Source organism: Allobosea sp. WAO (assembly GCF_001509835.1).
GTDB lineage: Bacteria > Pseudomonadota > Alphaproteobacteria > Rhizobiales > Beijerinckiaceae > Allobosea.
The window spans coordinates 227,073-271,114 of record NZ_JXTJ01000018.1 but is presented as its reverse complement, the minus strand read 5'-3'; the positions used below and the strand labels follow the sequence as shown (position 1 = coordinate 271,114).

Genomic DNA, 44,042 nt, shown 5'->3' with positions numbered 1-44,042 from the left:
TGTCTTCAGTTTTCAAACAGCAGGCTTCTAGAAAATCGACAGAACCTCACCCGGCGAACCGGCCTCAGCCCTAACGTCCTTAGGAAGCGCAGAAGAGGCGCCGCTCAGCGGCGGCGCCGTCTCGATGGCCGCTTTATAGAGGCAGCCATCTCCGGCTGTCAACGACCTTTTTGCGTTGAAGTTGGAATCAGTATCGGTGGACGTGGCGCGGGCACGCACCCGCCTGCCGACTGAGCATACCGACGGCCTTCTGCACTGAGCAGCACGCGATCCTCGATATGGTAGCGCACCGCACGCGCCGCTCGATGTCGCGGCCCTTTCGGACACGCTTCCGATCCCGTCCGCGAACAGCCCCTTGCATCGTCAAAGCAGGCGCGCCCCCAATAACCACGGTGGCGGGGTGCACGAGAATCCCTGGCGCGGCCGACAAGCACAATGCACTCGGGACGCATTTCCGAACGCGCGCCGCCATTGCATGGGACAAATATGACCTGGCCGGTCCTGAAGATGGCAGACGGCGGTCGGCGAGGATGCACGGTCGATCTATTCTTTCTGCGGCGCGACGGTCCGCAAGCCGTCGAATGCAAGCGATGCGACGCCGAGCAGCCCCGCCGCGTTGCCCAGTTCCGCGATACGGATCTCGACCGTCGTCGCCAGTGACGGCCAGACATAGGCCGGCAGAAGAATGCGAACCCGGCTCACCAGTGCTTCTCCGGCTCCGGATACGCCACCGCCGAGCACGACCGCATCGAGCATGAGTGCATTGATCAGCGCGCCCGTCGCCCGGGCGATGCCGTGACAGGCCGCATCGATGGTCGCTTCCGCAGCGACATCCCCGGCCGCGGCCCGCTCGAACAGCTCTCGGGTCGAAAGCGCCGCAACGCCCGTCCGGCGCAGATAGGTTTGCAGCATGGCTGGCGCCGAGGAACGCGCCTCGAGCGAAAGCAACTCGCCCGCCTCGTCGCGACCGACGACAATCGCACCGAGCTCGGGAGGATGTCCGTTCGGGCCGATGACTGGCTTTCCACCAAGGACGACGGCGCCGCCGACCCCTGTCCCGATCGTGATCAGGACGAAACGGCCCAATGTCCGCCCGGCGCCGTACCTGACCTCGCCCAAGGCAGCGGCGACTCCGTCATTGCCGAACCAGACTGGCCGGCGCAGATGCTGTTCGAGCGCTTGCGCGATCGAGCCGTCGCGCAAAGCCGGGACGTTGCCGCCGCCATCGACGACGACGCCGCTGTCCGGCGAGGCGAAGCCCGGCATCGCAACGGCCAAGGCGTCAGCCTGAGCTCCCGCCATGGCCTCTTCGTAGAGCCGAGCCAGCCGCTCCCCGAGCGCCGCGAAGGACAGATTGCGTTCGAACGGGATCTCGCCCTGCTTCAGCAGCGCACCGCTCTCGGCCACCAGTCCGAACTTGACTGCGGTGCCGCCGATATCGAAAGCGAAGGCGGTCTTCATGGCAGGCGGTCGATCTTGATGCCGAGCTTCTTGGACAAGCCAGGAAAGCGCATCAGGTGTGGCGGGATCCCGCGCCGCGCCGCCATGGCCTGCGCCAGCCGCTGTACCGGAACGATCGCGGCGAGTGCGTCATAAGGCGCCGCCAACCTGTCGAGCCGCAGCCAGTCGAACGGCGCCGGTTCGTCGGTCAGGTTGAGGATCAGGATGCGGACGCCGAGCGAAGCCATCACGCCGGCGGCATGGGCTGCGAGTTCCCGCTCGGCCGTGTCCGCCACGATCATCACGCACAGACCCTTCGCCGTCAGCCCGTGGAAGCGGCCATGCATGGCCTCCTCTGTCGGGAAGGCAGCCGCCGGCACGCCGGTCATCTCGGCGATCTTGAGCGAGGCTTCGAGCGCCGTGCCGAAATGACGGCCCTCGCCGGTAAAGAGCAGCCCATCGACCGCGTCCAGCTCCGCCGCCAGCGCGAAGGCCGGGGTGATGGCCGCCTCGATCAGTTCAGCGAGCGCCGCCTCCGTAACATCCTGCCCCACCTGACCAGCGAGCGCCGCCGCGAGTTCTGCGAGCGCGGCGAGCGAGGCGCCATAGCCCTTGGTCTTCGGGCCGACCGGCTCGGGGCCGATCGGCATCACGATCCTCGTCGCCGCCGCCTGGCCGATCGGGCTGTCGGCCTCGGCGGTGATGGTGAGGCAGGTCCGTCCACTATCCTGCGCGCGCTGGACTGCCGCGACGGTGGTCTCGCTGGTCCCGGTCTGCGACAGCGCAACGATCAGCGCCTCAGCGCCAAGCACGGGCTCGCGCTGGAGGAAAGCGCCGGGGTTCAGCACCTCGACGAAGGCGCCGCCGGCCTCCAGCGCGGGCTTCGCCACCGTCAAGGCGTTGAGCGAGGTGCCGGAGCCGACGAGGACGAGATGCCTTGCAGGTGGCACGGCAAGCTCGCGCAGTCGCCGGCGCACGGCGGCGATCGTTGCCGGCACGATCTGCGCCTGCGCCCGGATGAAGCCGTCGATGATGCTCTGGTCGACCATGGTCACCCCTTCACCGCGCCGATCGTCAGGCCGCGCACGAGATGGCGCTGGAAGAACAGCATGAACAGCAGGATCGGCAGCATGATCCCGATCGCGCCGGCCGCCGAGAGCGACCAGTAGTTCAGGTCCTCGCCGCCATACTCGGCGATCGCGACGGGCAGCGTCTTGGTGTTGCTGCCGGTCAGTATCAGCGCGAACAGAAATTCGTTGTAGGCGAGCAGCAGGCTGAACAGCGAGGTGACGACGATGCCGGGTTTGGCCAGCGGCAGGATCACCTTGGTGAAGGTCGTCCAGGCATTGCAGCCGTCGATCGTCGCGGCCTCGTCGAGCTCGCGCGGGATTTCCAGGAAGAACGAGCGCATCAGCCAGACGGTGAAGGGCTGGTTGATCGCCACCATCGCCGCGATCATCGCCGGATAGGTGTCGATCATCGCGAGCGAGCGCGCGACGATGAAGAACGGGATCAAGAGCAGGATGTGAGGGAACATCCGGATCACCAGCAGCCCCATCAGATAGGAGCGGGCCATCTTGCTCTCCAGCCGCGACAGGCCATAGGCGGCAAGCGTGCCGAGTGGCACCGAGATGAAGACGGTGCCGAGCGCGATGATCGCGCTGTTCGCGAAGAACTCGACGAAGCGGCGCTCGACCCAGATCTCGTAATGGAAGCGGAAGGTCGGCTCGAAGAACAGCTTTGGCGGGATCGCGAAGGCATCGGCCGGCTGCTTGATCGAGATCAGCACTGCCCAGACGATCGGCGTCAGGCTGAACAGCGCAAACAGCGACAACAGGAAGACGACCAGCGGCTGGCCGAGCAGGGCACGCATCAGAATGCCCCCCGCTCGCGCCGATACATCAGCGAGATGATCATCAGCGTCAGCCCGGTGACGATCAACATGGTCAGGACGCCCAGCGTCGAAGCGCGGCCGAGGTCGAGCTGCTTGAAGGCCATGGCGTAGGTGTACATGGTCAGCGTCTCGGTCGCGGTGCCGGGGCCGCCGCCGGTCAGCACATAGATGCTGTCGAAGGTGCGGAAGGAATCCATCAGCCGGATCGCCAGCACGAACAGGATTTGCGGCCGCAAGCACGGCAGGATGATGTGCCAAACCAGCCGCGGCCCCGAGGCGCCGTCGATCTTGCCGGCTTCGAGCAGCGCTTCGTCCATGCCCTGCAGGCCGGCATAGAGGATCAGCATGACGAAGGGCGTGAACTGCCAGACATCGGCGACGATGATGGTGACGAAAGCCCAGATCGGCGAGCCCAGCCAGTCCGGCGGGAAGATATCGAAGGAGGCGATGACCGCATCCGCCAACCCCCAACGCGCCGCGAAGATCCAGCGCAGGAACAGCGCCGCGACCACCGGCGTGATCAGATAGGGCACGAAGATCAGGGTCGAGAAAATGCGCGCCCCGCGCGTCAGCTTGTAGAGCCCGAGGGCGAGCAACAGGCCGAGTACGAACTCGATCGCGAGCGATGAGGCGACCAGGATCAGCGTCGTCCTGAGCGAAGCCCAGACGCGATCCTGGCCGAGCAGGACGAGATAGTTCTCCGCGCCGACGAAACGCGCCTGCGGCTGGCCGATATGGTAGTCGAAGAAACTGAGGTAGACGGCGTAGAGCACCGGGTAGAGCTGCACGCCGAGCACGACGAGCGCGCTCGGCACCACGAACAGCCAGAGCGATATTTCGCGGGGATAGGCCCGCGCCGAGGGCGACGCCATCAATCTTCTGCCTTGCTGGAGCGGCCCTGATCAGGCCCGGACCGTTCCGGGAGCGAGAATGCTCACTTGTAGACGCCGCGACGCGTCAGGAACTCCTCGGCCTCCTTGGCGCCGGTGTCGAGCGCTTCCTTGACTGGCATCTCGCCGGTGACGGCCTGCAGGATCCGCCGCGTGACCGTCTCGCTGACTTCCTTGAATTCGGCGAACTTCGGGAAGATCGCGCCCTTCTCCAGAGCCGGCACCAGCACGTTGTAATAGCGGAAGCGCTGGCGCAGTTCCGGATCCTCCAGCACCGAGACGCGCGTCGGGCAGGCGAGGCTGGCGCCCTCGCGCTGGTTCGCCGGCGACAATGTCGCGGCGAGCAGGCGGAACAGCGTGTCCTTGTTGCGCGAGGAGAATTTGGAAATCGCGAAGCTGTCGGCGACGACGACCTGGCCGCCACGCGGCGGCGGCGCCCAGTTGATCTTGCCGATCACCTTGGACTGGTCCTGGCGGTCCATCGCAGCGGTGCGCGTCAGCCACTGCATGCCCATGGCGGCAGCGCCCTGCTGGAACAGGATGGTCGATTCGTCGTTGCCGTTGGCGGTGTAGCCGCGTGGCGCGAAGCGCGTCAGCGATTTCATCGTCTCGATCGCGGCGATGCCCTTCGGGCTGTTGAAGACCGGCTTCTTGTTGGCGTCGAACCAGCCGTCGCCAAGCGCATTGAGATACCAGTGGCCCTCGTTGAGGACACCGTCACCCTTGAGCGTCATCACCGTACCGGCGACGGAGGGCGAGTTCAGCGCGCTGGCGGCGGCGATGTATTCTTCGAAAGAGGTCGGCGGCTTCAGGCCCTTGGCCTCGAACAGATCCTGCCGATAGGCCATGAGCTGGGTGTTGGTCAGCACCGGCAAGCCGTAGACCTTGCCGCCGAACGAGGCCGAGCTCATCGCCGTCTTGGCGAAGTCGTCGAGCTTGTACTCGTCCTTGTGCTTGGCGATGTACTCGTCGAGCGGCTCGAGCCAACCGTTCTGGGCGAAGTTCGCGATCGTCAAATCGTTGCCGAGCATGATGTCGATCGAGTCGGCACCGGACGACAATGTGATCGTCTGCAGCTCCTTCAGCGGTGCGTTCGGCATCAGGTCGGCGGTGACCTTCGCATTCGGCAGCGCGCTTTGGAGCTTCTTCACGTAGAATTCCAGCGCCGGATAGCGCTCGCCGACGAAGCGGACATTCATCTCCTGCGCCCGCGCGCCGAAGCCGTAGGCGCTCGCCGCCATCGTGCCCGCCGCGCCAAGGACCGTCCGGCGGGACAAGCCATTCTTGGTTTCGCGCTGCTGCGTCATGGTCTGTTCCCCGCTGGTTCCGGGCGGTCTTTCGCTGCCGCCCGATTTATTCCAATGAAGTGATTTAATCAGAGGCCACTACGACTGGCAAGCGCCTCGGTGTAGGCAGGGGCGATGAGACAGAGGCAAGAATGAAGCTGCTCGGCGCCAACATGGACCATGCCCGCCGGTTCAACCGGCGGGTCGTGCTGGAGACCGTGCGGCTGCAGGCGCCGCTCTCGCGCGCCGAGATCACGCGCGCAACCGGGCTCGCCCCACAGACCATCTCCAACATCATCGGCGAGCTCACCGAAGCCGGGCTGGTGCGCAGCGTCAGCCGGCGTAGCGGCGCCCGCGGCCAGCCGGCCGTCGATCTCGACATCAACCCCGATGGCGGCTTCACATTCGGCGTGTCCTTCGGCCACGGGGTCTTGCTGGTCATACTGACCGATGTCGCCGGCACGGTGCGGGATCGTGTCGAGCTCGATCTCGCTTCCGATGCCCCCGCAGCGGTGCTCGACCAGATCGCCGCGACGATCTCAGCGATGCTCGAGCGCCAACAGGTAGCACGCCAGCGCGTCTGGGGTGTCGGCCTCGTCATCCCTGCCCTGTTCCAGGACGACCGACTCGTGGTGCTGGGCGAGGCAGCCCTGCCCGGCTGGAAAGACTTCCCGCTGCGCCAGTCGTTGCAGGACAAGCTCGGCCTGCCCGTGCTGCTTGAGAACGACGCTACGGCAGCGGCGATCGGCGAGCGCCTCTACGGCGCCGGCCGCACGCTCACCGACTTTGCCTATATCTATATCGGTGCCGGCATCGGCGGCGGTCTCTTCCTGCGTGGCCAGCCCTATCGCGGCGGCTACGGCAAATCCGGCGAGATTGGTCATCTCGTCGTCGACACCGGCGGGCGTCTCTGTCCCTGCGGCAATCGTGGCTGCCTCGAGCGCTATGCTTCGGTCTCGCTGGCGCTGAAGGCGCTTGGCGACATTGACGCGGCAACCGTTCGGCACGGCGATCTCGATCGCATTGCCAAGGCGCTCGACGAAGGCGACGCACGCCTCCTCGCTTGGCTCGACGAGGCCGCGGCGAGCCTGCGCCAGGCCGTGGTGATGATCGAGAACATGCTCGACCCGCAGACGGTGATCCTCGGTGGCGTCCTGCCTCTGCCTGTATTGGAGGCGCTCGTCTCCCGGATCGAGCCGCTACCACGCAGCGTCAGCCTCAATAAGGCCGCCCAAACGCCACGTCTGACTCCCGCCGAGATGGGACCGGACACCCCGGCCCTCGGCGCCGCGACGCTGCCGGTCTTCGACGGCATGACGCCGGAGCTGTCACTTCTGTTCAAACAGGACGTCGTTGAGCGGATTTGAAGGCCCACTGTTGCGGTCTGGCGCGACGCGGATGCTGCGCGCCGACGATCTTGGCGCCCCGCGCGTTGAGATTCGTAACGATGCCAAGCGAAGCGCTCCGCGATGGTCGAACACGTCGGCACGAACGTCGTCGCATGTCCGGGAAGTCTTGCCTCTGATCTGCTCTGTTTTCGGTGACGAGATCCGAAGCGCTGCGCGAAGCGGCGATTAAGCTCTCCATCGCGGCACTGTCCCAGGCATTGACCGGCTGTTGGTCAGAACCGTGCAGGCCCAGATGCAACGCTCGCGAAAACGCGACAGATCGCATCGCCGTCAACGAAGTGAGCCGGGATCGCCGCTCAAAAAGATGAGGGAAATCAAAACGTAGAGCGTGACCATCACCGCACGATCTTCCGTACTTAGAATCAATGTAAATCATTGAGATTGCATCGATTTTTTGATCGATCTATCAGGGAGACGTGCTCGCCGGGCCTCGGGCCGTGGTGGGCATTTGATTGAGGACCCGCATCTTACCGCCGGTGATGACGACAACTACGAAGCTCGACGACGAGAATGAGCTCATGTCGGTCTATCTCCGGCAGTGGAAAGTCCTGCGCGCTTTGCTGCGCAGGCATACCGGGTCGCTCGAACTCGCCGAGGATGCGCTGCAGGAAACCTGGCTGAGGCTGGCGGGTCTCAAGGCGCAGTCGGGCGTGATCCATGACCGGCAGGCCTTCATCCTGCGGATCGCCGGCAACATCGCGATCGACCTGGCACGCAGGGAAAAGCGGCACAGCTCGCGCTGCATCAACGATGACGTGCTGCTGGAAGCCCTGGCGGACAGCTATCCGTCGCCGGAAACCTTCGCCATCGACCGGGACCAGCTGCGCCAGCTGACACGGGCGCTGATGCAGCTCCCTGCCAAACCCCGGGCAGCGCTGCTGATGAACCGTTGCGACGGCATGTCCCATCGCGACATCGCCGGCCGGCTGGGCGTCTCGGAGAGCATGGTCGCCCGCTATCTGGCCCAGGCGCTGCGCCACTGCCGCGATCATTTCCGCGGCCTGCTCTAGGTTTTTTCTGGACCGAGTGCATGTTTTGCGATCTCGCATCGTCTTGATCAGCGAGGCGCTCACGCATCGCATGGACGAAAGTCGGCGCCGCCACGGGATGAAAATCGGTTGAAGAACGACCCGGACCAGCAGGGAGTGCCGGATGTCGCCCTTAGCGACGAGGCGATCGACTGGCTCGTCGCGCTCAATTCCGGCCGTGCGACCGACCAGGACCGCGCCTCCTTCGCAGAATGGCGTGCCCGTAGCGCTGCCCACGAACTGGCCGCGCAGGAAGCCGAGGCTGTCTGGCACGGCGTGGGCATCGCAGGCGACCGGGCGAGGACATCCGAGCGCAAGGCATCGCGAGCGAAGCTGACCCGCCGCGCAGTGCTGGGGGGAGGCGTGCTCGTCGCGGGAGGCTGGGCGCTCGGCCAGTCCGGCGCCTTGAGCTTTCGCGGTTTCGCCGACCACGTCACGGGCACGGGCGAGCGGCGGAGCGTCATGCTGCCCGACGGCTCGTCGGTGCTGCTCAATGCGGGTACTGCCCTATCCGTCAACTTCGGCGAACGGGAGCGTGCGCTGCGGCTGTTCGCGGGTGAGGCGACGTTCAACGTCCGGCCCGATCCTTCGCGACCGTTCATCGTCCAGGCAGGCGGCGGCCGGACGCGGGCTGTGGGAACGGCCTTCAACATCGACATCCGCCCCGGCGAAACCGTGGTGACGGTGCTCGAGGGCGTCGTGGAAGTGGCAGGCGCCGCATTCGCCACTGACGCCGTTGTCGTGCGGGCCGACCAGCGCGTTCGCTACGCCGCGAGCGGCCGCCTCTCTGGCCCCCAGGCGGTCGACGCCGATATCGAGACGGCCTGGCGGCGCGGCAAGCTCATCTTCAACCGCAGGCCGCTCGGCGAGGTCGTCGCCGAGATCGAGCGCTATCGCAGCGGGACGATCATCATCGCCGGTAGCCGACTGCGCGCCCTCGAGGTGACGGGGGTGTTCGACCTCGATGATCCCGAGGCGATCCTGAGGACGATCGAGGAAACGCTGCCGGTACGTGCCCTGCGGCTGCCGCTGGTGACCGTGCTGCACGGCGGCGGAGTGTAGGTTTTATCCTTCAAGTACAATTACTTGCGTCGCTTCTCGATTTTTCTTCCGCCTTCGCGGTGCAAGATCGCTGAGCTCGCTTCGTCCTTGAAACCGAGGACCTCGGCAAGGCGCACCGAAAGCCGCCGCCGACGTTCTCGATGCGCGACAGGAACGGACAGGCGGTATTCATGGGCGACGGGGCGAAGAGCCGGGGGCGCGGCTTCACGACGAAGCGTTCGATCGAGGCGGTTCTGCTCGGATCGGCCGCAATTTATCTCGCTGGAGGGCTCGCGACTGGCCTGACCGCGCCAGCCTTTGCCCAGACCGCGGCGGCGCAGCGCGCCGTCTCGCAGCCCATCTCATTCAACATCGCCTCGCAGGATCTCGGTGGCGCGCTGACGCAATTTGCCGACCGCGCCGGCCTCAGGCTGCTCTTCCGTTCCAGCCTCGTCGTCGGCAAGAAGAGCCCGGGCGTGTCCGGCACCTTGCCGCCCGAGGCGGCGCTCAGCCGCCTGCTCGCCGGGACAGGGCTCAGCCATCGCTTCACGAGCGGCAACAGCGTCACCATCACCGATCCGGCGGCGGCGTTCACCTCGAGCTCGGCGCCCGAAGGCTCGATGCTGCTCGACACGATCGATGTCGATGGCGAGAATGCCTGGGGGCCGGTGCAGGGCATCGTCGCTACCCGCAGCGCGACCGGCACCAAGACCAACGCCTCCATCCTCGAGATCCCGCAGTCCCTGTCGGTGATCACCCGGGACCAGATCTCGCGCCAGGGCGCGACCAATCTCGAGCAGAGCGTGCGCTATACGCCGGGAGCGATCGCCGAGGTCCTCGGCCCCGGAACCGAGCGCGACAAGATCTATCTGCGCGGTTTCGAGCCGAACTACTATCTCGACGGCATGATGCTGCCCTATGGCGCTGCCGGCCAGGGCGCCCGGGCGGAGCCCTACGGGCTCGAGCGGATCGAGGTGCTGCGCGGCCCGTCCTCGGTCCTGTTCGGCCAGAATGCGCCGGGCGGCATCGTCAACATGGTGAGCAAGCGGCCGACGGCGGAACCCCTGCGGCAGATCGAACTGCAATATGGCAGCTTCCAGCAATTGCAGGGCGCCTTCGATCTGTCAGGTCCGGCAAATGCGGACAAGACCTTGTTCTATCGCCTGACGGGCGTGGTGCGCGGCGGCGACACGCAGATCGACTACGCGAAGGACGATCGCGTTTTCATCGCGCCGAGCTTCACCTGGCGGCCCAATGACGCGACCAGCCTGACGGTGCTCGGCCAGTACCAGCGCGACGATGCCGGCATCTCGGTCATGTACTACCCCGCCTGGGGCACGCTCTATCAGAACCCGTTCGGCAAGATCCGGCGCGGAACCAATGTCGGCGAGCCCGATCATGACCGCTTCAAGCGTGACTTCTACGCGATCGGCTACCTGTTCGAGCACAAGTTCGACCAGAACCTCGTGGTGCGCCAGAACCTTCGCTATGCCGAAGCGGACGTGAAACAGGGCGATTCCATCTACGGCATCGGTCTGAGCATCAATCCGGCGACCGGCCGACCGAGCAATTACCGCTCGCTGAACCGCTTCCAATGGGATGTCGACCGGCGCCAGCGCTACTTCACCGTCGACAACCAGATGGAAGCGCGCTTCGAGACCGGCCCCCTGAAGCACGACCTGCTGCTCGGGCTCGACTATCGCCGTTCGCTGCTCGACCAGACCGTCTATGGCGGGCTTTCCTCGCCGATCGACATCTTCACGCCGGTCTACGGCAACTACTCGGTGCTCGGTATCAAGGCGGCGGATTCCTCCGAGCGCCAGTCGCAGCTTGGGCTCTACGCCCAGGACCAAATCCGCTTCGAGCGCTTCCTTCTGACGCTCGGCCTGCGCCAGGACTGGGTCTCCGGCAACAATTTCAACCGGCTGACGCGGCGCGACACCAAGATCGACGATGCCGCGCTGACCGGCCGCGTCGGGCTGACCTATCTCTTCGATTCCGGGTTTGCGCCCTATATCAGCTACTCGACCTCGTTCCAGCCGGTCAGCGGCTCCGGCTATGGCGGCGTGCCGTTCGAGCCGACCGAGGGCGAGCAGTACGAAGCCGGCATCAAGTACCAGCCGACCTGGTTCAAGGGGCTGTTCACCGCCTCGGTCTTCCAGCTCAAGCAGACCAATGTGCTCACGCCCGACATGGAGCACCGCAACTGCGTGCGTTATCCCGGCACCTGCGGCAACTTCAACACGCAGACCGGCGAGGTGAAGGTTCGCGGTCTTGAACTGGAAGCGCGGGCCAGCCTGACCGACGGCCTCGACGTGATCGGCTCCTATGCCTATCTCGACACGGAGGTGACGCGCAGCAATGCGAGCAACCTCGGCAAGCGCCAGCCACTGGTCCCGCAGCATCAGGCCTCGCTCTGGCTGGACTACACTTTCCGCTACGGGATGCTCGACGGGCTCGGCCTTGCCGCCGGCGTGCGCTACACCGGCTCGTCCTATGGCGACGGCGACAACCTGCTGCGGGTGCCGTCCTACACGCTGGTCGACGCGGCCTTGCGCTATGACCTCGCCAAGCTGAGCCCGCAGCTCAAGGGCGCGACCGTCTCGGTCAATGCGACCAATCTCTTCGACAAAGAGTATCTGACGACCTGCGCCGCAACCAGCGCCTGCTTCTACGGAGCCGGCAGGACGGTGACGGCAAAGCTCTCCTACACCTGGTGACGATGCACTCGGCGGCCTACGTCGCTGGTGGCGCGATGACGACACGGCGAGCCCTTCTGGGCTCGCTCGGTGGCTTTTGCCTGGCTTCCGGCGCCGTCGCGCAACCCGCGAGCCGCCCGCCGCGAGTCGCTGCTATCGACTGGGCGGCGGCCGAGAGCCTTCTCGCACTCGGGATCGAGCCGGTGGCGGTCGCCAATACCGGGCTCTACCGGCAATGGTCGACGGAGCCGCAATTGCCGTCGGCGGTGGCCGATCTCGGCATGCCGGAAGAGCCCAATCTCGAACGCCTGCTGGCCTTGCGGCCCGATCTGATCCTGATCTCGGGCTGGCAGGTCGCCCTGCGCCAGACGCTGGCGCGGATCGCCCCGGTCCAGGTTTTCTCCGTCTTCGAAAGCAACCGCACGCCCCTGAACAACGCGCTCGCTGCGATGCGGACACTCGCGCGCGAGTTCGGCGCCGAGGAGGTCGCGGCAGCCTTCGAAAGCCGCCTCGCGCACGGCTTCGAGCAGAGCCGAAAGCGGTTGCAGGTGACGCGGCGGCCGACTGTCCTCCTAGCGGTGCTGCTCACCGACGGGATGCGGATCACCATCTACGGCAAGGGCAGCCTGCTCGGCGACGTGCTGGATCGGCTCGGCCTCGAAAACGCGTGGATGGGGGCGATGCCGGTTTTCGGCCGCATCACGATCGGCATCGAGCGCCTCTTGGAGCTTCCCGATTTCTGGCTGCTCTACATGGATCAGGGGCACCGCACGCAGGTGGCGCTGCAGCGCCTGCAGGCGAACTCGATCTGGCGGGCGCTGCCTGCCGTCGCGGCTGCACGCGTCCGCCCGATCGCAGCGGTCTGGCCATTTGCCGGCGCACCGACAGGATTGCGCTTCGCTGGAATCGTGACTGACGCAATGTCAGGTGGCGGCGCTGGTCATGGTTGAGCACGGGCCGATCGACCGGACGAAGCCACGCTGGCCTGTGCTGGCGCTCGCCTCGATCGGGCTCCTGGCGATCGCCCTCAACCTCTGGGTTCTCGCCGGCGCCTGGACTGGCGGCGGCGACCCGGGCCATCGCACCCTGCTGATCCGGGAGCTTCTCCTGCCGAGAATGGCGACGGGCCTGCTGGCAGGTGCCGCCCTGGGGCTTGCTGCAACGCTTTTCCAGCACGCCCTGCAGAACCCGCTCGCCGAACCGATGACCCTCGGCATCTCCGCTGGCGCGTATCTGGCGCTGACCGGCGCGACGCTCTGGGCGCCCTGGCTGTTCGAGGCCGGACGTGAATGGGTTGCGCTGCTGGGAGCCGGGCTTGCGATGCTGGCCGTATTCTCGCTGCCGGGCGGCGCTGCCTCGCCCTTGACCATGATCATTGCGGGTCTGCTCGTCAGCCTGCTGTGCGGGGCGCTGGCCGCCTTGTTCGTCTTGCTGAACCATGACTACCTCACCGAGATATTCATCTGGCAGAGCGGGTCACTCGCTCAGATCGGCTGGAGCACGCCGCTGCGCTTTGCGCTCGCGCTGGCGGCGACGACGGCGTTCGCCGCCCTGCTGCTGCGACCGCTGACGCTGCTCGAACTCGGCGATGGCGGAAGCCGGGCCCTGGGAATGCCGGCCGGAGCCATTCGCTGGGCAGCGCTGTCCCTCGCCACGGCGCTGAGCGCCATCGTCGTCGCAAGCGTCGGCGTCCTCGGTTTCGTCGGCCTCGGAGCGCCGGCCCTGGCCAGGATGGTCGGGGCGCGGCTGCTCGCTCATCGTCTCGTTCTGTCCTCGGTGTTCGGCGCCTTGCTTCTCACTCTCGCAGATGCCGTCGTCATGCTGCTGCCAACGGCGCAGCCGATTCCGGCGGGAGTTGCAACCGCGGCTCTGGGCGCACCTCTCATCCTGTTTCTGCTGTCGAGGTTGCGCCCATCGACTCCGCCTGGGAGGCAGGCATCCTCGGGAGCGTCATTCGAGACCGCCCGGCGGCCGAAGCTGCTATTGGCCGGCATCCCCGTCCTGCTCGCGGTCGGCCTGCTGGCGCTGCTGCTCGGCCGCGGCGGCGATGCCTGGCACGGCTTCCGACTGGACGACTTCTCGTCCGCACTCGTGACCTTGCGCCTGCCGCGTGTCCTCGCCGCCGCTGCGGCCGGCGGGATGCTGGCACTGGCCGGAACGCTGTTGCAGCGCTGGACCGCCAACCCCCTGGCGTCGCCCGAAGTGCTCGGCATTTCGTCGGGAGCCTGTCTCGGCGTCGCGGGTTTGATGCTGCTGATGCCTGGGCTCGACGGAGCCTGGCTCGCAGCCATGGGCGGGGCCGCTCTTGCTCTGGCTTGCCTCGTCCTCATCGGCCGCTCCGGCCAATTCTCCTCCGAACACATTTTGCTCGGAGGGATAGCGCTCTCGGTGCTGTCCTCGGCGGCTCTGGCGATCTTGATGACCAAGGGAGATCCGAGAATCGCATTCCTGCTGAGCTGGATGACCGGCTCGACTTACCGGACCACGTTCGCGGAAGCCGAGTTGGCGGCCGTGATCGCATTCTCTTTGCTCGTGCTCTCGCCATTGCTGGCGCGCTGGCTCTTGATCATGCCGCTGGGCGAACCGGTCGAGCGCATGCTCGGCGTGCCGATATCGGCCGCGCGCATGCTGGTCCTGCTGGTCGCTGCCGTCGCGACCGCAACCGCGACGCTGATCGTCGGGCCCTTGAGCTTTGTCGGCCTGCTTGCGCCGCATCTCGCGCGTCAGCTCGGCTTTCGGCGTCCGGTCGAGCAACTCGTCGCCGGCACTTTGCTCGGCGCGGCGATCATGGTGCTGGCGGACTGGCTGGGTCGGGTTGCGGCCTATCCCTGGCAAGTGCCGTCCGGGCTGATCGCAACACTGGTCGGCGGCCTGCTTTTCGTTTTCCTGCTCGCCCGTTCGCCCTCGACGCATGGCGCCTGCGCGATCGCGGCCGGACGGAAACGGCCTGCCCGGGATGGAGATCGGTGACGATGTCTGCAGCTCCGATGCTGACGACGACGGCGCATCTGGTGCTGAAGGAGCCGGAGCTCATGCTTCGCAAGCTCGTCAGTGCCTTCGCCGAGCACGCGACTATCGTCGGCTCGGCACCGTCCTGCTGCTTGGAAACGCGGGCAGGGAGTGTCGTGCTGACGGCCGCGGCAGATGCGCTGGCCATTCGCATCGATGCCGCGAGCCAGCACGCCCTGTTCGCGCTGAGATCCGCTCTCGCGGAGCGGGTGCTCACACTGTCGCAGGACGATCTGCCCTCGCTTCTCTGGGCAGGCGCCGGAGCCGCTGCGCGAGAGATCCCGTCTTTCAAGGCGGTCTCGGTCGCGCGAGCCCGGAACATCACGCCCTCGATGCGGCGCGTCACCCTGGTCTGCGACGACATCTCCCATTTCGAGCGCGACGGAATGCACGTCTCCGTGCTGATCCCGCCCTCCGGTAGAACGCCGGTCTGGCCGCGCCTCGGCGAGGATGGCCGCGTGATCTGGCCGGCGGGAGAGGACGAGCTGGTCCGGAGGACCTATTCGATCCGGCGCATCGACCGCGAGGCGTGCGAGCTCGACGTCGACGTCGTCCTGCATGGAGATTCGCCCGGGGCGGCGTGGGCAAGGAACGCCTGTGCCGGCGATCCGATCGGCCTCATCGGGCCATCTGGAGGCGAGCTGCCGGCGGCGGACTGGTATCTGCTCGCCGGGGATGAAACCGCGCTGCCGGCCATCGCGCGGATCGCCGAGGAGCTGCCGCCGCAGGCTCGTGCCACGATCCTGCTGGAAATGCCCGACTTGCAGGAATGCCAGTCGCTTTCCGCCCGAGCGAACCTCGATGTGCATTGGCTGCTGCGTAACGGCGCACCGGCAGGCTCGACAGCCCTGCTTGAAACCGCGATCCGGTCGCTCGACTGGCCGCGTTGCGACGATCCCTACGTCCTGGTCGGTTGCGAGAAGCGCGCGGCTCGGGAGATACGTGCCTTTCTCCGGCGAGACAGGGGAATGGCCAGGGACCGGCACCTCGTGGTGGCCTATTGGCAACGGTTCGCGGGCGATCACCTATGAAGCTGGACAGCAAGCTGGCGGTAAACCAGCCCGCTCAACTGTTCGAGCTCGATGCCGTGCGGTTTGCGATCGGCGACCGCACCCTGCTCTCGCCACTGACGCTGGAGCTGCCGGCTGGCAAGGTCGTTGGCCTGATCGGCCACAACGGCTCGGGAAAATCGACGCTGCTGAAGCTGCTTGCGCGGCAAATGCCGGCTACCGGCGGTGACCTGCGCTTTGGTGGGCGACCGATCGGGGAATGGGGCGGCCGTGCCTTCGCCCGCAAGGTCGGCTATCTGCCCCAGCAGCCGCCGACGGCGGCCGGCATGCTCGTCCGCGAACTGGTCTCGCTCGGGCGCTATCCCTGGCACGGTGCGCTCGGCCGCTTCGGCCTGCACGATCGCGACAAGGTCGCCGAGGCGATGGCTTTGACGGATGTCACGCCCTTCGCCGAGCGCTTCGTCGACAGCCTCTCGGGCGGTGAGCGCCAGCGGGTCTGGCTCGCGATGCTGGTGGCACAGGACGCGGAATGGCTTTTGCTCGACGAGCCGATCGCCGCGCTCGACCTCGCCCATCAGATCGAGGTGCTGGCGCTGGTGCGACAACTCTCCCGACAGGCCGGGCTCGGCGTCGTTATCGTCCTGCATGACGTCAACATGGCCGCGTGCTTCTGCGACGAGATCATCGCGCTCCATTCCGGCCGGCTCGTCGCACGAGGTACAGCTGACCAGGTCGTTCGCCCGGATGTCCTGCGCGCCATCTACGGCATCGATGTCGGCGTAATGCCTCATCCCGAGGGCGGCAGGCCATTGGCCTTTGTATGAATTCTGCGGCAGCTCGTACGCGCAAAAGCATGCAGCCAGCGGGAAGCATACGCTGGCGCCTACTATTGGAAAAGGTTTCGATCCCAGACGCCGATATTGCGGGAGAAGTAGAAGACGCCACGCTTGGCGAAGGTGTGAATCACCTTTGGTCTACCCTCCGGTCTACCCATGGCATTCGACCCGCCTAAAAACGGTTTATTGCCAATGAGTTAGACAGGAATAAATGGCGCGCCCGAAAGGATTCGAACCTCTGACCCTCAGATTCGTAGTCTGATGCTCTATCCAGCTGAGCTACGGGCGCGTGGCAACGGAACGGAGCGGCGGAGGCCGCGTTCGGCTGACGGATGTCGAATTAGCGAGTCGGGCCGCGCTTGGCAACCCCGTTCTTGCGACTTTCTTCGTGGATTTTTTTGAGGCTCCCGCCGGGCCGTGTCCGTCCGGTGCGCTTGAGAGGCGATCGACATGGCGCGGGGGCCTGCCAGGACTGGCGCCATGGCCGATCTGGCACCTGTCGCAGAGTCCTCCGCTTCAGTCCGCTCTGCTTCAGCCCGCTCGGCGCAACCAGACGCGGTCATGCAGCGTCATACCCACGAGCATGGCGACGACGAAGAGCACGACCGGCGCGAGCCCGAGCGAAAGCGAGGCCAGCGCCGGACCCGGACAGAAACCGGCCATGCCCCAGCCAATGCCGAAAATCGCCGAGCCCAGCACCAGCCGGCGGTCGACCGGGGACGTCGCCGGCAAATGGAACTGCTCGTCGAAGACGGGGCGCCGGAGGCGCTTCAGCACGGCCATGCCGGCGAGCGCGACCGTGACTGCGCCGCCGAGCACGAAGGCAAGGCTCGGATCCCAGGCGCCGAAGATGTCGAGGAAGCCACGCACCCGGGCCGGGTCGAGCATGCCCGACATGGCGAGACCGAGCCCGAAGAGAGTGCCCGCCGCGAGGGCGGTGATGATCTGCGCGAATCGGTTCATGCGGCAGCGAGCCTCATCAGGGTGACTGTGGCGATGCCGGCGAGCAGGAAGGTCGCGACCGCGACCGCCGAGCGCGGCGAGAACCGGGCGAGGCCGACAATGCCGTGGCCGCTGGTGCAGCCCGAACCCATTCTGGTCCCGAAGCCGACCAGAAGTCCGGCCAGCGCGATGACCGGCAGCGAGGCGGTGATCGTCACCGGCGGCCATTGCCCTGTGGCGAATCGGTAGAGCGGCGGCCCGAGCAGGAGCCCGATGACGAAGGCGGCATTGGTCGCCGCCTGCGTGCCGAGCGCGAGCCGGCCGAGAATCCCGCTGATCCCGGCGACGCGGCCGTTCAGGAGCAGCAGCATGACGGCCGACAGGCCGATCAGCATGCCGCCTGCGAGCGATGGCAGATAGGCCGTCATACCGGCGCCTCCTCTGTGCAGAAAATCTGGTGCAGCGCCTCGACCAGCCGCGCCGCCTTCGCGGCGGTGAGCCGGTAGAAGATTTGCTTGGCGTCGCGGCGCGTCTCGACCAGACCGGCTTCGCGCAGCACGGTCAGCTGCTGCGACAGGGTCGGCTGGCGGATGCCGAGCATCTCCTCGAGCTGGCCGACCGAATACTCGCCCTCGACGAGGGTGCAGACCAGCATCAGCCGGTTCCGGTTGGCGAGGGTGCGCAGCAACTCGGCCACCTCCCCGGCCCTGGCGGCGAGCTCGGCCCTCGCATTCATCTGTTCTGCTGGCATCGTCATCGCGTCTCAGCCCCAGACCGCGCCCGGCAGCGCATCGAGCGGGATCTTGAGATAGCGCCGGCCATTGCCTTCCGGCTCCGGCAGCCGGCCGCCATTGATGTTCACCTGCAGGGCGTGGAGGATGAGCTTCGGCATCGGCAACGTCTTGTCGCGGGCCTGGCGCAGCGCCACGAAGGAGGCTTCGTCCTGACCGGCGACATGCGGGTTCGCCCGCTTCTGTTCGCCAACCGTGCTCTCCCAGCGCGCCGCCCGGCCGCCCGGGCGGTAATCATGGCCGGTGAACAGCCGCGTCTCGTCGGGCAAGGCGAGGATCGCCTCGATCGAGCCCCACAGCGCCCTGGCACTGCCGCCCGGAAAATCGGCCCGCGCCGTCCCCGAATCGGGCATGAACAGCGTGTCGTGGATGAAGCCGGCATCGCCGATCAGGTAACTGACCGAGGCCAGGGTGTGGCCCGGAGAGAACAGCACGCTGACGTCGAGCGAGCCGAGCTTGAAGCGCTCGCCTCCCGCAAAGACGCGGTCCCATTGCGAGGCGTCGGCCGGAAAATCCGGCCAGTTGTAGAAATCCTTCCAGAGTCGCTGCACCGCCGCGACCTCGGCGCCGATCGCGGTCGGCGCACCGGACTTCGCCTTCAGATAGGCGGCGGCGGAGAAATGGTCGGCATGCGGGTGCGTGTCGAGGATCCACTCGACGGAGAGGCCCTGATCTTCGACATAGGCGAGGATGGCGTCGGCGCTCGTGGTCGCGGTCGCGCCCGACTTCTCGTCGAAGTCGAGCACGGGGTCGATGATCGCGCAGCGCGCCGTCGCGGGGTCGGTGACGACATACTGTACGCTGCCGCTGCGCGGCTCGTAGAAGCCCTTCACCTGCGGGCTGCGGGCGGCCTCGCGGTCGAGCCAGGCTTTTGCGCCGGCAAGGTCGAAGCCGAAGCGCGCGCCAAAAGCCGGAACGTCCTCGGCCTTCATCCGCCCATCCAGAACCTCCCCGAGCACGTGCAGCGTCAGCGCCCGCGTACCGCCCTTGCAATGCGCCAGAACCGGCCCCGGCGCCGCGGCGAGCGCCGCCTGGAAGGCCTCGACATCGGAGCGCGTGATCGTCGCCCCAGTCACCGGCACGAAGCTGTAAGCCATCCCGGCCTCGGTGGCGGCCTGCCTCTCGGAGGCGGAGCCCGGCTGGCCCGGCTCCTCGCCATCAGGACGGTCGTTGACGATCGCCTTGAAGCCCTGCGCCGCGAGGGGCTTGAAATCGGCGAGAGCAGGCTGGCCGGCGACCGAAAGATTCTCCGAAATCTCGACGATTTTCATGGCCGCTCCTATCGCTTGGATTTCAATATATATTTATATATAATATATATTGATGATCCGCAAGGTGCCCCGGGCATCCCGCTTGCCTTCCGGCCGGCGTTGACGACGCCTCATTCCCGCCCTACTCGTAAACGCGACGGTTCCCTCACGGGATCAAAAGGGAACGCAGTGCGGGTGGCTCGCCACCCCATGCTGCGGCTGCCCCCGCAACTGTAAGCGGCGAGCCTTTCGCCATACGCCACTGGGACCTCGGCCCTGGGAAGGCGGTGAGAAGGCGCTGACCCGCGAGCCAGGAGACCTGCCGTCAGTCGTGGTCACACGCGAGCACGTTCGGACGGGGTGTTTCGATCGCTGGTTCACTTGCGCGCTGCCCTTTTTTGGGGTGCGGGCGGGAGATCGCGTTCGCGGTGACGTGCCACAACGTTGACCGTCCGAGGTTTCCTCCGTGTTCCCCCTCCCCCAGACCGCCCTGCGCGGCCCCTTGCCGTTCGCCTGCCTGCTGCTCGCCGGCACCTCGCTGCATTCCATCGCCGCCAGGGCCCAATCAGGCCCTGAAACCATCCGGCTCGACGAGGTCGTCGTCAGCGCCACCGGCACGCCCACGCCGGCCCGCGAGGTCGCGAGTTCCGTCACCGTCATCACCGCCGATCAGATCCAGCGCGAGCAGCGCCGGACCCTGCCTCAGGCGCTCGCCGCCGTGCCGGGCCTCAACATCGTGCAGATCGGCGGCCCCGGCGGACAGACCTCGGTGTTCATGCGCGGCACCAACTCGAACCACGTCAAGGTGCTGATCGACGGCATCGACGCCAACGATCCTTCGACCCCGAACCGCTCATTCGATTTCGGCTCGATGCTGACCAACGACATCGAGCGCATCGAGGTGCTGCGCGGCCCGCAGAGCGGTCTCTATGGCGCCGATGCGCTCGGCGGCGTGATCTCGATCACCACAAAGCGCGGTGAGGGCCCACCCAAGCTCACCGCCTCGGCCGAGGCAGGCTCCTACGGCACCTTCAACCAGGCTTTCGGCCTGAGCGGCGGCGACGACCGCTTCAACTACGCCTTCAACATCGCCCATCTGAAGTCCGACTCGACGCCGGTGACGCCGCCGAACCTCGTTCCGCCCGGGCGCCGCATCAACCCGAATTCCTATGACAACTGGAACTACTCCGCCCGCCTCGGCTTCAAGCTCACCGACACGCTGAGCCTCAACTGGGTCGGCCGCTATTCCGACGGCTACCTGCTCTCGACAGGCGATTCCGGCTTTCCGAGCGTGCCGAACGCCTACCGCTCGAGCCAGAGCTACAAGCAGGCCTTCACCCGCGGCGAGCTGGTCTTCGACCCCTTCGACGGCCGCTTCGTCAATCGCTTCGGCGTCGCCTATACCAACCAGGATCGCTCCAACCGCTCCCCGAACGCCGCCGGCATTCTCGGCCTGCCGACCGACAATCTCGGCGAGCGGACGAAGTACGACTGGCGCGGCGACCTCAAGCTGATGGAGGGCCAGATGCTGGTGATGGGCCTGCAATACGAGAACGAGCGACTGGAATCGCGCTCGCTCACCGCCTCGAACGGCAATACTGGCGCCTTCCTCGAATTGCAGTCGAGCTGGAGCGAGCGCTTCTTCACCGTCGCGAACATCCGCCGCGACGAGGACGAGACCTTCGGCGGCCACACCACCTACCGGCTCGCGCCGACCTTCATCGTCCCGGGCACGGAGACCAAGCTGAAGGCGAGCTACGGCACCGGCTTCAAGGCGCCGACGCTGAGCCAGCGCTTCAGCGATTCACGGCCGGCCTATAATTTCTACGGCAATCCCAACCTCAAGCCGGAGGAAAGCCGCGGCTATGACATCGGCTTCGAGCAGCCTTTGCTCGACAACAAGCTCCAGATCGGCGCGACCTGGTTCCACAACGACATCGACAACCTGATCCTGACCAACACCGCCCGGACCTCCTACACCAATATCGGGCGAGCCCAGACCAAGGGCGTCGAAAGCTTCGTGGCGCTCGAGCTGAGCCCGCAGTTCAAGATCCGGGCCGACTACACCTTCACCCTCGCCAAGGACGAGACCGCCAACCAGGAACTGCTGCGCCGGCCGCGGCACAAGGCGAGCCTGACCGCGAACTGGATACCGATCGAGAACCTCAACCTCTCGGCGACGCTGATCTATGTCGGGGACCGCGTCGATGGAAACCGCGACTTCTCGATCTCGCGGATGCGCGCTCCGGGCGCAGCGATCGTCAACATCGCCGCCGAGTACAAGGCAAGCGAGAAGCTGACCGTCTTCGGCCGCGTCGATAACCTGTTCGACAAGCGCTACGAGAACCCGGTCGGCTTCCTCGTCCCCGGGCTCAGCGCCTTCGGCGGCCTGCGGGTGAGCCTGTGAGACAGGGGGCGGCCCTGCGGCGCGTGCTTCGCGGTGCCGCCCTCCTGCTGACCTGCGCGGCGCTGGCCGGGCCTGGCCTCGGCTTCGCCGCCGAGCCTCCGGCCAAGCCGTCCCGCATCGTCTCGCTCAACATGTGCACGGACGAACTCGTCCTGCGCCTCGCCGACCCCGCCGCGATCGCCTCGGTGACCTGGCTCTCGCAGGACCCGCGCAACGCCAATATGGCGCAGGCGGCCCGCCGGGTCCCGGCCAATCATGGCCTCGTCGAGGAGTTGCTGGCCTTTCGGCCCGATCTCGTCATCGCCGGCAGCTTCACCACCCGCAGCACCGTCGCGCTGCTGAAGCGGGTCGGCGCGCCGGTGAAGGAGTTCGGAGTGCCGCGCGACCTCGCCGGGGTCAAGGCGCAGATCGCCGAGATGGCGGCGCTGCTCGGCGAGCCCGCCCGCGGCGAAGCCCTGATCGGCGAGATCGACGCCCGCCTCGCTCTTCTGGCGCAGCGTCTCGGCCCTGACCGGCCAAAGGCGCTGGTCCTGCGCCCGAACGGCTTCACCGTCGGGCGCGGCTCGCTCGTCGACGAGATCTTGACCAGGGCCGGCTTCATCAACCTCGCCGCCGAGCTCGGCATCGACAATTACGGCCAGATCGCGCTGGAGACCGTCGCGCTCGGCGAGGCCGACATCCTGATCCTCAACACCACCGAGGGCGGCTCGCCCTCGCTCGCCCATGAGATCCTGAACCACCCGCTGATCGGCCGGCTCGGTGACCGGCTGAGGCTCGTCGCCTTGCCCTCCAGGCTCTGGACCTGCGCCGGACCGGCGGTGATCGACGCCATCGAAATGCTGGTCGATGCGGCCGCCGCGCCGCGCAACCGCAGGAGCGGCCCGTGAACCCCGCCACCACGGCCATCCCTGCGGAAAGCCGCAGCCGCTATCGCTTTCTGGTTGCGCTGCTGACCGCCCTGCTCCTCGCCATGACCGCGCTCTCTGTCGCGGTCGGCTATGCAGAGCTCGACCTTGGCGCAGCTTTCAGCGACTGGCTGGCCGGCCGCGCCACCCTGCCGGCGCTGGTCCTCGTCGAGCTGCGCCTGCCGCGCGCTTTGCTCGGCGCGCTCGTCGGCTTCAGCCTCGGCCTCGCCGGCGCGGCGATGCAGGGCCTGTTGCGCAATCCCCTCGCCGAGCCCGGCCTGCTCGGCATTTCGAGCGCGGCCGCCTTCGGCGCGGTCGTGGTGTTCTATTCCGGCTTCGCCGGCGCCTTCCTGCTCGCCTTGCCGCTCGGCGGCATTGCCGGCGCGATGCTGGCGACACTTCTGCTCTACGCCCTGAACGGGCGCGGCGCCGGCACCATGGCGCTGATCCTCGCCGGCGTCGCGATCAACAGCTTCGCCGGCGCGATGACCTCGCTGGCGCTCAATCTCGCGCCGAACCCTTATGCGGCGCTGGAAATCGTCTTCTGGCTGATGGGCTCGCTGGCCGACCGCAGCATGGCCCATGTCTGGCTGGTGCTGCCCCTGATGCTCCTCGGCTGGGCGCTGCTGCTCTCCAGCGCCACCGCGCTCGACGGGCTCACCCTCGGCGAGGACACCGCACGCAGCCTCGGCTTCGATCTCGGCTGGCTGCGCGCCCGGCTGATCGGCGGCGCCGCGCTCGCGGTCGGTGCCTCGGTTGCCGTCACCGGCGCGATCGGCTTCGTCGGCCTCGTCGTGCCGCATCTGCTGCGCCCGCTGGTCGGGCACCGGCCCGGCCGGCTGCTGCTGGTCTCGGGGCTCGGCGGAGCGATCCTGACGCTCGCCGCCGACACCGCCCTGCGGCTGATGCCGATCCGGCCCGAGCTCAAGCTCGGCGTGGTCACCGCCCTGATCGGCGCGCCCTTCCTGTTCAGCCTGATCCAGCGGATGCGGAGGGCGGCGTGATGCAGATCGAAGCCAGGGACATCGCGGTCAGCCTCAGCGGCAAGCCGGTGCTGCGCGGCATCGACCTCAGCTTGCGGGCCGGTGAGATGGTCGGCCTGATCGGCCCGAACGGCGCCGGCAAGACGACCTTGCTGCGCGTCCTCGCCGACCTGCTGCCTGCGGATGCCGGAAGCCTGCGCTATGACGGCCTCATCGCCAAAGCGCTCGGGCGCAGGACACTGGCGCAGCGCATCGCCTTCCTCGCCCAGGGCGGCACGGTGCACTGGCAGCTGCGGGCCGGCGCCGTTGTCGCGCTCGGGCGGTTGCCGCATCGCCGGCCCTTCGCCGATCTCGGACCCAGCGATCACGCCGCGATCACGCGCGCGATGGCCGCCGCCGATGTCTCGGCCTTCGCCGGGCGCACGCTCGACAGCCTCTCCGGCGGCGAGCGCATGCGCGTGCTGCTGGCACGGGCGCTCGCGGTCGAGGCGCAGATGCTGCTGGCCGACGAGCCGCTCGCCGGGCTCGACCCGTTGCATCAGCTCGAGGCGATGGCGCTGCTGCGGCGCACCGCGCGTGCCGGCGCCGGCGTGGTCGTCGTCCTCCACGATCTCAGCCTGGCCGGGCGCTTCTGCGACCGGCTCGTCCTGCTCGACCAAGGCCGCGTCCTGGCCGACGGCACGCCCGGTGCCGTTCTGGAAGACGCCAATCTCGCCCGGGCCTTCGGTGTCGAAGTCGCACGCGGCGAGCATCACGGGCAGCCCTATGTCCTGCCCTGGCGACCGATCCGCCGTGAAGACGAGACCGCATCATGACGACAGACGACATCTCCGGCTTCATCCGGGCGCAGTTGCACACGCAGGACACGGCATGGAACCTCGGCACCTTCGGCGCCATCGCCGAGTTCCAGCGCGATCCCGGCGAGGCTTTCGTCCTGACCGACGAGCCGGGTCGGCTCGCCGCGACCACGGCACGCGGTGGCGTCGGCTTCGGCGCTCTCTCGGGCGTGCGGCTCTTCGCCTCAGAGACCGCGATCGGCCAAAGCTGGAGCCACCGCATCGCACTCTGCCTGGCGGCCGATGCCTGCGCCATGAACCGCCGGACGACGCTGACCGAGCTAGGTCCCGATGGCGAGGCGCTCCGACCGGAGGACCGCGGCGGCATCCTCTTCGACATGGGGCTCGGTACGTTGCAGGCCGATATCTGCATCCGCACCGCCGATCCCGCGCTGATCGGGATCTTGCGCGCGGCAGCCGGCCGCTCGCTGTTCGAGCCAGGCAACCCCGCCATGGGCGCGATCGTCGCCGCCGGGCCGCATCGCGTCTTCATCGCACGCTTCGGCCGCTGCGAGGTCTATCAGCCGATCCCGCCCGCCGACGGCAAGAGCCCCGAAGGCCCGCATACCCATGTCCTGCCAAAGCTGCTGCGCTCGGGCCGCACCCATGCCGCGACCGAGCCGGTGCCCGACGGTTTCGTGCCCTGCGCCCATCTCGTGCCGGCCCATCCGCTCAAGGACGCGCTCGGCCATCGCCGCCCCTGGGACCATCAGGCCCATGACGCCTTCCAGGCCATGCTCGACGAGTACGGCGATGTCCGCCTGCTCGCCCTGAAATCACGGCTCGCGGCGGCCATGGCCTCCGGCGCTCCGGCCGATGCGGCCGCGATCCCGGATGATCGCTTCGGCCGGCACGCCGCCAGGGTGCTGCTGCGGCAGTTAGTCCAGAGCGGGCCCGCCCCGGCCAGCGACTGGGTTACCCTGCTCGAACGCGAGAGCGGCGACAGGGATGAGCCCTCGGCCGACGCCGACGATTACGGCCACGGCTGACAGCGAGGCTAGCCCTGCCCGAGCTCCGCATTGAGATCCCGCGCCAGGGCCTCGTCGAGCGGTGCGCCATCGGTCCAGCAATGCCGGACGATCGCGATCTTGCCGGCGTCGATCAGCGAGTTCTCGTCGCCCGGCTGGCTGCTCTGGGGCCGGCCGCGCCTGATCCGCCAGACCGTGCACGCGGGATCCTCGTCGACGATGTCGGCGGCGCCGGCGATCTTGTCGCGGCCGATCCGGGCCAGCCCGATCTCGGCCGGCAGGGTCTTCGGCAGGTTGACGCTGAGCCAGGCGCCCTCGCGCGCCCATTGCCCGCGCCGCGCCCAGAGGCTGGCCAGCAGGGCCGCGAGCGCCGCGACGTCCTCCTCGCCATAGCCTCCCTCCTTGACCCGCGACAGGCCGATCGCCGGCACGCCCCAGAAGCAGGCCTCGCGGGCGATCGAAAGCGTTCCCGAATAGGCTGCATCCTCGCCGGTGTTGCGGCCGTGATTGACGCCCGAGAGCAGGAGATCCGGCCGGCCGCCATCGCGGAACAGCACGGTCATGGCGCCGACGACGCAATCGGCCGGCGTGCCCGAGAGTGCGTAGACCTGGTTCTCGCGCCTCGTCAGCACGAGGTCGCGGTCGAAGGAGAGATGGTGGCTCGCCGCCGTCCATTTGCGCTCCGGCGCCACGACCCAGATATCGGACCAGAGGCGCGCGGCGGCCCGGCGCAGCAGGGCGATGCCCGGCGCGTCGATGCCGTCGTCATTGGCGATCAGGATACGCATGGTTCAGCCTCAAATCTCGATGACATCGCCCGGCTTGGGCGCAGGGTTCAGGCCGGGAATGCTGCGGGCCAGAGCACGCGCCGTGGCCGCGTCGCAGGAATGGGCCAGCACAACCGGCGCACCATTGGCGGCGGCGAGCGCGGCATTTTCGGGCAGGGTCGGATGGGTCGGGAAGCGCAGCCATTGCGCCTTGCCTGCCGCGAGCATGGCGTCGCCCGGGCTGCCCTTCGGCACATGCCCGGTCAGAAGCACGGGCTTTCGTTCCGACTGCGCCTGCGCCAGCGCCGCCGCCGAGGGGCCGGCAAGCCCCATTCCGTCATGGCAGAGCAGAGCGGCCTGCGGCAGCGCCTCGCCCTCGCGCCAGAGCAGCGCGCCGGCGAGCTTGCGCGATAACTCGTCGGCAATGCCCGGCGCGAGCCATGAGCTGGCGGCGATCTGCTGCGCGAGAGGCGCCTGCATCGAGGGATGGATCGCGATCGGCGTATCGATCAGCGCGATCAGCTCGACGGAGCGGCCGGATAGGGGCGTCGGCAGCACAGCGCCGTCCGGGTGCGCCTCGAGCCAGCGCGTCACGGCGAGCCCGCGTTCCCAAGCCGGCACCCGGTCCTCGCCATAGGAGGCGTCGAGCAGGAGAAGATCGCTGGCCGGCATCGCGTCCATCGCGAAGACGGGGCTTGCCGGCACGACGTCGCCGCAATAGCCGAGCCGGCGGCCATTGGCGGTCAGATGGCACCAGACCCCGCCGACGACATGGCCGCTGCGGCCGGTCTCGATCGCGATTCCGCCGAGCCGGAAGGGCGTGCCGGCCTCGATGATCTCGATCTTCGCCGCCTGCGCGAGTGCCCGCTCCTCGGCCGTTGCATAGGCCTGCAGCGTCGCATCGGTCTCGGAGGCGGCTTCCGCCGTCATCAGGACCCGGCCGGAAAACCCGTTGGCGAGGCACCAGCCGAGCGCACCGACATGGTCCTCATGCGCATGGGTGACGATGATCGCCTCGGTGGCGGCCAGCTCCTCCGGCGAAATCGCAGGATAATAGCTCGGCCCGCGCGGTGCGCTGGTGTCGACGCCGACATCGAGCAGAAGCCGCGTCGAGCCATGTTCGACGCCGATGCAGGTGCGGCCCTTCTCGCCGACGCCGCCGTGAACCTTGATCTTCATGCCGCCAGATCCGCCTCCGGAATGACCCAGCCATCCCTGATGCTGAGGCGGATCGTCTCCCCGGGGGCCGCCGGCGCCGGCTCGGGCGCGTCAAGGTGCAGCACGGTTTCCTCGCTCGCGAGCGGGCGCACCTCCATCCGGAAATAGCCGCCCTGATAGGAGAGGCGATCGACACGTGCGGCGAGGCCGCCTTCGCCCTGAGCGATCGAAAAATCGCGGGCCCGCAGGCAGATTTTCGCCTGTGCGGTCGCGGACTGGTCGGGACGGCAGCGCATCACCGCCTCGACGCCGAGCACATCGACCTTGCAATGCCCGGCTTCCGGCTTTGAAAGTAGCCGCGCCGGCAGCACCATGCCCTCGCCGATGAAGCCCGCCACCGTCGTGTTCGCCGGCTCGCGATAGAGCAGGGAGGGGCTGGCGAGCTGCAGCAGCCGGCCGCGGTCCATCACCGCGATCCGGTCGGCCAGCGCCATCGCCTCGGCCTGATCATGGGTGATGTAGACCATGGTCGTGCCGGTGCGCTCGTGGAAGCGCGAGAACTCCTCCTCCATCGAGGCGCGCAGATGCACGTCGAGATTGGCAAGCGGCTCGTCGAGCAGCACCAGCGAGGGTTCGGTGACGAGGCAGCGCGCCAAAGCGACGCGCTGGCGCTGGCCCCCCGAAAGCAGGCCCGGGCGCCGCTCGGCGAAGCCGGTGAGGCCGACGAGATCGAGCGCCGCGGCGACGCGCCTTGCGCGCTCGGGATCGCGTACGCCGGCGACGGTCAGGCCATAGGCGACGTTTTCCGCCACGCTCATATGCGGCCAGAGCGCATAGGACTGGAAGACGATGCCGAGCTTGCGATGCTCCGGCGGCACATGCCGCTCCGCCGAGGAAAGCAGCCGGTCGCCAATGGTGATCTCACCGCCATCGAGCTTGTCGAAGCCGGCGATCTGTCGCAGCAGCGTGGTCTTGCCGCAGCCGGACGGGCCGAGCACGGCGATGAACTCGCCATCCTCGACATCGATGGAGACGTCATCGAGCGCGGTGTAGGACCCGAAATACTTGCGGGCCCGGTCGATCTTCAGTCGCGCCACGGCAGCACTCCCTGTGGCAGTTTCTTGGCGAAGAGCAGGGTCGAGAGCATCAGCCCGATGGTGACGAGGACCGTCACCGCCGCCAGTGCCGAGGCATAGGTCGAATCGCCGCCCTGCTCGAAGGAGAACACCACGACGCCGAGCGTCTCCGTGCCCGAGGACCAGAGCAGAGCCGAGACGGTGAGCTCGTTGAAGGCGGTGAGGAAGATCAGCAACGCGCCCGCCACCGCCGCCGGCGCGACCAGCGGGAAGATGATGGTGACGAGCCGGCGCACGAGCCCTGCGCCGGCGATCTGGGCGGCTTCCTCCAGCGTCCGGTCGAGCTGCAGATAGCCGCTGATGATCGGGCGCAGGCCGAGCACCAGGAAGCGCGCGAGGTAGGCGAAGACGATGATCCAGATCGTGTTGTAGAGCGAGAAGCCGAGCAGCGGCAGCGGCTTCAGGAAGAGCAGGATCGCGGCGATGGCGAGCACCACGCCCGGCATCGCATAGGGCAGCTCAGCGGCGACGTTGAGCAGGCGCAGCAGCCGCGACTTCTTCCAGACGATGAAATAGGCGAGCGGCACGCAGATCACGACGATCAGGATCGCGGCTGCGCCCGACATCAGGAAGCTGTTGACGAAGGCGCGCTTCGAAGCGGCGTGCTCGAACAGCACATAGGCATAGTTGGCGAGCGTCGCGGTTTTCGCATTGAGCGGCACGCCGAAGGCCGGGATCAGCGATGTCGTGATCAGCCCGAGGAAGGGCAGCGCCAGGATCAGGATGGCGACGGTCCAGAGCAGGATCTCGACCGGGGCGCGCCAGCGCCCGAGCTCGAAGGGCCGCGCCGCACTGGAGGTGGTGGTGATCCGAAAGTCGCGCCGGCGCAGCATGTAGTCCTGCAGCAGGATGCCGACCATGGCGATGAGGCCGATCAGCAGCGACAGGATCGCGACCTCCGAGAGCACGCCGGGACCGAGTCCGGCGAGGCGCTGGTAGATCAGGGTCGGCAGCACCAGGAAATTGCCGGGAATGCCGAGGAAGGCGGGAATGCCGAAATTTCCGAGGCTCGAGACGAAGCAGAGCGCGATGCCGGCGATCAGCGGCGGCGTCATCAGGGGCAGCACGACGGTGCGCAGCACGGTGAGCGGGCTCGCCCCGGCGGCGAGGCCGGCCTCGATCAGCTCCTTGGGCAAGGCGCGCAGACCGGCGCGCAGGGTCAGGAAGACCAGCGGGGCATATTGCAGCCCGAGCAGCAGGATGATGCCCTCGCGCGAATAGAGCGGGTTCTTGCTGCCGAGCGGCGGCGCCATGCCAATCAGCTTGAGCAGCGTGCTCGACGGGCCGAAGAGCTGCAGCCAGGCCAGCGCCGTGACCTGCGGCGCAATCATCAGCGGCAGCACGAAGCAGAAGGTGAAGGCGTTGCGGGCGCGAATGTCGGTCAGCGTCGTCAGCAGCGCCACCGTGCCGCCGAGCAGCACGGCGAGCACGGTCCCCGCGATTGCGGTGACCAGGCTGTTTGCCGTCGCCGTCCAGGTCGCCTGGCTGGCGAGAACCTTGCCGAGGGAGGAGGTCGAGAGCGCACCGCCCGGCGCCAGCCCCTCGAAGATCAGCCGCCCGATCGGCAGCAGGGACAGCACGGCGACGAGCAGGACGAGCCCCCAGAGAAGACCGGTCTCCACGACGCGCGTACGCGTCGTGGCAGCATCCGCTAAGGACATGAGGCCGATCTCAGTTGCCGAACATGGTGGCGAAGCGGGCCTTGTCCGCCTCGGTCGCCTTGACCACGGCCGCGATGTCCGAGTCCATGACGTTGATCTTGGTGCCGGCCGGCAGCCAGGAGGGCGAGCCGACGCTTGGCTTGGCCGGGATGTAACCCATGGCGAGCGCCAGCTTCTGGCCCTCATCCGACAGGATGAAGTCGACGAAGGCCTTGGCGGCAGCCTCGTTCTTGGTCGTCTTCAGCACCGCGACCGGCTCGGTCACTGCCGGGGCGCCTTCCTTCGGGAAGATAAACTCGACCGGCGAGCCCTGGGCCTTGGCGTTGAAGGCCATGAAGTCGACCAGTACGCCATAGGTCTTCTCGCCGCTGGCGACAGCGCGCAGCACGGCGCCATTGCCGCGCACCGCGACGGCCTCATTGGCCTTGAGCTGCTCGAAGAGCTTCCAGCCGAGATCGGGGCGCGCGGTCATGGTCGAGAGCATGATCGCCGCAGCGCCCGAATAGAGCGGGCTCGGCATCGAGATCTGGCCCTTCAGCTCGGGATTGCCGAGATCGTTCCACGAGATCGGGCGGGTCTTGGCGCCGGTGTTGACGGCGATGCCGGTGGTGATCAGCTTCGAGCCGAAATAGGTCTTGTCGGCGTCGAAGGAGCCGGGCTGCAGCCCGTCGACCTTGGCGCCGGCATAGGCGAGCAGGCGGCCATCCTTCTTCAGGATCTCCATGCTCGCCGCATCGGCAATCAAGAGCACGTCGGCGCGCGGCTGGCCGGCCGAGATCTCGGCCGCGAGCTTGCCCATCACTTCGGTGGTGCCGGAGCGGAAGATCTCGACCTCGACCTTGGGGTAGGCCTTCTTGAAGGCGGCCGTGGTCTGCGCCGCGTCCTTCTCCGGCTGCGAGGTGTAGAGCACGAGCTTGCCCGCCGGCTCCTGGGCGAAGGCGGGGCTCGCGGCAAGCAGGCCACCGAGGGCGGCGATGACGAGGCTGCGTCTGGTCTGGGTCATGATGTCTCCTCCGTTGTGTCTGTCGTCCTTACCGCCTTAGGGCGCCGGACGATCTTCGTCACTGCTGGCTATCAGTTCGTCCTTGCCGCCACCATGCCGGAACTCAGGCAGGGCGGCCTGCATCTCTCACAAGAGCACTTCCGGGTTCTCCAGCGCTTCGCGCAGATCAGCCATGAAGCGCGCCGCCGTGACCCCGTCGATGATGCGGTGATCCGAGGACAGGGTGAAGTTCGCCATCGGCCGCAGCACGATCTGCCCGTCCCGGCCGACCGGTTTCTCGACCGTGCGGCCGATCGCCAGGATCGCGCCCTGCGGCGGGTTGATGATCGCCGTGAAGCTGTCGACCCCGTACATGCCGAGATTGGAGATGGTGAAGGTGCCGCCGCCGAGCTCGGCCGGCGTCAGGCTGCGCTTCGCCACCCCCTCGCGCAGCCGCGCGAACTCGCGCGCCATGGCCGGCATGTCCATCGCCCCGGCATCGCGCAGCACCGGCACGACGAGATCGCCTTCGCGCTCCATGGCGATGCCGATATCGATCCGCTCATGGAAGCGTGTCGCCTCGCCCTCCGCCGATGCGTTGAGCAGGGGGTGATGGCCGAGCACGCCGGCGGCGATCCGCGCGATCAGCACGGTCAGGCTCGGCTTCGGCGCGCCGAGCCGCTCATGCCGGGCGGCGAGCCGGCGCAGCAGCCCCTGAGCGGCGCTCATCTCGATTTCGCTGGTGAGATAGAAATGCGGCGCCGTGCGCATGCTCTCCGAAAGCCGCGTCGCGACGATGCGGCGAATGGCGGAGAAGGGCTTCAGCGTGTCGGCCGGGGCTTCGGCGCTGCGGCAGGTCGCGGCAGCGACCGCGACCGGCGCGGGAGCTACCACCGCAGCGATATGGCTGCGGACATCGGCCTCGCCGATCCGCCCGCGCGGCCCGGTGCCGGCAATGGTCCTGAGATCGATGCCGTTCTGGCGTGCGACGCGGCGCGCGAGAGGCGTCGCACGCAAGCCCGCTGGAACGGCGCCGACAGCGACGCCATTGCTGGCGTGGTTCGCAACGACTGCGGCCGGCGCGGCGGGCTGCGGAGTGGGCATCGCCGCAGGCTTTGCCGCCGGTGCCGCATCCTCCGCCTCGCCGTCGAGATAGATCCATGCGACGGGCGTGCCGACCGCGATGGCGATGCCGGTCTCGGCCCGGATGCGGCGGATGGCCCCGCTCGCCGGCGCCTCGACCTCCATCACCGCCTTGTTGGTGCCGATCTCGAAGATCGTCTCACCCTGGCGGACCTGATCGCCCTCCCTGACGTGCCAGGCCTCGATCGTGCCGGTCTCCATGTCCATGTCGACCTTGGGGAGGATGACCTCGACCGGCATCAGGCCTCTCCGCGGCGCAGGAGGTTGAGCGCGGCGGTGAAGATGTCGTCCTCTTGCGGCACCGCTGCCTTCTCCAGCACGGGATTATAGGGGATAGGCGCATCGACCCCGCCGAGGCGGACGATCGGCGCATCGAGGAAGTCGAAGACTTCGCTCTCGGCGATCATGGCGGAAATCTCCGCACCGATGCCCATGGTCTTGACGCCCTCATAGACCACCATCAGGCGGTGGGTCTTGCGCACGCTCTCGGCGATGGTCCCGAAGTCGATCGGGCGGATCGAGCGCAGGTCGATCACCTCGGCCGAAACGCCTTCATCCGCGAGCCGCGCCGCGGCCGCCTGCGCCTTCAGCGCCATGATCGAGGAGCCGACGATGGTGATGTCGGTGCCCTCGCGGCGGATCGCCGCCTTGCCGATCGGCACGCGATAGGGCTCGGCCGGGACATGGCCCTTGGTCTTGTAGAGTAGCTTGTGCTCGAAGATCATCACCGGGTTCGGATCGTCGATCGCCGCCAGCAGCATGCCCTTGGCATCGTGCGGCGTGCTCGGCTGCAGCACCTTCAGCCCCGGCACATGGGCGAACCAGGCTTCCAGGCTCTGGCTGTGCTGGGCGGCGGCGCCGGTGCCCGAGCCGCCGGGCAGGCGCACCACCATCGGCACGCTCGCCTTGCCGCCGAACATGAAGCGGATCTTCGCCGCCTGGTTGACCAGCTGCTCCATGGCGAGCGTGACGAAATCCGAGAACTGGATCTCGACAACCGGCCGCATGCCGGTGATCGCGGCGCCGACCGCCGCCCCGGCGATACCGAGCTCGCTGATCGGCGTGTCGATGACGCGCTCGGCGCCGAAGCGGTGGACGAGGTCGCCGGAGACGCCGAAGGCGCCGCCATAGACGCCGACATCCTCGCCGAACAGGAATACGCGTTCATCGGCCTCCATTGCCTGGGCCAGCGCCTCGCGCACGGCCTCGGCATAGGAAAGCTCGCGCAGCTCCGCGGGCGCTTCGATCAGCTCAGATGGCATAGACGTCACGGGTCAGGTCTTTCGGATCGGGGTCCGGGCAGGTGCGGGCGAACTCGACGGCCGCGTCGATCTCGCGCTGGGCGTCCTCTTCGAGCTTCATCAGGGCGGCAGCGTCGAAACGGTCATGCGCCTTGAGCTCGTCCTCGAGGCGCCGGATCGGGTCCTGGGCACGCCACTCCTCGATCTCTTCCTTGCTGCGGTAGAGATTGCGGTCGCTCTTGGAATGGCCGCGCCAGCGATAGGTCTTGCATTCGATCAGCGAGGGACCGCCGCCACTGCGCGCCCGCTCTACCGCCTCGCGCGCCACCGCGGCGACGCCGGCGAGATCGTTGCCGTCGAGGCAATGGCCCGGCATCGCATAGGCGCTCGCCCGGTCGGCGACATTGGCCACCGCCATGGCGCGGGCAATGTCCATCGACATCCCGTATTTGTTGTTCTCGCAGACGAAGACGACCGGCAGTTTCCAGATCGAGGCCATGTTGAGCGCCTCGTGGAAGGCACCCTCGTTCGAGGCGCCGTCGCCGAAGAAGACCATGCAGACCCGGCCGTTCTTCTGCGCCTTGATGCTCATGCCGACGCCGACCGCGATCGGCAGGCCGCCGCCGACGATGCCGTTGGCGCCGAGATTGCCACCCTCGACATCGGCGATGTGCATCGAGCCGCCGCGGCCCTTGCAGTAGCCGGTCTCCTTGCCGAAGAACTCGGCGAACATCAGCTTCGGCTCGGCTCCGCGCGCAATGCAGTGGCCGTGACCGCGATGTGTCGAGAGGATGTAGTCGTGCGGCTGCAGCGGCAGGGTCGTGCCGACCGCGCTCGCCTCCTGGCCGATCGAGAGATGCATCGTGCCGTGGATCAGCCCGCGCATATAGCTCGCCTCGGCCGCCTCCTCGAATTTCCGGATCAGGTGCATCCGGGTCAGCGCGGCGCTGAGCGTCGCATCGTCGAGCGCCGCGAGCTCCGGCCGCTGGTTCGGCCGCGCCATCGGCGCAGAATCTGTCTTCATGTCGTTCATGCCTGGATTCCCCCGCCGAGCGCGGCGACCATCGCCTCCTGCGCCCGTCGCACCTCGACGATCTTCAGGCGCTGATCGGGCGTGGCATCGGCCAGCGTGATCAGCTCGCCCTTGCGCACCGCCCGCGTCACGCTCGCGCCCTGGGCGAGCCCGATCGGCAGCGCGTTGCGCGCCTGTGCATCGGCCCGCGACAGGGCAAAGCCGCGATAGGCGTATTCGCCGATCGCATCGAGCGTCTCGCCGACGGAAAGGTCACGCTTGGCGACGCAGCCAACCTCGGCACTCGGCACCGGCAGCGGGCGCATATGGGAAAGCCCGAACAGCACGGCAGCCGCCGCCGAAAGCGGCACCTCCAGGCTGGTCAGGTGGTAGGGCCGGAAAAAGGAGTAATACGGCCCCGGCCCGAGATGCAGGTCGCTCATCCGCTCGCGCACCCTGGGATGGCGCATCTCGGCGACGCAGAACACGCCGGGCGCGACGCCCTTGGCGACGGTGAAGTCGACGACGCCCTTGCGCGAGAGCAGGCCGCCTTCCTCCTTCGGGCAGAAATAGTTCTGCAACTCGACGCGCGGCGCCTCCGGGCCGTGCATGCCGGGGATGTCGGGCACGAAGCCACAGGCATTGGCGATCGCGACCATCTCGACCATGGTCTTCGAGCCGTCGACGAACTCGACCAGCATGCGCGGATTCATGTTCCGCCGGGTCGCTTCCTCGACATAGTCGGCCGGCACCGCATCGATCCGGAACGGATTGTTCTTGCCCTTGCCCGCGGCGATGACCGGATAGCCCATGGCGCGGACGAAATTGATCAGTTCCATGGCGGCGGCAGGCTCGTCGCCGGCGCCGAGGGTGTAGACGACGCCCGCCTTCGCCGCCTCGGCCGCGAGATAGGAGCCGATGGTGATGTCGGCTTCGACATTCATCATCACGATGTGCTTGCGCGCCGCGATCGCGGCGAGCGCGACACGCGAGCCGGCCTCGGGATTGCCGGTCGCGTCGATGATCACATCCACGACTGGTGAATTGCAGATGAGGTCGAGCGAGGTGGTCGCTGCGATACGGCCCTTGCGCAGGGCGGCCTCGATCCCGGCCGCGTCGGAGACGATATCGGCAGCCGAGCCGGCGAGCGCTGCCGCCTGCACCACGCGCTCCGGCGCGATGTCGGCGACCGCGGCGATCGCGATGCCGGGCATCTGCGCGATCTGCACGACAATGTCGGTGCCCATCTGGCCGGCGCCGATCAGCCCGACCCGGACCGGCCTGCCAGCCCGCTCGCGTTGCTCCAGCGCCTCGGCCAGCGTCAGCCCGGACGTCGGCGACGCGCCCATCGGGGGCGAAAATGCTGCCGCCATCGTCAGTTCGTCTCCACCCAGGAATTGCACTTCTTGGAACATATGTTCAGGATTTGCAACAAACGATCATTGGACGCATGCTGTCAAGTCGTATGGAGGGGAGCGGGATTGCCGAACGGCTGCGGGGCAGCGATGGTTCGGCACGACGGTCAGGGAATTCGGCAGAAGCGTTATGGCGGTTGAAGACGAAGCCCGATCGGGAGCGGCGCTGGTCGCGGACGACAAGGTCCGCGCCGCCTGGCTCTACTATGTCGAGGGCCTGACGCAGGAGCAGATCGCCGAGGCGCTGGGTTTGAGCCGCATCAAGGTCGTGCGCATTCTCGCCGCCGCCCGCAATGAAGGCATCGTGCGCATCCGCATCGATGCGCGCTCGGCGCGGCAGGCCGCACTGGAGCGCGGCCTCGTCACCAATTTCGGGCTCGACGAAGCAATCGTCGTACCGGCGGCGCGCGATGCCGCCAGCATCCCCGCTCTGGTCGGCTACGCCGCCGGCCTCTGGCTGTCGGACATGCTGCGGGACAACATGTCGCTCGCCGTCGGCTGGGGCGAAACCCTGCATCAGGCGCTGCGCGGCATGCAGCCCCGCCAGATCGAGGCGATGTCGGTGGTCTCGCTGCTCGGCGGCCTGACCCATTCGCGCAGCATCAACCCCTCGGCCGTGGCCCGCCGCGTGGCCGACATGTTCGGCGCCGACTGTTTCCAGTTGACGGCACCGGTCTTCGTCTCCAGCGCCGAGATCCGCGATGCGCTCTGGGGCGAGCCGACCCTGCGCGACCTGCTGGCCAGGGCGCGCGCCGCCGACGTGGCGCTGCTCAGCATCGGCAGCCTCGGGCGGGACTCGACCCTGTTCCGCGAGGGGCTCGTACCGGAATCGGACCTCGAATCGCTGAGGGCGGCGGGTGCGGTCGGCGACCTGCTCTGCCATTTCATCGACGCCGAGGGCAAACCGGTCGACCATCCCGTGAACCGGCGCATCATGGCGGTGAACCCCTCGGAGCTGACCGGGATCGGCCTCGTCGCCATTGCCGGCGGCGGCGCCAACAAGGCGCCGGCGATCCGGGCTGCCTTGCGCGCCAGCGCGGCAAAGGTGCTGATCACCGATGAGAGCGCGGCGGACGCGCTGCTGGCACCTGCGGGGCAGAAGCATGGTTGAGCGGCGCGAAGGCGGCGGGCCGCGGCGGCCGATCGGCGCGAGCACCTCGAAGGCGGGCAATCTGCAGCAGCTGGCACGCCATTCGCTGCAGTTCCGGCCCTCGGATGTGCGCCTCGTGCTCGAGCGGGTGCATTCGCATCTGGTCAAGCCGCGGATGAGCGCCGAGGAGTTGCTTGAGGTGGTGCGCGGCCTCGGCTTCGACAGCGTCGAGGCCTTCGGCACCCGTATCGGCCTCGAACAGCGCACGGCCGAGAGCTGGTCGCGCTACGGCTTGTCGCGCGATGCCGCCCAGATTCTTCTCGCTCTACTGGGCTATCGCCAGCGCCTTGTCGAGGCGATGGACGATTTCGAGAAGGAGACGCAGATCCCGCTCGACGGCTTCTTCGAGAACCACAAGCTGCCCTAAGGCCGGTGGACAGCGGAGATTCACGTTGACGACGACCGAGCCCAAGCCGGGCTGCTGCGGCATTTTGAGCGCGCGACCGCCTGCGGCGAAGCCGGCCGGCATGCCTCGGACGGCCTCCGGCGCGGGCCTCGATGAGACCGTCACGGTCGCCATCCCGGCCGGGCGCGCCGAGATCGGCACCGACCGGCCGGTCTTTCCAGCCGATGGCGAGGGGCCGCGCCGCTTTGTCGAGCTGCCGGCCTACCGGATGGACGAGGCGGTGGTGACCAATGCCCGCTTCGCCGCCTTCGTCGCCGCGACCGGCTATGTCAGCGAGGCCGAGGAATATGGCTGGTCATTCGTCTTCGAACGCGACGTCGTCGGACCTGTCGGCGATCTGCAACGCCCGCACGGCGCGCCCTGGTGGTGCCGCGTCGACGGGGCGAGCTGGCGCCAGCCGGCTGGGCCGGGGTCGGTAACCGAGGACCGCCTCGACCATCCGGTCGTCCATATCTCCCATCGCGACGCGCTCGCCTTTGCCGCCTGGGCGGGCGGGCGCCTGCCGAGCGAGGTGGAATGGGAGCACGCCGCCCGCGGCGGCCTGAAAGGCGCGCTCTATCCCTGGGGCGACGACGAGCCCGGCGATGACGGGCCCTTCCCCTGCAATATCTGGCAGGGCAGCTTTCCGCAGGCCGATAGCGGCGCCGACGGGCACCGCGGCACGGCTCCGGCCCGGTCCTTTCCGCCCAATGGCTACGGGCTCTACAATATGTGCGGCAACGTCTGGGAATGGTGCGCCGAGCCCTTCCGCGTCCGCTCGCTGAAGCGGGCAGCGCAGCAGCTCAACCGCGAGGCGGCAAGCGAGCGCCGGCAGGTGCTGAAGGGCGGCTCCTTCCTCTGCCATCGCTCCTACTGCCATCGCTACCGGATCGCCGCCCGCATCGGCTCGGCGCCGGATTCGAGTACAAGCCATATGGGCTTCCGGCTGGTCTATCCGGCCTGAAGCGTCGGCGCCGACGTCCCCGCCGCACCGGCCTGCCCGCAGGGGCATTGTCCTGCCCGGCTTTTTGTCCGAGGCTCGGCCACTAAGGGGATGCATCGTCACGAGGTCCGGCCGCCTTGCCTATTTCGCTGTTCAATCGCTACGCCGCGCTTGCCGGCTGCATCGCCGTCGCGCTCGGCTCGCTCCTATTGCTGCCCTTCTGGAGCTGGCTCTGGCCACTGACGCTGGTCGCCGCCGTCCTCGCCACGATCGGCCTCCACGACCTCGTGCAGACGCAGCATGCCGTGCTGCGCAATTATCCGATCCTCGGGCATATCCGTTATCTCGTCGAAGGCATCCGCCCGGAGATCCGGCAATACCTGCTCGAAAGCGACGATGACCGGCTGCCCTTTTCGCGCAGCCAGCGCTCGCTGATCTATGCCCGCGCCAAGAACGAGGATGGCGACCGCCCCTTCGGCACCATGGTCGACGTCTATGCCGGCGGCTACGAGTTCATCGGCCATTCGATGCGCCCGGCTGCGGTCGGCGATCCCGCGGGTTTCCGCATCGAGATCGGCGGGCCGCAATGCACCCAGCCCTATTCGGCCTCGGTGCTGAACATCTCGGCGATGAGCTTCGGCTCGCTCAGCGCCAATGCGATCCGCTCGCTGAACCGCGGCGCCAAGCTCGGCGATTTCGCCCATGACACCGGCGAGGGCAGCATCAGCCCCTATCACCGCGAGAATGGCGGCGACCTGATCTGGGAACTCGGCAGCGGCTATTTCGGCTGCCGCACCGCGGACGGGAAATTCGACCCCGAGCGCTTCGCCGCGCAGGCGCGCGACCCGCAGGTCAAGATGGTCGAGATCAAGCTGAGCCAGGGTGCCAAGCCCGGCCATGGCGGCATCCTGCCGGCACACAAGGTCAGCCGCGAGATCGCCCTCACCCGCGGCGTGCCCGAGGGCGTGACCTGCGTCTCGCCGGCGCGCCACAGCGCCTTCTCGACCCCGATCGAGATGATGCAGTTCATCGCCCGGTTGCGCGAATTGTCGGGCGGCAAGCCGGTCGGCTTCAAGCTCTGCCTCGGCCATCCCTGGGAGTTCATGGGCATCGTCAAGGCGATGCTCGCCACCGGCATCTTACCGGACTTCATCGTCGTCGACGGCGCCGAGGGCGGCACGGGCGCGGCGCCGGTCGAGTTCACCGACCATCTCGGCGTGCCGCTGCGCGAGGGTCTGCTCTTCGTCCATAACACGCTGGTCGGCACCAATCTGCGCAGCCGCATCCGCCTCGGCGCCAGCGGCAAGGTGGTCAGTGCCTTCGACATGGCCAGCGTCCTCGCCATCGGCGCCGACTGGGTCAATTCGGCACGCGGCTTCATGTTCGCCATCGGCTGCATCCAGTCGCAGAGCTGTCATACCAATCGTTGTCCGACCGGTGTCGCGACGCAGGACGCGCTGCGCCAGCGCGCCCTCGTCGTGCCCGACAAGGCCCAGCGCGTGCACAATTTCCACCGCAACACCCTGAAGGCGCTCGCCGAGATGCTCGCCGCGGCCGGCGTCAGCCACCCCTCCGAGCTCGGGCCGCACCATCTGGTGCGGCGCACCAGCACGACCGAGATCAAGCTGTTCTCGCAGCTCCACCGCTTCCTCGAACCGGGCAGTCTGCTCAAGAAGGGCGTCGACGGCGAGTTCTATGCCTCGGCCTGGAAGCTCGCCAGCGCCGAGAGCTTTGACGCGATCAGGGCCTGATATGATGCGGGCGTGATTGAGGATCTCCAGCGCTTCGAGGCGCCGCCTTCGCCGCAGGCACTGACCATCGCTAACGCAGCGCACGCAAGGCGTTGAGGATGACGACGATGTCGATCGCCTCCTGGAACAACGCGCCCTGGACCGGCGGCAGATGGCCGAAGGCGGCGACGATCATGCCGAGCACCGAGAGCCCGAGCCCGGCGAAGACGCTCTGCAGGGCGATGATGCGGGTGCGCCGGGCCGAGGCGATCGCCTTCGCCAGCGGCTCCAGCGCATCGACCAGCAGGACGACGCCCGCCGCCTCCGAGGAAGCCGCGGCACCGCGCGCGCCCATCGCGACGCCGACGCTCGCCGCGGCCAGCGCCGGCGCATCGTTCACGCCGTCCCCAACCATCATCACCGGTCCGGCCCGCTCTTCCTCCCGGATGACGGCGACCTTGCCCTCCGGCGTGAGATCGCCGAGCACCGCGTCGACCCCGAGGCTCGTCCCGACCGCGCGCGCGATCTCGCCGACATCGCCGGAGGCGAGCACGATCCGCTCGATCCCCACTTGGCGCAGGGTTGCGAGCGTCGCCTTGGCATCGTCGCGGAGCTGGTCCTGCAGCAGGATGACGCCGGCCAGCATGCCGTCGGCGGCGACTGCCACCATCAGCGTGCCGGGCGGCGCATCGGCTGCGAGCGTATCGGCATCGCCGCCGCTGCTGCGTCGCCCGACATAGCCGCCACCGCCGAGTGCGACGCGCCGTTCGCCGACCTTGCCCTCGATGCCCTTGCCGGGCGTTTCCGAGATCTCCGTCGGCGGGTGCAGTGCCAGCCCGGCTTCGGTCGCCGCCTTGATCAGCGAGGTTGCGACGACATGCGCCGAGGCCTGGTCGAGGCTCGCTGCCAGGGCCAGAACCTCGTCCTGCGAGAAACCGTTGACGGCGCGAATGGCGATGATCGTCGGCCGCCCTTGCGTCACCGTCCCCGTCTTGTCGAGGACCGCGATGCGAATGCGCGCCAGCGCCTCCAGCACGCCGCCATCCTTGACCAGCGCGCCGCTGCGGGCGCTCTTCGAGATGCCGGAGATGATCGCGACGGGAACCGCGAGGATCAGCGGACAGGGCGTCGCGACGACGAGCACGGCCAGCGCCCGGATCGGGTCGCCGCGGAACAGCCAGGCCGCGCCGGCGATGGCGAGCGTCAGCACGAGGAAGCCGATGGCATAGCGATCAGCGAGGCGCGCCATTGGCGCCTTGCTCGCCTGTGCCTGCTCGACAAGCCGGATGATGCCGGCATAGGTGCTCTCCGCCGCCGGGCGGCTGGCAATCAGGTCGAAGGGGGCCCCGACCAGGGTCGCGCCGCTCAGCGCGTCCATGCCGCGTTCGAAGGTCTGCGGCAGCGATTCCCCGGTCAGCGCCGAAAGGTCGAGCACGGCCGCGCCCTCGGCGACATGGCCGTCGACCGGCAGCACGTCGCCGGTGCGGATCAGCAAACGGTCGCCCTGCCGTACCTCAGCGGTCGGCACCTCCTCCAGTGCGCCATCGCGATAGCGTATTGCGGTGAAAGCGACACGGCCGAGCAGGGCCGACATTTCCCGCCGCGCCCGCCCCTGCGCATAGGCCTCGAGCAATTGCCCGCCGGCATACATCAGCGCGACGACATTGCCGGCGAGCGCCTCGCCGAACAGCAGCGCCGCGCTCATCGACAAGGCGGCGACGATGTCGAGCCCGACATCGCCCCGGCGCAGCGAGCCGGCGATCTGCAAGAGCAGGGCGGCGAGAACCGGAAGCGTCGCGAGCGTCCAGGCCCAGCGCGCCTCCGCGCCGTTCCACCAGAGGATGCCGCCGATCACCAGACCCGACAGAGCGATCGCGACCAGCGTCAGGTCGAGCCGCTCCCGCCAGAGGCTGGAGAGACGCATGCCCTGCGGAGCCGTAGCCGGCCCGGCCTCACGCATTTCGACCTTCATCTCCGGCACCAGCGCGTCTCCATCGCGTGCTCGGCCAGCATTGTCGCAGACGCCAAAGTCATCCGACCAGCCACCCTGCGCAACCCCGATGCTCGCCCTGCGGCGCTTGACCCAGGCGGCGGCAAGGTGAACTGGTGCGGATCCGGGCCGGGTGCCGAGTTCGCCAAGCAAGGTCCTGCCGATCAACGCAGCGGCGCTCGCAAGATACGGCGGCTTTCCCGCCGGGAAGCGGGACGACGGCCGGTGGATCGCCGAAGGCGGTTTCGCCATCAGAGAGCGGAAGACGAGATGCAGGCTGTGCCATTGAGCGTCGTGCTCGACTTCGACGGGGTCATCGTCGATTCCGTCGAGATCAAGTCGCAGGCCTTTCAGGATGCCTATCCCGAGGCGACACCCGAGCAGCGGAGCGAGATCGACCGCTACCACCATGCCCATGGCGGCATCAGCCGGCGCGAGAAGTTCCGCCATTTCGAGGTCGCACTGTTCGGGCGCGAGGCCGGGTCGGCGTCGATCGAGGCCCTGGCGGAGCGCTACCGCACCATCGTCTACGAAAAGGTCGTCGCCTGTCGGCTGATCCCGGGTGCGCTCGACTTCCTCAGCGAGGCGGCGGCACGCCTGCCGCTGCATCTGGTTTCCGGAACGCCGCGGGAGGAGCTCGAGGCGATCGTCGAGCGCCGTGGCCTGCGCCACTTCTTCCAGCGCGTCATCGGCGCGCCGACCTTGAAGCCCGCCGCCTTCGCGGCGCTCGCCGCCGAGCACGGGCACGACCCCGCCCGCATGGTCGCGATCGGCGATTCGACGACCGAATTCCACGCCGCCCGCAGCCTGGGCATGCCCTTCGTCGGCATCGTCGCCGAAGGGATCGTCAATCCGTTCCCGCCAGCGACCCCGATCCTGCCGGACATGACCGGACTTTCGCGCGTGCTCGGCCTCACCAGCGCGATGGCCGACGCCGCCCGCTGAACGCGCTGCGGCAGACTTGGCGATTCAGTCGGCCGGCTTGCCGGTGAAGACATAACCGACGCCGCGCACCGACTTGATCAGGGCCGGCGCCTTCGGATCGGGCTCGACCTTCTTGCGCAGTCTGGCGATCTGCGCGTCGATCGACCGGTCGAAGGCCTCGTGCGCACGACCGCGGGTGCGCTCCATCAGCATGTCGCGCGAGAACACCCGCCCGGGATGGCCGGCCAGCACCGCCAGAATGTCGAACTCGCCGGTGGTCAACATGATCTCGGCGCCGTTGGGGGCGCGCAGCTGTCGCCGCGCGAGGTCGAGCTGCCAGCCCTCGAAACGAATGAGCTCGCCTGCGGCTTTCGGCGCAGGCGCCTCGGCCCGTGGGCGCCGGCGCAGCACGGTCCGCAGCCGGGCCAGCACCTCGCGCAGATGGAAAGGCTTTGGGATGTAGTCGTCGGCGCCGATCTCGAGCCCGACGATCCGGTCGACGACATCGTCGCGGCCGGTCAGCATGATGATCGGCAGGTCGGAACCGGCGCGAATCTCGCGTGCCAGCATCAGCCCGTCCTCGCCGCCGGGCAGTACGAGATCGAGCAGGACGATGTCGATGCCGCCGCGCTGCAGGGCCTCGCGCATGCCGCGGCCGTCGCCGACCGCGCTGACGCGATAGCCCTCGCCCTCGAAATAGCGGATCAGCATCTGCCGGATGCGGGCGTCGTCGTCGACGACGAGAATGTGCTCGGCACGGCTCTGCGGATCAGCCATGGCT

Annotated in this window: 38 protein-coding genes, 1 tRNA gene and 1 riboswitch; of the genes, 18 read left to right on the top strand and 21 right to left on the bottom strand. The window is 67.9% G+C overall.

All coding sequences use genetic code 11. The features are described 5' to 3' along the window. Window positions 1-543 precede the first annotated feature (543 nt). The 5 genes from DK26_RS27105 to DK26_RS27085 all read right to left on the bottom strand — a co-directional run bounded on the left by DK26_RS27105 (window position 544) and on the right by DK26_RS27085 (window position 5,531). A complete protein-coding gene (locus tag DK26_RS27105) occupies window positions 544-1,461 on the bottom strand; it encodes an ROK family protein (protein ID WP_066479585.1) in 918 nt (305 codons plus the stop codon). After that, window positions 1,458-2,489, bottom strand: coding sequence for an SIS domain-containing protein (locus DK26_RS27100; RefSeq protein ID WP_066479581.1), 1,032 nt, complete (start codon window positions 2,487-2,489; stop codon window positions 1,458-1,460). Before DK26_RS27100 ends, DK26_RS27105 begins: the two co-directional genes overlap by 4 nt. Window positions 2,490-2,491: 2 nt before the next feature. Next, the gene (locus DK26_RS27095) at window positions 2,492-3,313 is read right to left on the bottom strand and encodes a carbohydrate ABC transporter permease (RefSeq protein WP_066479578.1); all 822 of its coding nucleotides are present in this window, start codon (window positions 3,311-3,313) and stop codon (window positions 2,492-2,494) included. Next, window positions 3,313-4,206, bottom strand: a complete 894-nt coding sequence (locus DK26_RS27090; protein WP_066479572.1) for a sugar ABC transporter permease — start codon at window positions 4,204-4,206, stop codon at window positions 3,313-3,315. Before DK26_RS27090 ends, DK26_RS27095 begins: the two co-directional genes overlap by 1 nt. Before the next feature lie 62 nt (window positions 4,207-4,268). Beyond that, complete coding sequence (locus tag DK26_RS27085; RefSeq protein ID WP_066479569.1) at window positions 4,269-5,531, bottom strand: extracellular solute-binding protein; 1,263 nt, start codon at window positions 5,529-5,531, stop codon at window positions 4,269-4,271. 131 nt (window positions 5,532-5,662) lie between these two features. Here DK26_RS27085 and DK26_RS27080 point away from each other — a divergent pair, with 131 nt between their 5' ends. From DK26_RS27080 to DK26_RS27045, 8 genes are all read left to right on the top strand, one after another. Next, window positions 5,663-6,877: an ROK family transcriptional regulator gene (locus tag DK26_RS27080; RefSeq protein ID WP_066479566.1), complete on the top strand. Its 1,215-nt coding sequence runs from the start codon at window positions 5,663-5,665 to the stop codon at window positions 6,875-6,877. 521 nt (window positions 6,878-7,398) lie between these two features. Then, on the top strand, window positions 7,399-7,929 hold the full coding sequence (locus DK26_RS27075; RefSeq protein ID WP_066479564.1) for an RNA polymerase sigma factor: 531 nt from the start codon (window positions 7,399-7,401) through the stop codon (window positions 7,927-7,929). 108 nt (window positions 7,930-8,037) lie between these two features. Further along, the gene (locus DK26_RS27070; RefSeq protein WP_066479562.1) at window positions 8,038-9,009 is read left to right on the top strand and encodes a FecR family protein; all 972 of its coding nucleotides are present in this window, start codon (window positions 8,038-8,040) and stop codon (window positions 9,007-9,009) included. Between the two features lie 140 nt (window positions 9,010-9,149). Next, window positions 9,150-11,708 (top strand): TonB-dependent siderophore receptor, encoded by a 2,559-nt coding sequence (locus DK26_RS27065; protein WP_083533633.1) that lies wholly within the window; start codon window positions 9,150-9,152, stop codon window positions 11,706-11,708. 35 nt (window positions 11,709-11,743) lie between these two features. Further along, window positions 11,744-12,637 carry an ABC transporter substrate-binding protein gene (locus DK26_RS27060; protein WP_184231731.1) on the top strand — a complete coding sequence of 298 codons (894 nt, stop codon included), beginning with the start codon at window positions 11,744-11,746 and terminating at the stop codon, window positions 12,635-12,637. Beyond that, window positions 12,630-14,657 (top strand): Fe(3+)-hydroxamate ABC transporter permease FhuB, encoded by a 2,028-nt coding sequence (gene fhuB, locus DK26_RS27055; RefSeq protein ID WP_157089865.1) that lies wholly within the window; start codon window positions 12,630-12,632, stop codon window positions 14,655-14,657. Before DK26_RS27060 ends, fhuB begins: the two co-directional genes overlap by 8 nt. Before the next feature lie 17 nt (window positions 14,658-14,674). After that, the gene (locus DK26_RS27050) at window positions 14,675-15,727 is read left to right on the top strand and encodes a siderophore-interacting protein (protein WP_184231730.1); all 1,053 of its coding nucleotides are present in this window, start codon (window positions 14,675-14,677) and stop codon (window positions 15,725-15,727) included. Further along, window positions 15,724-16,530 carry an ATP-binding cassette domain-containing protein gene (locus DK26_RS27045; protein WP_066479553.1) on the top strand — a complete coding sequence of 269 codons (807 nt, stop codon included), beginning with the start codon at window positions 15,724-15,726 and terminating at the stop codon, window positions 16,528-16,530. Before DK26_RS27050 ends, DK26_RS27045 begins: the two co-directional genes overlap by 4 nt. A 224-nt stretch (window positions 16,531-16,754) precedes the next feature. Here DK26_RS27045 and DK26_RS27040 read toward each other — a convergent pair. The 5 genes from DK26_RS27040 to blh form a co-directional block, all read right to left on the bottom strand. Next, window positions 16,755-16,831, bottom strand: a tRNA-Arg gene (locus DK26_RS27040). 242 nt (window positions 16,832-17,073) lie between these two features. Beyond that, window positions 17,074-17,505: a YeeE/YedE family protein gene (locus tag DK26_RS27035; protein WP_066479551.1), complete on the bottom strand. Its 432-nt coding sequence runs from the start codon at window positions 17,503-17,505 to the stop codon at window positions 17,074-17,076. Continuing rightward, window positions 17,502-17,912, bottom strand: a complete 411-nt coding sequence (locus DK26_RS27030) for a YeeE/YedE family protein (protein ID WP_066479548.1) — start codon at window positions 17,910-17,912, stop codon at window positions 17,502-17,504. Before DK26_RS27030 ends, DK26_RS27035 begins: the two co-directional genes overlap by 4 nt. Next, on the bottom strand, window positions 17,909-18,241 hold the full coding sequence (gene bigR, locus DK26_RS27025) for a sulfite-sensing transcriptional repressor BigR (RefSeq protein WP_066479546.1): 333 nt from the start codon (window positions 18,239-18,241) through the stop codon (window positions 17,909-17,911). The genes DK26_RS27030 and bigR overlap by 4 nt, the downstream gene beginning before the upstream one ends. Window positions 18,242-18,247: 6 nt before the next feature. Continuing rightward, entirely contained in the window at window positions 18,248-19,546 is a 1,299-nt protein-coding gene (gene blh, locus DK26_RS27020) for a bifunctional sulfur transferase/dioxygenase Blh (RefSeq protein ID WP_066479544.1), read from the bottom strand. A 120-nt stretch (window positions 19,547-19,666) separates the two neighbouring features. Beyond that, window positions 19,667-19,867, top strand: a riboswitch (cobalamin riboswitch). A gap of 124 nt (window positions 19,868-19,991) precedes the next feature. On the opposite strand from blh, the gene DK26_RS27015 reads away from it, so the two are divergent. The 5 genes from DK26_RS27015 (at window position 19,992) to DK26_RS26995 (ending at window position 25,645) form a co-directional block, all read left to right on the top strand. Continuing rightward, window positions 19,992-21,932, top strand: a complete 1,941-nt coding sequence (locus DK26_RS27015; protein ID WP_066479542.1) for a TonB-dependent receptor — start codon at window positions 19,992-19,994, stop codon at window positions 21,930-21,932. Next, the gene (locus DK26_RS27010) at window positions 21,929-22,819 is read left to right on the top strand and encodes an ABC transporter substrate-binding protein (protein ID WP_248310117.1); all 891 of its coding nucleotides are present in this window, start codon (window positions 21,929-21,931) and stop codon (window positions 22,817-22,819) included. Before DK26_RS27015 ends, DK26_RS27010 begins: the two co-directional genes overlap by 4 nt. A gap of 83 nt (window positions 22,820-22,902) precedes the next feature. Beyond that, entirely contained in the window at window positions 22,903-23,841 is a 939-nt protein-coding gene (locus DK26_RS27005; RefSeq protein WP_083533641.1) for an iron ABC transporter permease, read from the top strand. Beyond that, window positions 23,841-24,635 (top strand): ABC transporter ATP-binding protein, encoded by a 795-nt coding sequence (locus DK26_RS27000; RefSeq protein WP_066479540.1) that lies wholly within the window; start codon window positions 23,841-23,843, stop codon window positions 24,633-24,635. The genes DK26_RS27005 and DK26_RS27000 overlap by 1 nt, the downstream gene beginning before the upstream one ends. Then, the gene (locus tag DK26_RS26995; RefSeq protein WP_066479537.1) at window positions 24,632-25,645 is read left to right on the top strand and encodes a hypothetical protein; all 1,014 of its coding nucleotides are present in this window, start codon (window positions 24,632-24,634) and stop codon (window positions 25,643-25,645) included. The genes DK26_RS27000 and DK26_RS26995 overlap by 4 nt, the downstream gene beginning before the upstream one ends. 8 nt (window positions 25,646-25,653) lie before the next feature. On the opposite strand, the gene DK26_RS26990 is transcribed toward DK26_RS26995, so the two are convergent. The 9 genes from DK26_RS26990 to DK26_RS26950 form a co-directional block, all read right to left on the bottom strand. Next, on the bottom strand, window positions 25,654-26,412 hold the full coding sequence (locus DK26_RS26990) for a 5'/3'-nucleotidase SurE (protein WP_066479535.1): 759 nt from the start codon (window positions 26,410-26,412) through the stop codon (window positions 25,654-25,656). 9 nt (window positions 26,413-26,421) lie between these two features. Continuing rightward, on the bottom strand, window positions 26,422-27,570 hold the full coding sequence (locus tag DK26_RS26985; protein WP_066479532.1) for an MBL fold metallo-hydrolase: 1,149 nt from the start codon (window positions 27,568-27,570) through the stop codon (window positions 26,422-26,424). Beyond that, window positions 27,567-28,646, bottom strand: coding sequence for an ABC transporter ATP-binding protein (locus DK26_RS26980; protein ID WP_066479529.1), 1,080 nt, complete (start codon window positions 28,644-28,646; stop codon window positions 27,567-27,569). The genes DK26_RS26985 and DK26_RS26980 overlap by 4 nt, the downstream gene beginning before the upstream one ends. Then, complete coding sequence (locus DK26_RS26975) at window positions 28,634-30,346, bottom strand: iron ABC transporter permease (RefSeq protein WP_066479525.1); 1,713 nt, start codon at window positions 30,344-30,346, stop codon at window positions 28,634-28,636. Before DK26_RS26975 ends, DK26_RS26980 begins: the two co-directional genes overlap by 13 nt. 10 nt (window positions 30,347-30,356) lie before the next feature. Next, window positions 30,357-31,349 (bottom strand): ABC transporter substrate-binding protein, encoded by a 993-nt coding sequence (locus DK26_RS26970; protein ID WP_066479523.1) that lies wholly within the window; start codon window positions 31,347-31,349, stop codon window positions 30,357-30,359. Window positions 31,350-31,475: 126 nt separating this feature from the next. Then, window positions 31,476-32,711 (bottom strand): dihydrolipoamide acetyltransferase family protein, encoded by a 1,236-nt coding sequence (locus tag DK26_RS26965; RefSeq protein WP_066479521.1) that lies wholly within the window; start codon window positions 32,709-32,711, stop codon window positions 31,476-31,478. Beyond that, window positions 32,711-33,733, bottom strand: coding sequence for an alpha-ketoacid dehydrogenase subunit beta (locus DK26_RS26960; protein ID WP_066479518.1), 1,023 nt, complete (start codon window positions 33,731-33,733; stop codon window positions 32,711-32,713). Before DK26_RS26960 ends, DK26_RS26965 begins: the two co-directional genes overlap by 1 nt. Further along, complete coding sequence (locus tag DK26_RS26955; protein ID WP_248310121.1) at window positions 33,723-34,715, bottom strand: thiamine pyrophosphate-dependent dehydrogenase E1 component subunit alpha; 993 nt, start codon at window positions 34,713-34,715, stop codon at window positions 33,723-33,725. The genes DK26_RS26960 and DK26_RS26955 overlap by 11 nt, the downstream gene beginning before the upstream one ends. 26 nt (window positions 34,716-34,741) lie before the next feature. Then, window positions 34,742-36,097 (bottom strand): SAF domain-containing protein, encoded by a 1,356-nt coding sequence (locus DK26_RS26950; RefSeq protein ID WP_248310116.1) that lies wholly within the window; start codon window positions 36,095-36,097, stop codon window positions 34,742-34,744. Between the two features lie 172 nt (window positions 36,098-36,269). On the opposite strand from DK26_RS26950, the gene DK26_RS26945 reads away from it, so the two are divergent. The 4 genes from DK26_RS26945 to DK26_RS26930 all read left to right on the top strand — a co-directional run bounded on the left by DK26_RS26945 (window position 36,270) and on the right by DK26_RS26930 (window position 40,368). Next, window positions 36,270-37,250, top strand: coding sequence for a sugar-binding transcriptional regulator (locus tag DK26_RS26945; RefSeq protein WP_066479509.1), 981 nt, complete (start codon window positions 36,270-36,272; stop codon window positions 37,248-37,250). Beyond that, on the top strand, window positions 37,243-37,656 hold the full coding sequence (locus DK26_RS26940; RefSeq protein WP_066479501.1) for a hypothetical protein: 414 nt from the start codon (window positions 37,243-37,245) through the stop codon (window positions 37,654-37,656). Before DK26_RS26945 ends, DK26_RS26940 begins: the two co-directional genes overlap by 8 nt. 100 nt (window positions 37,657-37,756) lie before the next feature. Then, entirely contained in the window at window positions 37,757-38,638 is an 882-nt protein-coding gene (locus DK26_RS26935; RefSeq protein ID WP_083533640.1) for a formylglycine-generating enzyme family protein, read from the top strand. 116 nt (window positions 38,639-38,754) lie between these two features. Beyond that, window positions 38,755-40,368: an FMN-binding glutamate synthase family protein gene (locus tag DK26_RS26930; RefSeq protein WP_066479496.1), complete on the top strand. Its 1,614-nt coding sequence runs from the start codon at window positions 38,755-38,757 to the stop codon at window positions 40,366-40,368. Window positions 40,369-40,438: 70 nt separating this feature from the next. Here DK26_RS26930 and DK26_RS26925 read toward each other — a convergent pair whose 3' ends face one another. Next, window positions 40,439-42,319, bottom strand: a complete 1,881-nt coding sequence (locus DK26_RS26925) for a heavy metal translocating P-type ATPase (protein ID WP_248310120.1) — start codon at window positions 42,317-42,319, stop codon at window positions 40,439-40,441. Between the two features lie 288 nt (window positions 42,320-42,607). On the opposite strand from DK26_RS26925, the gene DK26_RS26920 reads away from it, so the two are divergent. Further along, window positions 42,608-43,282, top strand: coding sequence for an HAD hydrolase-like protein (locus tag DK26_RS26920; protein WP_066479493.1), 675 nt, complete (start codon window positions 42,608-42,610; stop codon window positions 43,280-43,282). Window positions 43,283-43,306: 24 nt separating this feature from the next. Here the strand turns inward: DK26_RS26920 and DK26_RS26915 are convergent, their stop codons facing one another. Further along, window positions 43,307-44,038: a response regulator gene (locus DK26_RS26915; RefSeq protein ID WP_066479489.1), complete on the bottom strand. Its 732-nt coding sequence runs from the start codon at window positions 44,036-44,038 to the stop codon at window positions 43,307-43,309. Between the last annotated feature and the right edge of the window lie 4 nt (window positions 44,039-44,042).

Bases quoted from the DNA above. Each gene is read 5' to 3' on its own strand.
- DK26_RS27105 (WP_066479585.1), bottom strand. From the start codon at position 1,461: ATGAAGACCGCCTTCGCTTTCGATATCGGCGGCACCGCAGTCAAGTTC.
- DK26_RS27100 (WP_066479581.1), bottom strand. From the start codon at position 2,489: ATGGTCGACCAGAGCATCATCGACGGCTTCATCCGGGCGCAGGCGCAG.
- DK26_RS27095 (WP_066479578.1), bottom strand. From the start codon at position 3,313: ATGCGTGCCCTGCTCGGCCAGCCGCTGGTCGTCTTCCTGTTGTCGCTG.
- DK26_RS27090 (WP_066479572.1), bottom strand. From the start codon at position 4,206: ATGGCGTCGCCCTCGGCGCGGGCCTATCCCCGCGAAATATCGCTCTGG.
- DK26_RS27085 (WP_066479569.1), bottom strand. From the start codon at position 5,531: ATGACGCAGCAGCGCGAAACCAAGAATGGCTTGTCCCGCCGGACGGTC.
- DK26_RS27080 (WP_066479566.1), top strand. From the start codon at position 5,663: ATGAAGCTGCTCGGCGCCAACATGGACCATGCCCGCCGGTTCAACCGG.
- DK26_RS27075 (WP_066479564.1), top strand. From the start codon at position 7,399: ATGACGACAACTACGAAGCTCGACGACGAGAATGAGCTCATGTCGGTC.
- DK26_RS27065 (WP_083533633.1), top strand. From the start codon at position 9,150: ATGCGCGACAGGAACGGACAGGCGGTATTCATGGGCGACGGGGCGAAG.
- DK26_RS27060 (WP_184231731.1), top strand. From the start codon at position 11,744: ATGACGACACGGCGAGCCCTTCTGGGCTCGCTCGGTGGCTTTTGCCTG.
- fhuB (WP_157089865.1), top strand. From the start codon at position 12,630: ATGGTTGAGCACGGGCCGATCGACCGGACGAAGCCACGCTGGCCTGTG.
- DK26_RS27050 (WP_184231730.1), top strand. From the start codon at position 14,675: ATGCTGACGACGACGGCGCATCTGGTGCTGAAGGAGCCGGAGCTCATG.
- DK26_RS27045 (WP_066479553.1), top strand. From the start codon at position 15,724: ATGAAGCTGGACAGCAAGCTGGCGGTAAACCAGCCCGCTCAACTGTTC.
- DK26_RS27035 (WP_066479551.1), bottom strand. From the start codon at position 17,505: ATGAACCGATTCGCGCAGATCATCACCGCCCTCGCGGCGGGCACTCTC.
- DK26_RS27030 (WP_066479548.1), bottom strand. From the start codon at position 17,912: ATGACGGCCTATCTGCCATCGCTCGCAGGCGGCATGCTGATCGGCCTG.
- bigR (WP_066479546.1), bottom strand. From the start codon at position 18,241: ATGACGATGCCAGCAGAACAGATGAATGCGAGGGCCGAGCTCGCCGCC.
- blh (WP_066479544.1), bottom strand. From the start codon at position 19,546: ATGAAAATCGTCGAGATTTCGGAGAATCTTTCGGTCGCCGGCCAGCCT.
- DK26_RS27005 (WP_083533641.1), top strand. From the start codon at position 22,903: ATGACCGCGCTCTCTGTCGCGGTCGGCTATGCAGAGCTCGACCTTGGC.
- DK26_RS27000 (WP_066479540.1), top strand. From the start codon at position 23,841: ATGCAGATCGAAGCCAGGGACATCGCGGTCAGCCTCAGCGGCAAGCCG.
- DK26_RS26995 (WP_066479537.1), top strand. From the start codon at position 24,632: ATGACGACAGACGACATCTCCGGCTTCATCCGGGCGCAGTTGCACACG.
- DK26_RS26990 (WP_066479535.1), bottom strand. From the start codon at position 26,412: ATGCGTATCCTGATCGCCAATGACGACGGCATCGACGCGCCGGGCATC.
- DK26_RS26985 (WP_066479532.1), bottom strand. From the start codon at position 27,570: ATGAAGATCAAGGTTCACGGCGGCGTCGGCGAGAAGGGCCGCACCTGC.
- DK26_RS26975 (WP_066479525.1), bottom strand. From the start codon at position 30,346: ATGTCCTTAGCGGATGCTGCCACGACGCGTACGCGCGTCGTGGAGACC.
- DK26_RS26970 (WP_066479523.1), bottom strand. From the start codon at position 31,349: ATGACCCAGACCAGACGCAGCCTCGTCATCGCCGCCCTCGGTGGCCTG.
- DK26_RS26965 (WP_066479521.1), bottom strand. From the start codon at position 32,711: ATGCCGGTCGAGGTCATCCTCCCCAAGGTCGACATGGACATGGAGACC.
- DK26_RS26960 (WP_066479518.1), bottom strand. From the start codon at position 33,733: ATGCCATCTGAGCTGATCGAAGCGCCCGCGGAGCTGCGCGAGCTTTCC.
- DK26_RS26955 (WP_248310121.1), bottom strand. From the start codon at position 34,715: ATGGCGCGGCCGAACCAGCGGCCGGAGCTCGCGGCGCTCGACGATGCG.
- DK26_RS26950 (WP_248310116.1), bottom strand. From the start codon at position 36,097: ATGGCGGCAGCATTTTCGCCCCCGATGGGCGCGTCGCCGACGTCCGGG.
- DK26_RS26945 (WP_066479509.1), top strand. From the start codon at position 36,270: ATGGCGGTTGAAGACGAAGCCCGATCGGGAGCGGCGCTGGTCGCGGAC.
- DK26_RS26940 (WP_066479501.1), top strand. From the start codon at position 37,243: ATGGTTGAGCGGCGCGAAGGCGGCGGGCCGCGGCGGCCGATCGGCGCG.
- DK26_RS26935 (WP_083533640.1), top strand. From the start codon at position 37,757: ATGCCTCGGACGGCCTCCGGCGCGGGCCTCGATGAGACCGTCACGGTC.
- DK26_RS26925 (WP_248310120.1), bottom strand. From the start codon at position 42,319: ATGAAGGTCGAAATGCGTGAGGCCGGGCCGGCTACGGCTCCGCAGGGC.
- DK26_RS26920 (WP_066479493.1), top strand. From the start codon at position 42,608: ATGCAGGCTGTGCCATTGAGCGTCGTGCTCGACTTCGACGGGGTCATC.
- DK26_RS26915 (WP_066479489.1), bottom strand. From the start codon at position 44,038: ATGGCTGATCCGCAGAGCCGTGCCGAGCACATTCTCGTCGTCGACGAC.